Annotated in this window: 47 protein-coding genes; 31 read left to right on the top strand and 16 right to left on the bottom strand. The window is 43.9% G+C overall.

The annotated features are described in order from the left end of the window. Positions 1 to 364 precede the first annotated feature (364 nt). The 4 genes from Q7A53_RS16590 to Q7A53_RS16575 form a co-directional block, all read right to left on the bottom strand. The gene (locus tag Q7A53_RS16590) at positions 365 to 550 is read right to left on the bottom strand and encodes a FeoB-associated Cys-rich membrane protein (RefSeq protein ID WP_411790306.1); all 186 of its coding nucleotides are present in this window, start codon (positions 548 to 550) and stop codon (positions 365 to 367) included. 11 nt (positions 551 to 561) lie between these two features. Next, positions 562 to 2,556, bottom strand: coding sequence for a ferrous iron transport protein B (gene feoB / locus Q7A53_RS16585; RefSeq protein ID WP_411790305.1), 1,995 nt, complete (start codon positions 2,554 to 2,556; stop codon positions 562 to 564). Next, entirely contained in the window at positions 2,556 to 2,783 is a 228-nt protein-coding gene (locus Q7A53_RS16580) for a FeoA family protein (protein ID WP_411790304.1), read from the bottom strand. Before Q7A53_RS16580 ends, feoB begins: the two co-directional genes overlap by 1 nt. Before the next feature lie 317 nt (positions 2,784 to 3,100). Next, entirely contained in the window at positions 3,101 to 4,300 is a 1,200-nt protein-coding gene (locus Q7A53_RS16575) for a macrolide family glycosyltransferase (RefSeq protein ID WP_411790303.1), read from the bottom strand. 330 nt (positions 4,301 to 4,630) lie between these two features. On the opposite strand from Q7A53_RS16575, the gene Q7A53_RS16570 reads away from it, so the two are divergent. Then, positions 4,631 to 5,086 (top strand): GNAT family N-acetyltransferase, encoded by a 456-nt coding sequence (locus Q7A53_RS16570; protein ID WP_411790302.1) that lies wholly within the window; start codon positions 4,631 to 4,633, stop codon positions 5,084 to 5,086. Between the two features lie 77 nt (positions 5,087 to 5,163). On the opposite strand, the gene Q7A53_RS16565 is transcribed toward Q7A53_RS16570, so the two are convergent. Next, a complete protein-coding gene (locus Q7A53_RS16565) occupies positions 5,164 to 5,766 on the bottom strand; it encodes a LysM peptidoglycan-binding domain-containing protein (RefSeq protein WP_411790301.1) in 603 nt (200 codons plus the stop codon). Between the two features lie 145 nt (positions 5,767 to 5,911). On the opposite strand from Q7A53_RS16565, the gene Q7A53_RS16560 reads away from it, so the two are divergent. Together Q7A53_RS16560 and Q7A53_RS16555 are read left to right on the top strand one after the other, a co-directional pair. Continuing rightward, positions 5,912 to 6,421 (top strand): O-acetyl-ADP-ribose deacetylase, encoded by a 510-nt coding sequence (locus Q7A53_RS16560; RefSeq protein WP_411790300.1) that lies wholly within the window; start codon positions 5,912 to 5,914, stop codon positions 6,419 to 6,421. Positions 6,422 to 6,496: 75 nt separating this feature from the next. After that, on the top strand, positions 6,497 to 6,712 hold the full coding sequence (locus Q7A53_RS16555; protein WP_411790299.1) for a hypothetical protein: 216 nt from the start codon (positions 6,497 to 6,499) through the stop codon (positions 6,710 to 6,712). Here Q7A53_RS16555 and Q7A53_RS16550 read toward each other — a convergent pair. Continuing rightward, positions 6,709 to 7,773: a DmpA family aminopeptidase gene (locus tag Q7A53_RS16550; RefSeq protein ID WP_411790308.1), complete on the bottom strand. Its 1,065-nt coding sequence runs from the start codon at positions 7,771 to 7,773 to the stop codon at positions 6,709 to 6,711. The two genes, Q7A53_RS16555 and Q7A53_RS16550, sit on opposite strands and share 4 nt — an antisense overlap. A 138-nt stretch (positions 7,774 to 7,911) precedes the next feature. Between Q7A53_RS16550 and Q7A53_RS16545 the strand changes: the two genes are divergently transcribed. The 5 genes from Q7A53_RS16545 to pdxA all read left to right on the top strand — a co-directional run bounded on the left by Q7A53_RS16545 (position 7,912) and on the right by pdxA (position 13,825). After that, positions 7,912 to 8,355 (top strand): hypothetical protein, encoded by a 444-nt coding sequence (locus tag Q7A53_RS16545; RefSeq protein WP_411790298.1) that lies wholly within the window; start codon positions 7,912 to 7,914, stop codon positions 8,353 to 8,355. 197 nt (positions 8,356 to 8,552) lie between these two features. Continuing rightward, complete coding sequence (locus Q7A53_RS16540; RefSeq protein WP_411790297.1) at positions 8,553 to 10,301, top strand: sigma-54-dependent transcriptional regulator; 1,749 nt, start codon at positions 8,553 to 8,555, stop codon at positions 10,299 to 10,301. A gap of 193 nt (positions 10,302 to 10,494) precedes the next feature. After that, positions 10,495 to 11,499: a 2-keto-3-deoxygluconate permease gene (locus Q7A53_RS16535; RefSeq protein ID WP_411790296.1), complete on the top strand. Its 1,005-nt coding sequence runs from the start codon at positions 10,495 to 10,497 to the stop codon at positions 11,497 to 11,499. A 27-nt stretch (positions 11,500 to 11,526) separates the two neighbouring features. Beyond that, positions 11,527 to 12,861, top strand: coding sequence for a four-carbon acid sugar kinase family protein (locus Q7A53_RS16530; RefSeq protein ID WP_411790295.1), 1,335 nt, complete (start codon positions 11,527 to 11,529; stop codon positions 12,859 to 12,861). Then, a complete protein-coding gene (gene pdxA / locus Q7A53_RS16525; RefSeq protein ID WP_411790294.1) occupies positions 12,824 to 13,825 on the top strand; it encodes a 4-hydroxythreonine-4-phosphate dehydrogenase PdxA in 1,002 nt (333 codons plus the stop codon). Before Q7A53_RS16530 ends, pdxA begins: the two co-directional genes overlap by 38 nt. A 292-nt stretch (positions 13,826 to 14,117) precedes the next feature. Here pdxA and Q7A53_RS16520 read toward each other — a convergent pair whose 3' ends face one another. Beyond that, on the bottom strand, positions 14,118 to 14,540 hold the full coding sequence (locus tag Q7A53_RS16520; RefSeq protein ID WP_411790293.1) for a carboxymuconolactone decarboxylase family protein: 423 nt from the start codon (positions 14,538 to 14,540) through the stop codon (positions 14,118 to 14,120). 114 nt (positions 14,541 to 14,654) lie between these two features. Further along, positions 14,655 to 15,542, bottom strand: a complete 888-nt coding sequence (locus Q7A53_RS16515) for a LysR family transcriptional regulator (protein ID WP_411790292.1) — start codon at positions 15,540 to 15,542, stop codon at positions 14,655 to 14,657. Between the two features lie 123 nt (positions 15,543 to 15,665). On the opposite strand from Q7A53_RS16515, the gene Q7A53_RS16510 reads away from it, so the two are divergent. Next, positions 15,666 to 16,442, top strand: coding sequence for a 3-hydroxybutyrate dehydrogenase (locus tag Q7A53_RS16510; RefSeq protein WP_411790291.1), 777 nt, complete (start codon positions 15,666 to 15,668; stop codon positions 16,440 to 16,442). A gap of 306 nt (positions 16,443 to 16,748) precedes the next feature. On the opposite strand, the gene Q7A53_RS16505 is transcribed toward Q7A53_RS16510, so the two are convergent. After that, positions 16,749 to 16,886 carry a hypothetical protein gene (locus Q7A53_RS16505; protein ID WP_411790290.1) on the bottom strand — a complete coding sequence of 46 codons (138 nt, stop codon included), beginning with the start codon at positions 16,884 to 16,886 and terminating at the stop codon, positions 16,749 to 16,751. A 222-nt stretch (positions 16,887 to 17,108) separates the two neighbouring features. Continuing rightward, positions 17,109 to 17,291: a YjzC family protein gene (locus Q7A53_RS16500; protein ID WP_411790289.1), complete on the bottom strand. Its 183-nt coding sequence runs from the start codon at positions 17,289 to 17,291 to the stop codon at positions 17,109 to 17,111. 368 nt (positions 17,292 to 17,659) lie between these two features. On the opposite strand from Q7A53_RS16500, the gene Q7A53_RS16495 reads away from it, so the two are divergent. Then, complete coding sequence (locus Q7A53_RS16495) at positions 17,660 to 18,766, top strand: threonine aldolase family protein (protein ID WP_411790288.1); 1,107 nt, start codon at positions 17,660 to 17,662, stop codon at positions 18,764 to 18,766. A gap of 13 nt (positions 18,767 to 18,779) precedes the next feature. Then, a complete protein-coding gene (locus Q7A53_RS16490; RefSeq protein ID WP_411790287.1) occupies positions 18,780 to 19,145 on the top strand; it encodes a VOC family protein in 366 nt (121 codons plus the stop codon). Between the two features lie 42 nt (positions 19,146 to 19,187). On the opposite strand, the gene Q7A53_RS16485 is transcribed toward Q7A53_RS16490, so the two are convergent. Next, entirely contained in the window at positions 19,188 to 19,655 is a 468-nt protein-coding gene (locus tag Q7A53_RS16485) for a divergent PAP2 family protein (RefSeq protein ID WP_411790286.1), read from the bottom strand. Between the two features lie 160 nt (positions 19,656 to 19,815). Between Q7A53_RS16485 and Q7A53_RS16480 the strand changes: the two genes are divergently transcribed. The 3 genes from Q7A53_RS16480 (at position 19,816) to Q7A53_RS16470 (ending at position 21,885) form a co-directional block, all read left to right on the top strand. Beyond that, positions 19,816 to 20,346, top strand: a complete 531-nt coding sequence (locus tag Q7A53_RS16480; RefSeq protein WP_411790285.1) for a DinB family protein — start codon at positions 19,816 to 19,818, stop codon at positions 20,344 to 20,346. Positions 20,347 to 20,558: 212 nt separating this feature from the next. Then, a complete protein-coding gene (locus Q7A53_RS16475) occupies positions 20,559 to 21,389 on the top strand; it encodes a GNAT family N-acetyltransferase (protein WP_411790284.1) in 831 nt (276 codons plus the stop codon). A gap of 118 nt (positions 21,390 to 21,507) precedes the next feature. Next, complete coding sequence (locus Q7A53_RS16470) at positions 21,508 to 21,885, top strand: hypothetical protein (protein WP_411790283.1); 378 nt, start codon at positions 21,508 to 21,510, stop codon at positions 21,883 to 21,885. Positions 21,886 to 21,972: 87 nt separating this feature from the next. Here Q7A53_RS16470 and Q7A53_RS16465 read toward each other — a convergent pair whose 3' ends face one another. After that, positions 21,973 to 23,145: a TraB/GumN family protein gene (locus tag Q7A53_RS16465; protein ID WP_411790282.1), complete on the bottom strand. Its 1,173-nt coding sequence runs from the start codon at positions 23,143 to 23,145 to the stop codon at positions 21,973 to 21,975. Between the two features lie 326 nt (positions 23,146 to 23,471). On the opposite strand from Q7A53_RS16465, the gene Q7A53_RS16460 reads away from it, so the two are divergent. Further along, a complete protein-coding gene (locus tag Q7A53_RS16460; protein ID WP_411790307.1) occupies positions 23,472 to 24,548 on the top strand; it encodes a branched-chain amino acid aminotransferase in 1,077 nt (358 codons plus the stop codon). 389 nt (positions 24,549 to 24,937) lie between these two features. On the opposite strand, the gene Q7A53_RS16455 is transcribed toward Q7A53_RS16460, so the two are convergent. After that, on the bottom strand, positions 24,938 to 25,273 hold the full coding sequence (locus tag Q7A53_RS16455) for a heme oxygenase (RefSeq protein ID WP_411790281.1): 336 nt from the start codon (positions 25,271 to 25,273) through the stop codon (positions 24,938 to 24,940). 203 nt (positions 25,274 to 25,476) lie between these two features. On the opposite strand from Q7A53_RS16455, the gene Q7A53_RS16450 reads away from it, so the two are divergent. The 7 genes from Q7A53_RS16450 (at position 25,477) to Q7A53_RS16420 (ending at position 32,518) form a co-directional block, all read left to right on the top strand. Next, positions 25,477 to 26,460, top strand: a complete 984-nt coding sequence (locus tag Q7A53_RS16450; protein ID WP_411790280.1) for an aldo/keto reductase — start codon at positions 25,477 to 25,479, stop codon at positions 26,458 to 26,460. Positions 26,461 to 26,709: 249 nt separating this feature from the next. Continuing rightward, positions 26,710 to 27,204 carry a cupin domain-containing protein gene (locus Q7A53_RS16445; RefSeq protein ID WP_411790279.1) on the top strand — a complete coding sequence of 165 codons (495 nt, stop codon included), beginning with the start codon at positions 26,710 to 26,712 and terminating at the stop codon, positions 27,202 to 27,204. Positions 27,205 to 27,304: 100 nt separating this feature from the next. Further along, on the top strand, positions 27,305 to 28,669 hold the full coding sequence (locus Q7A53_RS16440; RefSeq protein ID WP_411790278.1) for a sigma-54 interaction domain-containing protein: 1,365 nt from the start codon (positions 27,305 to 27,307) through the stop codon (positions 28,667 to 28,669). Between the two features lie 230 nt (positions 28,670 to 28,899). Further along, the gene (locus Q7A53_RS16435; RefSeq protein ID WP_411790277.1) at positions 28,900 to 29,595 is read left to right on the top strand and encodes a CoA transferase subunit A; all 696 of its coding nucleotides are present in this window, start codon (positions 28,900 to 28,902) and stop codon (positions 29,593 to 29,595) included. A gap of 13 nt (positions 29,596 to 29,608) precedes the next feature. Beyond that, on the top strand, positions 29,609 to 30,283 hold the full coding sequence (locus tag Q7A53_RS16430; protein WP_411790276.1) for a 3-oxoacid CoA-transferase subunit B: 675 nt from the start codon (positions 29,609 to 29,611) through the stop codon (positions 30,281 to 30,283). A 36-nt stretch (positions 30,284 to 30,319) separates the two neighbouring features. Continuing rightward, positions 30,320 to 31,096: a 3-hydroxybutyrate dehydrogenase gene (locus Q7A53_RS16425; protein ID WP_411790275.1), complete on the top strand. Its 777-nt coding sequence runs from the start codon at positions 30,320 to 30,322 to the stop codon at positions 31,094 to 31,096. Between the two features lie 138 nt (positions 31,097 to 31,234). Further along, entirely contained in the window at positions 31,235 to 32,518 is a 1,284-nt protein-coding gene (locus Q7A53_RS16420) for a GntP family permease (RefSeq protein WP_411790274.1), read from the top strand. A 201-nt stretch (positions 32,519 to 32,719) separates the two neighbouring features. On the opposite strand, the gene Q7A53_RS16415 is transcribed toward Q7A53_RS16420, so the two are convergent. Together Q7A53_RS16415 and Q7A53_RS16410 are read right to left on the bottom strand one after the other, a co-directional pair. Next, the gene (locus Q7A53_RS16415) at positions 32,720 to 33,259 is read right to left on the bottom strand and encodes a universal stress protein (RefSeq protein ID WP_411790273.1); all 540 of its coding nucleotides are present in this window, start codon (positions 33,257 to 33,259) and stop codon (positions 32,720 to 32,722) included. Positions 33,260 to 33,603: 344 nt separating this feature from the next. Further along, positions 33,604 to 34,830: a dicarboxylate/amino acid:cation symporter gene (locus Q7A53_RS16410; RefSeq protein WP_411790272.1), complete on the bottom strand. Its 1,227-nt coding sequence runs from the start codon at positions 34,828 to 34,830 to the stop codon at positions 33,604 to 33,606. A 199-nt stretch (positions 34,831 to 35,029) separates the two neighbouring features. Between Q7A53_RS16410 and Q7A53_RS16405 the strand changes: the two genes are divergently transcribed. Then, the gene (locus Q7A53_RS16405; protein WP_411790271.1) at positions 35,030 to 36,217 is read left to right on the top strand and encodes a cation:proton antiporter; all 1,188 of its coding nucleotides are present in this window, start codon (positions 35,030 to 35,032) and stop codon (positions 36,215 to 36,217) included. Between the two features lie 113 nt (positions 36,218 to 36,330). On the opposite strand, the gene Q7A53_RS16400 is transcribed toward Q7A53_RS16405, so the two are convergent. Next, positions 36,331 to 37,740, bottom strand: a complete 1,410-nt coding sequence (locus tag Q7A53_RS16400) for an MDR family MFS transporter (RefSeq protein ID WP_411790270.1) — start codon at positions 37,738 to 37,740, stop codon at positions 36,331 to 36,333. 390 nt (positions 37,741 to 38,130) lie between these two features. Here Q7A53_RS16400 and Q7A53_RS16395 point away from each other — a divergent pair, with 390 nt between their 5' ends. The 8 genes from Q7A53_RS16395 (at position 38,131) to hxlB (ending at position 45,343) form a co-directional block, all read left to right on the top strand. Then, positions 38,131 to 39,006 carry a GNAT family N-acetyltransferase gene (locus tag Q7A53_RS16395; protein ID WP_411790269.1) on the top strand — a complete coding sequence of 292 codons (876 nt, stop codon included), beginning with the start codon at positions 38,131 to 38,133 and terminating at the stop codon, positions 39,004 to 39,006. A 188-nt stretch (positions 39,007 to 39,194) separates the two neighbouring features. Further along, positions 39,195 to 39,677 carry a PaaI family thioesterase gene (locus Q7A53_RS16390; RefSeq protein ID WP_411790268.1) on the top strand — a complete coding sequence of 161 codons (483 nt, stop codon included), beginning with the start codon at positions 39,195 to 39,197 and terminating at the stop codon, positions 39,675 to 39,677. A gap of 230 nt (positions 39,678 to 39,907) precedes the next feature. Beyond that, positions 39,908 to 40,678, top strand: coding sequence for a sugar phosphate isomerase/epimerase family protein (locus Q7A53_RS16385; RefSeq protein ID WP_411790267.1), 771 nt, complete (start codon positions 39,908 to 39,910; stop codon positions 40,676 to 40,678). Then, the gene (locus Q7A53_RS16380; protein WP_411790266.1) at positions 40,675 to 41,634 is read left to right on the top strand and encodes a sugar kinase; all 960 of its coding nucleotides are present in this window, start codon (positions 40,675 to 40,677) and stop codon (positions 41,632 to 41,634) included. Before Q7A53_RS16385 ends, Q7A53_RS16380 begins: the two co-directional genes overlap by 4 nt. A 1-nt stretch (position 41,635) precedes the next feature. Then, a complete protein-coding gene (locus Q7A53_RS16375; protein ID WP_411790265.1) occupies positions 41,636 to 42,931 on the top strand; it encodes an MFS transporter in 1,296 nt (431 codons plus the stop codon). A 144-nt stretch (positions 42,932 to 43,075) separates the two neighbouring features. Further along, positions 43,076 to 44,083 carry a LacI family DNA-binding transcriptional regulator gene (locus tag Q7A53_RS16370; RefSeq protein ID WP_411790264.1) on the top strand — a complete coding sequence of 336 codons (1,008 nt, stop codon included), beginning with the start codon at positions 43,076 to 43,078 and terminating at the stop codon, positions 44,081 to 44,083. Between the two features lie 85 nt (positions 44,084 to 44,168). Beyond that, positions 44,169 to 44,795 (top strand): 3-hexulose-6-phosphate synthase, encoded by a 627-nt coding sequence (gene hxlA, locus Q7A53_RS16365; RefSeq protein ID WP_411790263.1) that lies wholly within the window; start codon positions 44,169 to 44,171, stop codon positions 44,793 to 44,795. After that, a complete protein-coding gene (hxlB, locus tag Q7A53_RS16360) occupies positions 44,795 to 45,343 on the top strand; it encodes a 6-phospho-3-hexuloisomerase (RefSeq protein WP_411790262.1) in 549 nt (182 codons plus the stop codon). Before hxlA ends, hxlB begins: the two co-directional genes overlap by 1 nt. The last annotated feature ends 211 nt before the right edge of the window (positions 45,344 to 45,554 follow it).

Below are 45,554 nucleotides of genomic sequence, written 5' to 3'. Positions count from 1 at the left end.
CAATTTAAAGACATAGAGACAAAGGAACTATGGATGACCGCTCCGGAACTACACTCCGCTTTTCGCGGTCGGCTGGTTTGCCTCCTCGTGCTACGCACTCCGGGGTCAAACCTATGCCTTCCTCCCGCAGAAGTCTCCGTGTATTTCCTATGCTGGAGTATTTTCTTCCAATATTCTTAGTCGGTGATGGTCAGGAGAAAAAATGAAAAACAAAAGTATTTTTTCTGTGGAAACGGCCATCCAACCTACTTCAAGAAGGACAAAAAATCCGAAAGATGAAGAAGAATGTCCTTAACAATTCCTCATCTTTCGGATTCAATAATAGGTAAATGGCTTTTATCTTAGCCACTTTTTTTATATTAAATTATTTACTAGATTGATTGAGAATATCTTTCCGTTCCGCCTGAGTAACAACAGAACAGCCTGAGTCACATGATTCCTTCAAGGCACAAGTGCCGCATTTACCTTGACGGCTCTTCTTGAAAAAGGAAATCACCATCCATACAGCATATCCGAAGATGAGCAGTCCTAATATAATGCTCCAAATCACAAGAAACCCTCCTAGGTTAGAAAGAATTGACCCGCTTTATAAACGCCCAGTGCTACTGCGTACGCCACTACAAATGAATACACGAGAGAAAACAGGGTCAGCTTCGTGCTGCCTGTTTCTTTTTTCATAATCGCAACGGTCGACAGGCAGGGGGTGTACAACAGCACAAACACGAGGAACGTGTATGCCGTTAAGGGTGTATAGAATTGCGGCAGAAGGTTAGCCATCGTTTCACCTGCAGGAACATGGTAAAGAATGTTCATCGTAGAGACGACGACCTCTTTCGCAAGGAAACCGGTGATTAAAGCTGACACGGCCTGCCACGACGCGAATCCGAGAGGTGCGAATATCGGCGCAAAGACCCCGCTGACAATGGCCATAAAGCTGTCATCAATCGGTACGTTAGCTCCATGAGGTCCAAGGTAGGAAAACAGCCAGATAAACACGGTTCCGCCAAAAATAAAGGTTCCTGCTTTTTTCACAAATCCTTTTCCTTTATCCCAAGTGCTTCTGAGCAGCTGGCCAAACTGCGGCACGTTATAAGGGGGAAGCTCCATTACAAAATAGGACTTCTCATTTTTAAGAAATAAAGAAAAGACCTTTGCAACTAAAATCGCCACCACAATGCCGAGTGTATACAGGGATAAAACAATGACGGCCTGGTATTTTTCAAAGAAGGCAGCGACGAATAAAGCATACACCGAAAGCCTCGCAGAGCAGGACATAAACGGTGAAATCAGAATTGTCAGCAGCCGTTCTTTCGGCTGTTCAATTGTTCGGGCTGCCATGATCGAAGGCACATTACAGCCGAACCCAATGACGAGCGGAATAAAGGCCTTTCCGTTCAGCCCGATGAATTCCATCAGCCTGTCCATAACAATCGCTACCCGGGCCATATAACCTGAATCCTCGAGCAGAGAAATGAAGAAGAACAGGATAAAAATCTGAGGCACAAACACGAGCACCCCGCCAACGCCGGCGATAATCCCGTTTAAAACGACCGCTTGAATAAACGGCACGGCATTCATTTGATCGAGCACGTACTGAGCGCCTGTCGTAAGCGGACCTGAGAAAAACGCATCGAGCGCATCTGAGATCGGTGTTCCCAGCCATCCAAAGGTTAATTGAAAGACAACTAACAGGACGCCAAGGAAAAAAGGAATCCCGAAAACAGGGTGGACCGCAATATGATCGATCCAGCTCGTCAGCGAAAGCTCTTTCCGTTTTCCTTCTGTTTCGGTTACCTGCGCAACGACATCGCCAATGAAGGCGGTTTTCCTTAAATGAATTTCTTCATCAAGGGTATACCCTTTGGCTTCGCGGATCTCGGTTTCTATCTCTTGTTTTACTGTTTTTAGCGAAGGGAAGGATTGATCGAGTGTGTGTTGAATGATTTCATTGTTCAGTAAGTACTGAACCGCCACCCAGCGCTTTTTCTCATTGTCATGTTCTCCGAGCTCTATTAACACCTTAGAAATGGCCGCTTCAATCTCTGGACCGTAGTCAATTTTGAAAGAGGCAGCCGTTTCGAGCGGTTCATCTTTAAAGAGCCTTACAATCTCGTCACAGCCTTTTCCTTTGCGCGCCACCGTGGAGTAACTCTTGACCCCAAGCAGTTCACCCAGCCGTTCGACGTTGATCGTAATGCCCCGTTTATTCGCCAGATCCACCATATTGAGCACGATGACCAGCGGAAGATTGGTTTCCAGCAGCTCCACCGTCAAATAAAGGCTCCGCTCCAGCTGATTGGCATTGACTATGTTTAAAATCTGATCGGCATCTTCATTTAATAAGGCCATCGAAGCCACCCGCTCGTCATCCGATAGCGGATTTAACGAATACACACCAGGAAGGTCGATTAAGGAATGAGACGAGTCTTTGATTTGCCCGACCTTTTTATCAACCGTAACGCCGCTCCAGTTCCCGACATATTCGTAAGCTCCGGTAATCTGATTGAACAAGGAAGTCTTGCCGGTATTCGGGTTGCCAAAAAGAGCCGTATCCATTACAGCCTGGCTCCTTTAATGCAGTACGTATCTTTTCTGCGGATGCCGAGCCTCTGACCCGAGCATTCGAGAAGACAGGGACCGCCTAAAGGACAGTATCTCAGCACCTTGACTTCTTTCCCTTCATAGACGCCCATATCTTTCAGCCGCCGCTTCACAAAAGGCTGAAGCTCAGTTAAATCCTGTATTTGAAATGATTCATGTCTTTGAATTTGATTTAGATTCATGATCGTTCACCTCTGCGATATTGATACTCATTATCAATTAAAGTTTAATGGAATTAGGCAGAATAGTAAAGGAAATAAAGGAATTTAAATGGTTTTTATCAGCAGGTGTGCACCTCAGGCATGGAGCACTCTAAAAAAAAGCTTGCAGTGCACCTCGTTGGTGCGCTGCAAACTTTTTGATGTGAGGGATTTATCAACGAAAATCATGGGATATCAATGAAATTCGAGAAGATATCAACGGAAAACAGGATATATCAATCAACCCCAGCATATATCAACGAAAAGCCATCATTTATCAACAAACGCAGCCGGCACCCCTACTGAATCTGCTGCTGGCGTTTAAAGCGGAGCACTTCTTCCACCGCTTTCTTATAGCCGCCAGCATTTTTCAACGAGTCCCCGACTTTCCGGCTGTTTTCTGCAAAGGCAGAATGGGATAAGATATGGTCGGCTGCTTCATTTAGTTTCGCAGCATTCACCTCATCCTGATCCACGTGAATCCCAGCCTCCAGCTCTTCAATTCGTTCAGCAATGATCGGCTGATCACCGCCGGCGGGGATAACGATCATTGGAACACCAAAGTACAATCCTTCACTGGAGCTGTTCATACCGCCGTGAGTAATAAAAACGTCCGCATGCTGCAACACGTCTAATTGCGGCACGTAATTATAGACGTCGACGTTGTCCGGGATCTCTTCAAATTGACGGATATCTGTTTTCTTGCCAACAGACATTAGAACCATAGCGTTGCTATCCTTAAATGCTTCAAAGCATTTCTGGTAAAACTCCGGCTGATCATTAAAGACCGTTCCCATCGAAATATAAATCAGCGGCTGGTCAGGAAGGTCTTCAAACGAAAAGCTCTCCACATCCTTGCGCTCCTTCAAGGAAGGTCCGACAAAGGTATAGGACTCATCGAATTCTTCTGCAAAAGGCTGATAAAGCTCAGAAGTATAAACGAGGGTGAGCTCTCCAGGCTGATTCATGACGTCAGGAAAACTGTTCACAGAAAATTGATACCGCTCCTGCCATTTTTTTAGAATCTGCGTGAGTTCATCGTCCTCAGGGATCTCCAACTGCATATTTTCGCGATTTTTCATGAATTCTTCCATCACCTTTTTATTTAAAGCGAAGGTGGTGCAGGAGGAGATCGCCGGAATCTGCAGCTGTTCGGCGATTATTTTCCCGGCCGCAAAGTTATTATCATAGATCACATAGTCATAGTCTTCGGCTTGAACAACAGGCAGCACCTCGTCGATGACCTGATCCATCCCTTTAACGAGCTTCTTTACCATTTCCTGAGGGTTAAAGTCTTTGCGATCCTTCTCTGAAATCGAACCCGGCAGAAAATTTTCATAGGGACGAAATTCTGCTCCTGTTTTTTCGATTTTCGTGCGATAATCTTCAATACAATAGTAGACCACTTGCTCTCCGCGCTCGATCAATTCTTCAATCAGAGCGATGGTCGGATTAATGTGGCCTTCTCCTGGAAAATTAAATACTAAAACATTTGCCATCTTCGTCCACTCTCCTTAACGGCTTACTCATCGTTTTTGATAACATTCATGTTCAATCATTGATTTTATAAACCCTTTCAGATTGCTGAATAGTGGTTTTGTTGTTCTAATAGAATAAAAGGGTTCCATCAAAGGATCCGCAGCATCGACTGCTGAGGATTTTGATTAGTGAAGCGTATCATTCCTATGAAAAAGCAGTAAAGAAAAGTGGGGGCAGGAAGGGAAAGTTGATTCCTTTGTCATGCTTATGAAGCGGGAAACTAGCATAATCGTCATAGAAGTGTAAATGGAATTCCTTGCACTAGTGAACAATAACAGGAAGGATGAATGATGATGAATAAAATTATGGAAGCATCGGTAGGAGATGCCTCAGAAATACTGGCGATCCAAAAAGCTGCCTACCTGAGCGAAGCTGAACTCTACAATGACTATACGATCCAGCCGCTTCACCAACAGGTCCATGATGTGGAAAAAGAATTCGATGACCGCTTAATTTTAAAATATGTAGAGAACGGAAATATCCTGGGTTCTATCAGAGCTTTCGTGGAGGGAGATACTTGTCATATTCAGAAGTTAATGGTCGACCCTCAAGCCCAAAATAAAGGGATTGGACGAGCACTAATGGAAGAGATTGAACAGAGGTTTTCCGACTATCGATTCGAACTGTTTACCGGCAGTAAGAGTACGAAGAATATCTCTTTTTACGAAAAGCTCGGTTTTACAGGCTATAAAACGGAAAAAATACCGAGAGAAGAAACCGTATTTTTATTTATGAAGAAAGAATGATAAAACAAAGACGCTCCCCAGGTTCTGCTGGAGGAGCGTCTTTTTCTATCTATGGGATGTCTCTCGTTCCTTTGTATTTAAGCATATTTGGTAATTCCGCCGGTCTCTGGGTTAACTAAATACCAGCCAGCTATTTCTGAATGGTGATGGCCTGTTTCGTATACATGAATCAAATATTGAGCTTCGGCGATCGTATCATATTCTACACGAACCTCAGGCTCCCGGGTTAATCCTAAATGATCCCGAACCCGTTGTTCAGCGTCCCTCTTGCTGATCGACCATTCTCTTAAGCTAGCACCGCTTATTTTTATTTTTGTTCCTGTGTGCAGGTGCTTAGGCTCGACACTGGGGTTTAATTCATAAAGATCTTCAATCGAAACATTCGCATATTGCCTGGCAATTCCATAGAACGTATCGCCTGGCTTAATCGTATGATAGCTTTCATCGGGGCGGTTTTCGGTGATTTTCACTTCAGCACCCACCTCTAAGTGACGCGGGCTCACGTCAGGATTCAGCGAGGATAATTGATTTATAGATAGATGTCCGTAAAGCTGTGAAATACTCCAAAGCGTATCATCCGGCTTGACGGTGACGGTTTGATTTCCCTTAGCGGAAACCTGACCGGACCCCAAAGCGATTCCTATTGCCGCTGCTGCAGCATACTTGGCGGCTTGTTTCATTTTAGCCCCTCCATTTAAAATGGCTTACCTTTTTTATATACCGTTTTCCAGGTTTTTCTAAACTAATAGGTGAGGGGACAACTGGGAATCTATGGATTTTTGCGTTACGATAAAAGGTAGAAAATCTTACGGAGGAGCGTCCGATATGAACAAGAACTTGGAAGTCATTCAAGCCGATATTACGAAGCTGGAAGTCGATGCGGTCGTGAATGCGGCCAATCGTCAATTGAAAGGCGGTGGGGGCGTAGACGGAGCGATCCATCGTGCCGGTGGTCCTGAGATTATGGAGGAATGCCGGAAAATAGGCAGCTGTGAAACCGGTCAGGCTGTGATCACAACTGCTGGCGACCTTCCTGCCGAGCGAGTGATTCATACCGTGGGTCCCGTATGGAACGGCGGGAATAAAAATGAAGCCGACCTGCTGGCCGGTTGTTATCTTCATTCCTTAGAACTTGCCACAGAGCATGGGTTACGAACCATCGCTTTTCCAAACATCAGCACAGGCGTTTATGGATTTCCAAAAGAGAAAGCCGCCGATATTGCTATTAAAGTAGTAAATGAATATCTGCAGCAGAATAAAAACATGGAGAAGGTTTACTTTGTCTGCTTTGATGAAGAAAATAAGCAGCTTTACGAAAAGCGTTTATCACTCTAATGTCTTTTTTTATCTGGAGGGAAGAACATTAAGAATAGAAGGTTTTATTCATATGTAGCAAGCGGGTCCATAGGCATGATTCTGATCGCGCTTGCCGTGTTAAGGTATCTGCTTATTGCTGATGACTTGAAAGGGTACGCGATGACGGCCATTGGTTTTATTATGGTAAGCAGTTACCTCTATTTCTTAGAAGCACAATCTGGTTTATCTAAACGATTTATTACGATGAAGTCATTTGCAACAGGGGCCTTATTCGTCGTCATTTCAGCGGTGTTCTTTATGAACCATTAATGAAAGGAAAGCTCAAATTTTTCTAGCAAATCCTTTAGCGCAGGTCGTTCATGCCCGTTTCTTCCTTTTACAGGGGAAGCGGTTATTAAAGAATTCAGCACAGCTTCTTCAACTGCCTCGCCGATCGCCCGAAAGGCAAGATCCATGTCTTCCTCATGAATCATGTTCAGATTTAGACATTCAGCAGGTTTTTCGTGCGGGATTTTGGTGGCTGTGGAAAACCCGAGGACGATTTCCCCGCTTCCCGTCGTCATGATCGAACCTGTCCGCGAAAGCCCTGTGCTGGCCCGTTTAAGAATACGGTTTAGCTGACGCTCTGACACCGGCAGGTCGGTCGCGGCAATGACCATGATGGAGCCTTGATCTTTTTCTTCCCTGGTTTCCAGAAGAGCGGCTTTCAGTTCCTGTCCGAGTGGTTGTCCGTTGACTGTTAAATCGCTGAGAATTCCGAAGTTAGATACCACGAGTACGCCCATCGTGTATTCGCCGTGCTCCAGCGTCAATTTACGGGAAGAGGTGCCAATTCCTCCTTTCAGCGAATAGCACAGCATCCCTGTGCCGGCGCCGACAGTTCCCTCCTTAAATTCAGAACCAGCTGAATCCAGGGCATGAAAAATGTCTTGTTCCTGGACGAATTGCGCTCGCACATCGTTGAGAAACATATCGTTGCATTCGCCGACCACGGGGTTCACCGTCCCTGTTGTGCGGCCGATTTCTGGATTTTGGAGCATCGTGTGTTTCATAAGGGCCTGGGCAGCGGTCCCGGCATTTAACGTATTCGTTAATACAATCGGCGTTTCCAAGGTGCCCAGCTCATTGATCTGGATCGTTCCAAGCGTCTTTCCGAATCCATTAATGACATGACTGGAAGCGATCAATTTTTCTTTAAAAACATTGCCTTGATGAGGAATGACTGCGGTGACTCCCGTTTGCTGATCGCCGTCACTCAGGGTTGTATGGCCGACGGTTACGCCCGACACGTCAGAAATCGCGTTCCATTTCCCTGCTTCAAGCTTCCCGATCTTAACACCGTAGTCCCGGATCCGTTTTTGTCCTAACATCAAGATCACCTTCCCCGTTTGGAAATAAGTATGCTCTTAGTCTATCACGGTCAGGCGAATCCCTGAAAAATTGAAACGATTATTTTAGTCGTTCGTAATAGGAGTAGAAGTACTTTTTACATAGAGGATGTGAGAAAAATGAAGGAAGAGACGTTATTCAAAATAAGAAAAGTCCTCATTCGAGTCGGTGTGGGCTTATTATCGCTATTGTTGGCTTACCTCGTTGTTTATAAGTTCTCTTATCTTCCTGAGGGGTATAAAGTCATCTCAAAAGGAAAATCAGAGGCGGTCCTGTCCACGTATTCTTTATGGGGTAAGGAAGATCAATCGATCCACTATGTTCCTAAGGAAAAAGATAGCGAGTGGGAAGTACACTATTTATCTGAACTTGTTCACCAGTTAAAGGACGTTTATCTCCTCTTTTTCTCTATGTTTTTTCTATTTATCTTTTTCTTACTATATGAAATAAAAAGAGCCAAGCCGCTGATTTTAATTATTTGGGCAAAGGGCACAAGTATTAGTGTACTCGTTGCTGTTATACCTATTGCCCGGCTGCTTGCGAAGATTCATGATCTGCTTTGAGTTTGAGGGTGCGAAGGATTTTTGGGTTTTTGCCGGATAAATTAAAATTTCCATAGAAAAGGTGCAGCTGTTAAAGGCTGTACCTTTTTTAAGAAATATGCTTCCTCAAGCAAATATCCTTCAAGCTCAGTCTTGCTTCCTGTTACATAGTGTGAAAAAATAAAGGTGTTTAAATATGCAACAAATGAGGGAGCAAAATGATAAAAACCTTATTAATTTCGCCCTATCAAGGGCTGGCAGAAATCGCTAAGAACTATCGGAACTATGATCCCGACTTACAACTTGATATAAAGATAGGAAATCTGGAAGAAGGAGTTCGAATTGCTAAGCAGGCTGAAGCTGAAGGGTATGACATGATCATCAGCCGGGGTGGAACGGCAAGTTTAATTGAAGAACAGGTGAAATTGCCTGTGGTTGATATCAAGATCAGCGGCTACGATATGCTGAGAATTTTCACTTTACTTAAAGGAACCCAGGGGAAGGCTGCGCTGGTGGGTTTCCCGAATATTTCCCGGGGCGCGTCAACCATCTGCAGTATTTTAGATATGGACGTAAAGACCATTACGATTGAGAGTGGAGCGGAAGTAGCCGATCTTCTTACGGAATTGAAAAGTAACCATTATTCCGTCGTGATTGGCGATGTAGTGACCGTGCAGCAGGCGGAAAGGATTGGCTTGCAAGGAATCCTGATCACTTCGGGAAAAGAAGCGGTGATGGAATCCTTTGAGGAGGCGAAACGTCTCTATCACTTGCTGCAAAGAGTTCAGGCACAGGCGGCAGTTTCTTCCGAAGTCATTGAATCTTTCCCTCAGCCTATGACTATTGTTGATTTAGACGGCCAGCTGTTATTAAATAACGAATCCTTTAGACAGGAACTGGACGAGGAGATTCTGCATACCACTGATTTTCAAGACTTGGTTGGCCAAATGAAATCGGATCATACAGACATGTGGAAAAAAATAAGCTATCACGAAAAAAATTACCACATCTATGGATATTCCCTTAACCTGGAGGAAAAGAAGCTGAATTTCATTTTTCAGCAGGAACGATTAAAAGCCGATGATGGATTCGAAATTCTGACCGATCTTTCTTATATTCCGATTTCCGGTGATAGCCAGATCGCGCAGAACATAAGAGAAAATATTCCTCTCTATGCAGAGATGGATTCACCTTTATGGATTGAAGGAGAACAAGGGACTGGAAGAATGATGTTTGCTTGCAACCTTCATTTTGAAGCTTTCGGGCACCGCGCCCCGCTGCTGTCTTTTGACCTTTCCAAAATTACCATCTCCGAATTGGAGCACCTTTTTTCTAGTGGTATCCGTCAAATTCCTAAAGAAGGCACCATAGTGCTGCACCATATTCACCAGATTTCAAGGGAGGACCAAATCAGGTTGAAAAAAATGATTGCTAGTCTGGTCCCTGATTTTAAAGTCATGATCATTTCGCATGAAAAAATCGCTGATCTGGTAAAAGAAGGACAAGTCGCCCACGAAATCTACTATACGATGCCGAACGCGATTATTTATTTACCTCCGCTGAGAAATCGAAAAGAGGATATAAAGAATCTTGTCCAGGCCTTTATTACTCAGAATCATATGAAGTACGGGTACGAAACGGTCGGTTTGCGAGAGGAAGCCATTCAGCCCTTATTAACGTATACGTGGCCGGGGAATATCGATGAATTGAAACAGATGGTCGAGAAGCTGGTGCTTACCAGTCCCCATTCCTATATTGAACGTGCAGATGTTGAGAAGGTGATGGAGGCTTTTGAAGCGGAAGACTCCTATACTCCAGAAGATTTTGTGAAAGTGGAAGGCACCCTGAAGGATATGGAAATTAAGATCATTAACAAAGTGATGCAACAGGAGCAGCACAATCAGTCTCGAGTGGCAAAAAGATTAGGAATGAATCGAACGACGCTATGGCGCAAACTTAACTCTTAAGTTTGCGTCTTTTTGTTGCAAAATTAAACATAATATATATTTTTTCTGGAATTTACATCTTTTTCTTTGGTTTTTAACAATTGAACTGTTGCAAAAATGAATTGTAAGCGTTATTATTGTTTTATGAAATCGCTTTAATTCAGTTATATTGTTTAATTATGTAACAGTTATGTTAAAATGAGGAGGAGAAAAGATGAAAATTAAAGCAACCCTAGAAAGAATTCCTGGCGGTATGATGGTGGTCCCTCTCTTACTAGCAGCTATATTAAACACAGTGGCACCAGATCTTTTGCGAATTGGTAACTTCACGCAGGCGCTATTTGTAGATGGTGCCGGGACTCTGATTGCCTTATTCCTATTATGTACAGGTGCCCAAATTAACTTAAAAACGGTTGGGGTCAGCCTGGGGAAAGGTGCTACTCTGCTCACAGTTAAATGGGTCGTAGGGGCAGCGTTTGGTTTACTTGCGTATCTTCTTGCCGGAGAGAACGGACTTTGGATCGGGCTTGCTCCGATCGCGATTGTCGCGGCAATGACGAATAGTAACGGTGGATTATACATTGCGATTGTAGGACAGTACGGAAACAAAACGGACCGAGCCGCTTATTCCTTGCTCGCCTTGAATGATGGTCCTTTCTTTACGATGGTGGCGCTATCGATCTTTGGTGCCATGGGCTTTGTGGATGGTCTGTTTTCAATCACTTCCTTTATTGCCGTGTTACTTCCAATTGTGGTAGGGATGGTACTTGGGAATCTGGATGATGAAATGAGAGAGTTTCTCGATCAAGGCAGCTCTATGCTTATTCCTTTCTTTGCATTTGCGCTGGGTATGGGAATCGATTTTGGCAAAATTATTGAAGGCGGTCTCGGTGGAGTTGTACTTGGTGTTGCGACGACCTTGATTACAGGAACGGCTGGATACTTTGTATTTAAAGCATTTAAATGGAATCCAATTGCCGGAGCGGCAGAGGGTTCTACTGCGGGCAATGCCGTGGCCACGCCTGCTGCCATTGCTGCAGCTAATGCAAGTTTTGCGAGTGTGACTGAATTAGCAACGGTCCAGGTTGCGGCATCTACCGTAACTACGGCCATTCTCTTGCCTATCTATATTGGTTTCCTGGTGAAACGATTAGAACGTAAAGGGGTGCAGCTTCCTGAAGATTATTCAGAGGAGCCAAAAGGGAAAGAAACAGCCTAGAAGGGTTTAAGGAAGTGGGGAGTATAGATGAATTTACGCTTTGGAATCATAGCGGATGATTTAACGGGTGCCAATGACAGCGGCATTCAATTAAAAGAAAAAGGGTTAGCCACGTCGGTGTACTTTGAAGTTCCCGAGGATTCAGGAGAGCTAGAAGAAGCGATCGTTATCGACACAGATTCACGGGCGCTAACTCGGAGTGAAGCCTATGACGCTACTAAATCAGCCGCACAATTTTTATATCAAAAGGGCTATCATACGATTTATAAAAAAATGGATTCGACGATCAGAGGACATATTGGGGAGGAGTTAAAAGCGATTGAGGATGTCATTCACCCCACATTTATTGTCGTAGCCCCTGCTTTTCCTCCTTATGGAAGAACGACAAAAAATGGGGTCCATCTTCTGCATGGTCAGCCTATATCTGAAACCGAAATATCCAAGGATCCAAAGCACCCGGTCACAACGGACCATCTTCCTACCCTGATAAAAGATGAAACGGGTAGAGAGGCAGCATTGATCACAGAAGAAATATTACATGCAGACCATGAACAATGGCTGGAATATTTAGATGATCTTAAAAGTAAAGGAGTTAAATATCTCGTTGCGGATGCTGCAAACGAAGAAGATTTAACTGCGATGGCTGAAAGAATGCACGACTATAGCTCTCAAATCGTCTGGGCCGGGTCAGCTGGATTAGCGGAAGTATTACCGAAAGTTTTAGGGATGGAAAGCAGCCCTCAACCTCAAGGGAAACAAAGAGCAGCGGGTCCTGTGTTAACGGTTTGCGGGAGTCTTTCCCAAACGACTCAAGCGCAGGTCCAATACGCCTCCAGACAAAAAGGGGTAGAGTCTATCATTGTAGACACGGAAGAGATTTTCACGGACAAATGGCAGAACGCACTCGAAGGATACGTTCAATCGTGCATTGATGCTTTCAACAAGGGACAGGATGCGGTTCTATATGTCCCTTCTACTCAAGAAGTAAGAGAAAGTGTCAAGAAGCGGGCTGCTGACTTAGGACTAGATTCATTAGCCGTTGGTAAAAGAGTGTCTCAAGCACTCGGCGCTGTAACTAAGCAGGTGTTAGAGGAACAAATAAACTTACATTCTCTTGTCTTAACGGGTGGAGATACCGCGAAGGACGTAGCTAAGTGTCTCGGGGCAACAGGGTTTAAATTAAACTATCAGCTCGAAGCTGGAATTCCGGCAGGGGAGCTTCTTGGTACAGAAAGATCGATTCAAGTCGTAACGAAAGCTGGAGCATTCGGCACTGAATCTTCCATTTACCAGGCGATGAAGAAATTGAAGGGAGAGCCTAATCATGAGCAAAAAACCGATCATCGGTATCACTATGGGTGATGGAGCCGGCGTAGGTCCGGAGATCATTTTAAAGAGTCTTGAAAGCAGGGAAGTTGTGGAAAACTCGATCCCTGTTGTCATTGGAGACAAGAAGCGGCTAGAAAAAGCGGGGGAGATTCTCCATTCAGCTATTTCTTTTGTAGAGGTGCAGCCTGAGGATGATTTCAACACCCAGCTTCCTGAAAAACAAGTCTACTGTCTTGATCTTAACCTTTTAGACAGCGGCCTTCCATTTGGAGAAGTATCGGCAGAAGCAGGTCACGCAGCTTATGAATATTTGAAAACTGCCATTCAACTCGCTAATCAAGGGAAAATAGATGCGATTTGTACAGCTCCGCTGAATAAAGAAGCGCTGCACAAAGGCGGTCATCTTTATCCCGGACACACAGAAATCTTAGCGGAATTAACGGATACTAGTAATTTCGCGATGATGCTTTCTTCTCCAAAACTTAAAGTCATACATGTGACCACTCATATCGGTTTAAAGGATGCGATCGATCAAATTACTCCTGACCGTGTATACGATGTGGTGAAAATGGCGCATGAAACCTTGAGTCAAGCAGGCATTGACAATCCTAAAATTGCGGTTTGCGGCATTAATCCTCATGCAGGGGAAAACGGACTGTTTGGCTACGGAGAAGAAGAAAAACAAGTAATCCCTGGAGTCGAACGTGCCCGTCAGGAGAATATGGACGTTCAAGGTCCATTGCCGGCGGATACGTTATTTTTCCGAGCGGTGCGCGGCGATTTCGATATTGTCGTAGCGATGTATCACGACCAGGGTCATGGACCAATTAAAGTTCTGGGGTTAGATGCAGGAGTCAATATCACCGTAGGCTTACCAATCATACGGACAAGTGTGGATCATGGCACAGCATTTGATATTGCCGGAAAAGGGATCGCAGATGAGAAAAGTATGCTGGAAGCCTTAAGACAGGCCATAGAACTTTCTCCCACAAAATGATAGAAAATGAATGAGACGGGTACAAAAATCTTTTAAACATAATTAAATCCGGCCAATAAGGAGGTGTTAACAACATCCTTCCTTTATCGGCTGGATTTTTTCTGCATGATGGACTTCTTAACATTGACCCCGGAGTGCGAAAGCGCGAGGAGGCAAACCAGCCGCCCGCGAAAAGCGAAATGTATTTCCGGAGCGGTCATACAAGCTAATCTTCTACCCTTTCTATGATGTTACTAAGTGAGTATCATTTCCTTGTCTCGCCATTTCATTCATTTTGTGAAACCATATCCGTTCAGCCGGTTGCTTGCGCTGTTTTCTCGATCGTGACTCCTCGGACATTAAACACTTTCTTCGCTACTTGCAACGCATTTAATACACTCGGAAATCCTGTATAAGGAATTAAGTGAGTGATACTCTCCACAATTTCCGTAGGAGTTAAGCCGGCCGTCAGACCGGTGTTAATGTGCAGTTCTAGTTGAGGCTCTCTGCCTTGCGTGACTAGAGAGGAAATGGTCACAAGTGCACGCTGTTTGTTACTCAGACCTTCTCTTGAATAAATATCTCCATAGGCAAATTCAATGATATATTTTCCGATATCCGGTGCGATATCCTCAAGGTCTTCGGCAATTTTATGGTGGGTGGATGTTTCTTCATTGGCGTTCAACGTGTATTCTGTTAATTTATCTAAACCCTGCTGATAGCGTTCGTTATTCATTGGTAATTCCTCCTGAAAAAATAATAGCTCGTTAACAGGGATTACTATACCGCTCATTTATCTATGCGTAAAATATATATTCATTATAAGAAGTATTCAATAAAAGCATAGGTTTTACTGCTCCTTATGCAACTCGGTAATCTTCTTCATCAGTTCCCGGGTCGCATGGGAAACATAGCGGCCTTTTTTAAGCAGCAGTCCTAACTTCCAGGGGATGGCGGGACGGATAATCGGGATGGCTTTGACAGAGGCAGGGTCCACTTTTCTCACGATAGATTGCGGGAAAACCGACAGTCCCAGGTTTTCGCCAATCATTCCGCTTATAAAATCCCACTGAGAGCTTTCATACGCCACATTCGGACGAAATCCTGCCTTCACACATTCCTGAATAATTCGGTCGTGCAAAGCAAAGTCCTCGCTGAATAGAATAAAATCTTCCTCTGCTAATTCTTTCATTTGTACTTGTTCCCTTTGAGCAAGAGGATGGGAGTCATGAACAAACAGCATCATCTCTTCCTCAACAAACGGAACCACTTCGAATTCCTCCTCATTCGCAGGTAGCACTACAACACCAAGATCAAGCAGTCCATCCTTCACATCTTTCTTCACTTTGTTCGCCCCGTCTTCCACGAGCTGGATGTTTATTTCCGGATACGCTGTATGAAACGCTTTAATAATCTTAGGGAAAAATAAGAACCCGATCAGCGGCGGGATGCCGATTTTGATCTTTCCTTTTTTTAAATTCATTAGATCATAAAGGTGAGTCGAAAAGCTGTCCAGCGATTCGATAATCATCTGGGCTTGTTCGTAGGCGATCTCTCCGGCTGACGTCAATTCAATTTGTCTGGAGGAGCGGTCAATCAATTCCATTTCCAGTTCACCCTCAAGGTTTCTTACCATTTTACTTAACGAAGGCTGGGAAATGTGGAGCTCTGCTGATGCTTTTGTGAAGCTTTTCCATTTCGCGACTTCAATAAAGTACGTTAATTGGCGGATATCCAATTGATTACACTCCGATCTATAACTTAAAAGCATAAGATTAATAGTTATAATTCATTTTACTTATTAGTCTGCGGGAAGTAAACTGTCAGGAGTATTAGAATCATGCAGGCAGGAGTGAAAAGAATGGTAGAGAATAAAGTGGTTGTCATTACAGGTGCGGCAAGCGGAATTGGATTTGAAATGGCGAAGACCTTTGCTGAAAATGGCAGTCAAGTCGTCTTAACGGATATAAACGAAGAAGGAGTCGAACAAGCGGCAGGTAAGCTTAGGCTAAACGGTTGGTCAGCTATTGGTTTAAAAGCAGACGTCACGAGTGAAACAGATATTCAGCACATGCTGAAGCAGACTCATGAGAAGTATGGACGGATTGACGCGCTGATGAATAATGCGGGCATGCAGCATGTCGCCCCTATAGAGGAGTTTCCTACAGAGAAATTCGAAATGATGCTGAAAATAATGCTTACCGCGCCGTTTATTGCCCATAAATATGTGCTGCCTATTATGAAGGAGCAGGGATTTGGAAGAATCATAAATATGTCCTCCATCAATGGACTGGTAGGATTTGCGGGGAAATCCGCTTATAACAGCGCCAAGCATGGATTAATCGGCTTGACGAAAGCCGCTTCTCTGGAAACGGCCGCTCATGGAATTACCGTCAATGCGATCTGTCCCGGGTACGTAGACACACCGCTCGTCCGCGGCCAGTTAGAGGATATTGCCAAGACACGAAATGTACCTTTGGAGAAAGTACTGGAAGAAGTTATTTATCCTCTAGTACCGCAAAAGCGGCTGCTGGATGTGAGTGAAATCGCCGATTATGCCATGTTTTTAGCTAGTGATCAAGCAAGAAGTGTAACGGGACAGGCTGTCGTGATTGATGGTGGGTATACAGCTCAATAAGACAGTTCTTCCCTCACACAATAAAAGGCTGACCATTTAAGCTGTGGTCAGCCCGATATCAAAAAAAAGAGACCAAATCGCTTACAATTTGGTCTTACTCATAAGCAGCAATTTTTCCCGATACGCGGCTGCTTACATCATTAGTGGTTTTCTATTTGTTGGAGTGGGCTTATAAAGCAGAAGTTGCGTAATCTATCAAAATAGATTTGGCAGATACGGTGTTCATTTCTATCGTTTGAGTTCGTCCTGGAAGTTTAGTAACTTCCAGAAGGAAATTACTCTAAACGAACTTACAGGTGCTGGCCATTAAACCGTACCAAGGATATGATTGATACAATTCACGACAATTTCGCGCTGTTCACTTGACCCAAACAAGATAGCAACTAGTAGAGCTATTAGTAATAGAAAAGCAATGACTACAGCTGCTAACATAGAAATCAACATATAACTTCAACCCCTTTATATTAAATTAGAAGGAAATCTCTCCTTCTTTTACTAGATTATGAATGTAAAGGAGGATTGCTTGGCCAAGTGTCATGTATGTCCAAATTTAGGCAGCCCTTTTTGAATTACTTTAACTAAAGTAATAAAATATGGAAGGGAATGAAAAAAGCTTCGGTCTGATAATTTCAGACCGAAGCTTTTTGTGTGACGCAAATTATTATACTAAGAAATTTTTACCCAATGAGCTGCTTCGTTTGATGACGGGGAAGGAGGGAACTGTTCACCTTTTTCCACTTTCACTTCCGTATTATCCTTCTGGGAAGATCCGCCACTTACGAGACTATCTACCTTGTAAGTGCCGCTTTCTGGTGCTTTTTCACCTGTTTTGTAAGTGTTCTTTGCCATGATGCTCCACCTCCTGAATAAATTAAGAAAAGGTAATCATTTCCTCCTTTTCTTTATATTAAGATAGTATCACTTGGTGGGGAATCCTAAACTGAATTTTCAAGAAAATAGCGAATTGTAAATAAACTGTAATAAATAACCAGTTGGATCGTATATAGATTAAAACCCCAAGCGAGATTGGTTGAGGAAGAGTGATAGGAAAGTGCTATAATCAAATAGAAGCTTAATAAAGTGTCATTCCTTTTAAAGGTAGATGTGTGAAGCCGCTTAGTGACTAGGTTCAAAGAATTATTTTGGGAAAAACAAGGGTTTTCTCAACATGTAATCGAATTGGATTACTTAGAACGACTATACTGGGAGGTTCATGCATGAATCATTCAACATTATTTGAAGGCTACAAAGCAGCTAAGCATAAACATTCCGGTCATCAAGAGCGCGAAGTCTCTATTCTTAAGCAAGCGTTTGAGAATATGGAAGGCGATCTTGAAGCTGATTTATATGGAAAGGGGCCATCGATTCGAACGTTTGAACAGAAGATGGCAGCATATCTTGGAAAAGAATCTGCTGTTTTTTTTCCAAGTGGAACGATGGCTCAGCAGATTGCATTAAGAATTTGGAGCGATGAGAAAGGGATCAATAAAGTTGCCTATCATCCACTTTCTCACTTAGAGCTTCATGAGGAGGATGCCATCAAGGAACTTCATCAACTGGAGCCTGTTCTGCTTGCTGAGAAGAATCGGTTGATTGGGTTAGAAGATATCGTGAATCTGGAAGAGGATATTTCCTGTTTGCTGCTGGAGCTGCCACAACGGGAAATTGGCGGACAACTGCCCTCCTATGAAACGTTGATAAATTTATCTGATTACTGTAGAGATTATGGGATTAGATTGCATTTAGATGGGGCACGATTACTTGAAGTTCTTCCTTATTATGAAAAAACGGCTGCTGAAATCTGCAGTTTATTCGATAGTGTTTACCTCTCCTTTTATAAAGGGATCGGGGGTATAGCTGGGGCGATTCTGGCGGGGAGCGAGTCCTTCACAGAGAAGTCGAAAGTATGGAAGCGCCGTCATGGCGGGGACTTAATCAGTCTGTATCCATATTTCTTAAGTGCGGATTACTATTTCGAAATGCGAAAGAATAAAATGACGGAATACTACCATCATGCCAAGGAACTGGCTGAATTATATAACCAGTGTCATGCCGTGCGGACAATGCCTGCTGAGCCGGTGACCAATATGTTCCACGTCCATTTTGATATGTCCCGGGAAGAGCTGGAACCGCTGCTATTAGAAATCTATGAAGCTGCTGATCTAGGATTTACCGGTTATTTAGCCGAGACCGCTGATGGAGCGCCTTATTACGAGGTCAGTATTGGTGATGCTTATGAACAACTGCCCAAGGATGTTCTGAAGAAGGCCTTTCAAATGCTTGATGAAAAAATGAAGGCCATAGACGTTTCTCGCCAAAACTAAAGGGGGAAATGAAATGAGTCATCTTTTTAAACGGATCGATACGGTGTTTCTGAAAGTGAAGAATTTCGACGAGGCGATCGATTGGTACACGGATGTTCTGGGTCTGTCCGTTCGATTCAGAGACGATAAGAATGGCTATGCAGCAATTGATATTGGAGAAACACCTCTGACTCTAGTAAGAACGGAAGACCATGAGCAGATTGAAGATGAACAGAAGGTTTGGTTTAACTTTTTCTGTCCGGATATTGACCGTGCCCACCGGCATTTAGTGAATCAGGATGTAGAAGTTGGCCAGATCTATGAAGAAGGGAATATTAAATGGTTCCAATTTAAAGATTTAGAAGGAAATCCATTAGAAGTCTGTCATTTTCAAGAATGATCTATTAAAAAAGCCATACAGCCGGACTGTATGGCTTTTTAACTATTTATTTTGCAAGTGGTCCTCATATTTAGCTATACTCCATCCGTACAAAATTCCAAAAAGGGAGCCAAATAGAACTTCCGCCGGCTGATGTCCCAGCAGTTCATTAAGTTCTTCATTCTGATTAAAATACTCGATACTGGTCGTTTTGGAGATCTCTTCTACATTATCTTCTAATTCATTTACCAGTTTCGCTATTTCACCCGTATGACGGCGAAGACCCTGTGCATCGTACATCACAATTGAGCCGAATACGACTGCAAGTGCTGTTTCCGTGTGCCGAGTTCCGCGATTAGCAGCTACATAAGCGGCAATCGAGGAAACCCCGGCAGAGTGAGAACTCGGCATGCCTCCCGTTTGGAAAATGGATCGCCAATCCCACTTTCCTGTTTTCCATCTGTTGGTGACTATTTTCAAGCCCTGAGCGATCCCGATCGCTGACAAAGCCGTAGAAATTCCTTTGTTCATAATTGTACCCCTCCGCTTTTCTTAAAAATAATGTCTTAAGGGTGCTTACCCTATTGCGGAGGATTTATGCAATAATCTGGGCAATAAGGTGGGGGTTTTTTAAAAATCATTCTTAAAGTGTATCTTCCTTTCAAATCATCAAAAAAGAGGAGAGAACCGTATGAATTTTAATTTAAGTGAAGCACTCGAAATTTTAGAACGAACACCTAAAACTTTAGAAAACTTCTTAACTGGCTTATCCGTTCATTGGCTGGAATGCAGTGAAGGAGAAGGGACTTGGAATCCGTCTCAGGTAGTCGGTCATTTAATTGAGTGTGAGAAAAATAATTGGGTGCCAAGATTAAGAACGATAGTGGAGGACGGTGAACAGAAGAAATTCCCCCCATTCGATCGTGATGCTCATATAACCAATCCCTCTAAGAACTCCATCAGTCAGAAGTTAAATGAGTTCAAACACCTGCGAATTCAGAATATGGAGGTTGTATTGGACATGATTAAATCTGATACTCAGCTTGAATTAACTGGGGAACATCCGGCATTTGGCGAAGTAAAGCTAAGAGAATTGCTTTCGACGTGGGTGGTTCACGATTTAACGCACATATCCCAGATTGTAAGAGTGATGTCAGAAAGGTACAGAGAGGATGTCGGCCCCTGGGAAGAGTATTTAGGTGTTCTAAAAAAACAAACTTAACTTGGGTAAGGAGTCTTAATTCAACCGGGACAATTGCTTAATAAGCGTACTCGCATATTAATATATCCATTAGAGGATCAGGAGTGATCGCGACGAAGGAAGAAAAATTTGTTAAATCTAGAAAAGGAGAACCGGAAGAGTGATGACTAAATAAGTTGTTGATTTTGGAAGTGAATTTAAGCAAGCGTGTTATTTTGACGGGAGGGCTGAAAATGATTCGTGAACTTGATAAAACCGAATTCTATAAATGTAAAAAACTAATAAATGATGAGGGACATTTAGAAGTTAAAGCGGTATTAGAAGGGAATAACCCTGGGCGAATCTTTGTAGATCATATCGATTCTCCTGAAGCAGGACTGCTCTGGCTGGGTAATAATGATGGTTTTTTCTTTATTGGAGATGAGGAAAGTGATGCATTTAATAACCATATAAATGATTTTATTAATAAGGTCATTTTCCCTGAAGCAAAAAAGCTGGGATTACATAATTTTATAGCCATTGGTAATCATTCAAGATGGAATCATACGATAGAAACGATTTTTGAACGTCTTTCCATGCAGAGAACAAATCAAAATGTGTATATGTTGGAAAATAAGCATTATAAAGAGAATAATGAACCTACTATTGACCGAGATTATACCGTGTTGAAAATCAATAAAATGCTTTATGAGAATAAAAACCATACTTTTGAAAACATAGGGTTTCTCCGCTCTAAAATATTAGAATTTTGGTCTTCACCTGAGGATTTCTTTCAAAAAGGAATGGGGTACGGTATTGCTTACAATAATAAGATTGTAAGTTTATGTTTTTCAGGCTTTGTAGCTGAAAATGTTCACGGTATAGATATAGAAACTATAGAGGATCATCAGGGGAATAAATTAGGTCAGAAGGCAGCCCACTGTCTCGTGAAAAATTGTGTGAGTAAGGGTGTGACTCCTTACTGGGATTGTGAGGAGGCAAATACACCGTCTAATACCATTGCTGAAAATACAGGGTTAAAGATTTATTTAAATTATTTTGTGTACATATTTCCGATTGATTAATAATTGATGTGGGCTTCAATTAACCGGTACGTTTGTTAACGATGTACTTCGTATCTTGATTTCTTTAATGTCTTTATTCCTAAGTGATCGAATGATTTGAAGCAGAAGGAGGAGTATTTTGGAAAGAAAGACAGTGGCAAACCTATTAATCTTTTTAATAGGCGGTTTACTGTTTACTTTTTCTATTGAATTGCCAGTCATAGGTTTTAAGAAATTAGAGTTTATGGAAGAAACTTCTATTCAAGTAATTATTGATTACAATTGGTATGGAAAGGAAATAAGTGAGCGGCCTTTTAAAGGTGATCCTCATGCAGAGCTTAGCCTATTTCGAAAGCAAGAAAAAATTCAAAAACTTCAAGTGCTCCTAGTTGTTTTTGCAATAATGCCTTTAGCGTTATGGTGGAGCAGGGAGAAAAAGCGGTATATTTATGGTAGTGCCTTTATATTTTTTCTCCTGGTGATTATGGATATGATACTGATCCATAGGTTTAGTTAGTAACGGAGTGGTTTATTAATATCAAATCGGTACATAAAGAAAATCCACCCCCAGTACAGGGGAGGATTTTTATTTTTTCTTAATCTTTTATAAATGCTCAATAAAACGACGGATAACATCTGCTCCGCCAATAAACGTACCAAGCGAGCTGCCAATATTGGCAAGGACAACAACCAGCAATATGCGCGTTACCCGGTTGTTCCAAAACCCTTTGAAGCTCGTTACGTCCTCATTCAGGTTTTCAAAATCTCTTACATTCGGCCGTTTAAAGTAGGCCTGCACAATCCCTGCAAACCATCCGGAAGCAACCAGCGGATAGAGCGAAGTAACAGGTGCTGCAATAAACGCCGTGACAATCGCCAGCGGATGGGCCATGGCAGCGGCTGCTCCAAGACCGGACAAGACGCCATTCCATAAGATCCAGCTCAATGTCTGCTCCGCTCCGGCGGAAGGATCGGAGTAAAAAGTAAAACCAATTAGAAACAAAATAATCAGCGGAATCCCCCAGCCAATCAGCTTTGGCAGGATCGATTTCTTTGGACGCTCATTCAGTTTGTCTAAATCGTGGTCTTCATGAATCTGTTTCTTGATCCCTGGAACGTGAGCAGCGCCAAGGACGGCCACCACTTTCTCTCCAGGAGCTTCTTTAATTTTCTGACCGAGATATTGGTCACGTTCATCAATCAATGGTGTCTTTAACCTTGGAAAGCTTTCCGAGAAATCAGCAAGCATGGAATCGAGCATGTCCTGGGTTTTCATTTTTTCCAAGTCTTCTTCTGTAATCGTTTCGCTGCTGAAAATGCTGGCAACGATCGAGGACATTAATTTGGCTTTTCCCCAAAACCCGATATTATTCCAGATCCGCGCAAAGGTAATTTGAATGTTTCGATCGGCCAGGACGAGCTCCGCCCCGGTTTCCTTCGCGGATTCGATCCCTTGTATCATCTCCTGACCCGCCTGGATGCCGAACTGCTTGGCCATCCTTCGTTGAAAGGAGGAGACGGCAAGATTAATTAATAGCAAAGTCGCTTTTTTTTCTTTAATAATTTGAAAAATATCGGTATTCTGCCACTGATCTCCTTCAGATATGGACTGGTAACGTTGTTCGTCGAGTTCTATACAAACGGAATCGGGCTGTTCGGCCTCAATAACTTCTTTTACGAGTTCTGCACTTTGCTTTGAGATGTGTGCGGTCCCGATCAAGATGAGTTCTTTTTGCCCGATGTGAATTCGAGTGATCGTTTCTTCATTCTCCGGCATTCCCATGACCATCCTTTTTAAAAATAATGATGCTTTCTCTATAGTAAACTAGTCTCACCCAAATGAAAATTCTTCTTCCGTAAAAAGGTGTGGAATATTTGTTACAGTCAATAGATAATCACCGCAGCTTAGCTGGAATAGCTGCGCAGAATAAAAGTTGGCCGGGATCCCTAGGCTTCATAGACCCAGCTGCCACGCCGCCAGTAACCTTTTTCTGAAAAATCAATGTTCTTCTCTTTAAAATTATCGTCGTTGAGAGTACAATGAATACTAATATTTATGACTTTAAAGCAGAAAAATATATTATGGGTAAAGGGGAGACGAAGATGAGCTATGAATCGCTAGTTATTGAAGAAAGGTCCACAAACAAAAAGAAACAAAAGCCAGAAACAAAGGAAATCCCTTTTGGCAGAAAATTCACAGATCACATGTTTACGATGGATTATGATGAAGTGAAAGGGTGGCATGATCCGAAAATTGTTCCTTACCAGCCAATTAACCTGGATCCAGCCGCAATGATCTTTCACTACGGGCAGACCGTTTTCGAAGGATTAAAGGCTTATCGTACGGATGATGAGCGGGTGCTGTTGTTTCGTCCGGACCGAAATCTTGCACGGCTGAATAAATCAAGTGAGCGTTTGAGTATTCCTGCGCTTGATGAAGACAAGGTGATGGACTATTTGCTGGAGCTAGTGCGTTTGGAGCGTGACTGGGTACCGTCCTTTGAAGGGACCTCCTTATACATACGCCCGTTTATTATCTCTACTGAACCCAATTTAGCTGTTGCACCGTCTAAATCCTATACGTTCATGGTGATCCTTTCCCCAGTCGGTCCTTACTTTTCCGGAGGCATTCATCCTGTCCAAATTAATGTGGAGGATCAATTTACCCGGGCGGTCAAAGGCGGAACAGGCATGGCGAAAACCGCTGGCAACTATTCTTCCGGTTACCAGGCACAGGCGAAAGCAAGCGAAACTGGCAATGCAGATGTGCTGTGGCTGGACGGAGTCGAAAAGAAATACATTGAAGAAGTCGGCAGCATGAACATCTTCTTCAAAATTGATGGAGAAGTGGTCACCCCGGCTTTAAACGGAAGTATTCTAAAAGGGATCACGCGGACTTCTATTCTTGAAGTGCTGAATGATTGGAATGTACCCGTGACAGAAAGAAAGATTTCCATTGATGAACTGGCGGAAGCTTACGATGCCGGCAAGCTTGAAGAAGCATTTGGCACAGGGACGGCAGCCGTCATTTCCCCTGTGGGCGAATTAAACTGGAAGGGCAAGAAAATGGAGATTAATAACCGTGAAATCGGCCCGTTATCCCAGGAACTTTACGACACGATCACCGGCATTCAACGTGGCCGAAGAGAAGATACGTACGGCTGGACGGTCGAAGTATAAAATCATAAATAAGAGGCACATACAGTAGTCTTTTAGCCATAATGAAATCCGAACGATGAGGAAATGTTGCCTGCGTTATTCCATCATCGTTCGGATTTTTTGTCCTGCATGAGGTAAGAATCGTAAACGGTTTTCCTTTTTTTACTCGTTCTCTACGAATGAATGGAAGTGAACACTCCAGCGTAGGAAATACACGGAGACTTCTGCGGGAGGAAGGCATAGGTTTGACCCCGGAGTGCGCAGCACGAGGAGGCAAACCAGCCGCCCGCGAAAAGCGGAGTGTATTTCCGGAGCGGTTCTTCATGGAACACCTCTGTCCTTCCCTAGATGTTTCGTCTTTAGACAGGAGGCATTTGCTTATGTTTCTTCCATTTTTCAATCAGGCGAGGTTATTTTCCGTCTGCTTCAATGACAGAAGCAACTTTTGATACAACCACTTCGCTGCCCAGCATCGGAGATTCCTGTTTCTTGTCGCCAGATCCGGGAGCCGGTCGTTTATGAGCTTCTTTAAAGGCATCACTGTTTTTCCACGCTTCAAAGTTCTCTAGATTTTCCCAATACATATTCACGTTTAATTCATCATGATCGTCGGAGTGCTGATTCACGAGCACTTCTACTTTTTGAAAACCGTCCATGCTTTGCAACGGGCCAGGCTTGGTAAACATCGGAGCCATTTTCTCAGCGTGACCTGGTTTTACCTTAATTCTATTCGTAACCACGTACATCTTGATCATCCTCCTTAAGAATGCTTGTGTACTTGAATCAGTCTATGAAATTCGCTAGACTACTCTTTCATTATATCGGTCTCACAGTTAATCGTCACCCATGAAGCTAAAAAAATCTATCAATATATTCCAGTTATTCTTGAATCTATTTGTTTAACGGATTCCATTTAAAGGGAAATGGTTGGTAGAAAGGCGGGATGAAGATGAAATATAATCAGCTGGGTCAGACCGACTTAAACATTAGCGAATTAAGCTTTGGAACATGGGCCATCGGCGGAAGCTGGGGAACGACCAACGATGAGGAATCCCTTAGCGCCCTGCACAAAGCGATGGATCACGGGGTTAACTTCTTTGATACCGCAGACGTTTATGGAATGGGGCACAGTGAAAAGCTGCTTGCCCAGGCGACAAAAGGGAAGGAAGCGGAGATCCATATTGCTTCGAAGTTCTGCCGGCAAGGTGATATTCATGATCCGGCCACGTATTCAAAGGAACAGGTTTCTAAGTATTTGGAAGACAGTTTGCAGCGGTTAAACCGTGATCACTTAGACCTTTACCAGATTCACTGCCCTCCTTTAGAAATATTAAAAGATGGTTCTGTGTTTGACGTGTTAGAGGATTTGAAAAAGCAGGGTAAGATACGATACTACGGCGTTAGTGTGGAAACGGTAGAAGAAGGCTTATATGTGCTTGAGAATACGAAAGCAAGTGCCCTGCAGGTCATTTTTAATATTTTCCGGCAGAAGCTTCTCGATGAACTGTTCCCGACAGCGATTGAAAAACAGGCAGGAATTCTTGCCCGAGTCCCCCTTGCCAGCGGTTTGCTGACGGGAAAATTCAATGAAGATCATAACTTCGAAGAGGATGACCACCGTAACTTTAATCAAAATGGTGAGGCATTTAATGTAGGGGAAACCTTCGCCGGACTGGAATTCTCGAAAGGGGTCGAGCTGAGCCGTGAGCTTGAGTGGATCGGTGACGGGCGGGGCAATATGACACGCGCCGCTCTTAAATGGATTATGCAGCAGCAAGGAGTGACAAGCGTCATTCCCGGCTTCCGTAATGTGAGCCAGGTAGAAGATAATCTGGGTGCCTTGGAAGTGAAAGATTTTACAGATCAGGAATTAAAAGAACTGAAAGCTTTTTATAACGGAGAAGTACATGAAAATATCCGCGGGGTATATTAAGTTAGCAAGATGATGCTGATTTAAAATAAAGGGAGTGAACATCATAAAGTACAGACAAAAGAATAGGATTCACCAGAAGACCCGAACCTCTGATTTTCTTTGGTTCGGGTCTTCTGGGATCTAAATATACACGCTGTCCTTATTCTAATGATGGGGTTTTCCTTAAGTATTCTCTTTGCTCCTTCCTCTCCCTTTTTGGTTTGTATGGTACGATAAAAGCAGTAGGGAACGATTAAACCAAAAGTTAGGATGAGACAAATGAACGTTCAAGAATGGATTGACCAGTTAGGATTAGAACCGCATCCAGAAGGCGGCTTCTACAAAAGCACCTATGAATCTTCGCTTTGGACTGAAGCAGATCAAGGAGAAAGAAAACTGTATACGAGTATCTATTTTTTGCTGAGATCTAAGGACATCTCGCATTTTCACCGGTTAAAATCCGACGAGCTGTGGTATTTTCATGCGGGCAGTTCGATTACCATACATATGGTTCACTCAGACGGCACCTATCAGGAAGTGAAACTCGGTCTGGATGTGAAGCGCGGGGAAGTTCCTCAATTCGTGGTGCCGAAGGATACGATTTTTGGTTCCACAGTTGATCAGCCAGATACATTTTCGCTTGCCGGCTGCATGGTTTCGCCAGGGTTTGATTTTGCCGATTTTGAACTGCTTTCGCAACAAGAGCTATTGCCTCACTATCCTGATCACGCGGAAAAAATTAAGAAGCTTGCGATTGATAAGTAATCGACATAGCAAGAGCACAGCTGCCAGGCCTGTGTTGTTGTTCCACTTAAAAATGAAATCGCTGTCATTCATCGGGCGATTTTAGACGGGAGGTTAAGCCATGGACTCGTTGTTGGGATATCATCGATACGATTTGTTTGAAACTTTTTTTGAAAGCGGGAATTTCTGTATTGTTATCGTCGATCACGAAGGGTTGATTTCTTATTTGAATGAAGAGTACTGCCGGTTCTTGAATGTAAAGAAATCGGAAGCGCTCGGCCATCATGTGACGAGTATAATCGAGAATACGCGCATGCATCTCGTTGTGGATTCGGGGGAGGAAGAAATTGCTGATCTTCAGTATATTCGTGGCAACTATATGATCGCCAGCCGCATTCCGCTGCGTTCTGAGGGAGAAGTGGTCGGTGCTCTTGGCATGGTATTATTCCGTGATACCGAGGAATGGCTGAAGATGAACAGTCACATTAAAGAGCTTCTGCTAGAGTTGGAGGCTTACCGCACCCAACTGCAGCAAAAGAACGGCGCTGTCTATTCTCTTCATCACATCATCAGCCGGTCGAACACGATGGACCAGCTGAAAAATAAAGTGAAAAAGATAGCCCCCGGAGACGTGTCCGTGCTCTTAAGAGGAGAAAGCGGAACCGGCAAGGAATTGTTTGCCCATAGTCTTCACCATTTGAGTGAGCGGAGTACCCAGCCATTTGTGAAAGTAAACTGTGCGGCAATTCCTGATAATCTGCTGGAATCCGAGTTGTTTGGCTATCAGGAAGGCGCCTTTACGGGAGCTAAACGAGGCGGGAAGCCAGGGAAGTTTCAACTGGCTGATGGCGGGACGTTGTTTCTGGATGAGATCGGGGACATGCCATTAAATGCCCAGGTGAAGATCCTCCGAGTCCTACAGGAGGGGGAAGTGGAAGCGGTAGGTGCACTGAAACCAGAGAAAATAGATGTTCGGATTATTGCTTCGACGCATCAGCCCTTAGAAGAGCTTATTGAATCGAAAGAATTTCGTGAAGATTTATTTTACCGAATCAATGTGGTACAGCTGCAGATTCCTTCCCTCCGTGACCGTAAGGAAGACATCCGTCTGCTGGCAAAATCACTTCTGCACAAGCTGACCGAGCGGATTGGCAAACGAGTGGTCGACTTTGAAGAAGAGGTATTTGAAATCTTCCAAGCGTATCACTGGCCGGGCAACGTACGCGAACTGGAGAATGTGGTCGAGTCGGCGGTGTATCTGACCAATACTGAAGTCATCCGCGTGGAAGACCTGCCTGCTCATCTCCTGTCCCATTCGTACCTAGGCGAAGAGACTCAAGGGTTAAAAGCAATCATGGATAAAGCAGAAAAGCAGGCAGTGGAACGAGCGTTGAAAAAAGCAGACGGTGATAAATCGAAAGCTGCTGAACTGCTCAACATAGGAAAGTCGAGTCTTTATGATAAAGTAAAAAAATATCAGCTGTAAAACCATTCCATAATTTCGGAAAGTCATTCCGATAAACTGGAATGGTTCTTTTTTTGCGTAAAATGTAAGGGTTTACATCGAATGAACATTTCTCAATGGGGATTTTTCCGGAAACCTGGAATTAGCTCTATCGGCAATGACTTGCAAAGCCTGCTAACGATGGATTTATTTATTTTTTGATAATTGGCACGATTTTTGCATGTAGAGAGAGTGAAGGGAGTGGATAGCAAATGAAAACCGTTTATACAACGTTTCAAGAAGCAGTAAGTGAGATTAAAGATTATTCCACGATTATGGTGGGTGGATTTGGTTTAGTAGGGATTCCCGAAAATCTGATTCTGGCATTAGTGGAATCGAAGGTCAAGCACTTAACTGTGATTTCCAATAACTGCGGGGTGGATGACTGGGGGCTTGGACTGCTTCTGAAAAATAATCAAATTGATAAGATGATTGGTTCTTACGTTGGCGAGAATAAAGAATTTGAACGCCAGGTCTTAGCAGGAGAACTGGAAGTGGAACTCACCCCTCAGGGCACGCTCGCTGAGAAAATCAGAGCCGGTGGATCCGGAATTCCCGCGTTCTATACCCCGGCAGGCGTAGGGACTCCGCTTGCAGAAGGGCAGGAGGTCAGAAGTTTCGATGGCAAAGACTATCTCCTGCAAAGAGGCTTACAGGCCGATTTCAGTTTGGTTAGAGCGGCGAGAGGGGATCGGCACGGGAATTTGGTGTACAACAAAACCGCTCGTAATTTCAACCCGATGATGGCCGCGGCCGGCAAGGTAACGATTGCGGAGGTAGAGGAACTGGTGGAACCGGGCGAGCTTGATGCCGATGCGATTCACACTCCGGGAATTTATGTGCAAGGATTAATCGAAGGCAAGCAGGAAAAAAGAATCGAGCGTCTGACGCTAGCTTCAAATAACTAGGAGGGGTGATCAAATGAGTGAGAAGATCGATAAAGCAGCAGTGAGAGAGAAAATTGCCCGACGAGCTGAGCAGGAAATTGAAAGCGGTTTCTATGTCAATCTCGGTATCGGAATGCCAACGATGGTAGCGAACTATATTCAATCCAATAAACAAGTCGTTCTGCAATCGGAAAATGGTCTGCTCGGCATTGGCCGGTCCCCTTTGGAAGAAGAAGTCGACCCCGATCTCATTAATGCAGGAAAAGAAACCGTGACCGCTTCGGTGGGTGCCGCGTACTGCAGCAGTGCCGAATCGTTTGCGATGATCCGGGGAGAGCATCTTGACCTGGCCATTTTAGGGGGCATGGAAGTGTCTGAGCATGGCGATCTGGCCAATTGGATGATCCCTGGGAAGATGATTAAAGGGATGGGCGGTGCGATGGATATCGTCCATGGCGCGAAGAAAATTGTAATTATTATGGATCACGTGAATAAACACGGAGAGCCGAAGATCTTAAAGGAGTGCACGCTTCCGCTAACCGGTAAAGGAGTGGTGAACCGCATCATTACCGATCGTGCCGTCATTGACGTTACCGAAGACGGATTGGTGCTTAAAGAAGTCGCCGAAGGCTTTACCGTTGAAGAAGTGAAAAACTCTACAGGAGCAGCGTTACAGGTAAGTCCCGAATTATTAGAAACCGCTTTTTAAGCGCTACTACAACAACAGACAGGGAGGACGAGAAACATGGTAGATGGAAAAGTTGTGTTTATTACAGGAGCCGCAAGCGGAATCGGCCATGAAATAGGAAGAGAGTTTGCGAAACAAGGGGCGAAAGTGGTTTTTACCGACATTGATGAAGATCATGTTCAGGAAGCGGCTGCCAAGGTGGCTGATGACGGTTTTGAGTGTATCGGGATTAAGTGTGATGTTACGAAGGAAAGCGAATTGACCGAGGCCATCGATCATACGGTTTCCCACTATGGCTCTCTAGATATTTTAGTAAATAACGCCGGATTGCAGCATGTTGCGGCGATCGAGGAATTTCCTACGGAGAAATTTGAATGGATAACGAAAGTGATGCTTGTTGCCCCTTTTATGGCGACTAAGCATGTGTTCCCAATTATGAAGAAACAAGGCTCAGGAAGAATTATTAATATGGCCTCCATTAATGGATTAATTGGTTTTGCTGGGAAAGCCGCTTATAACAGCTCCAAGCATGGCGTGATTGGTCTCACAAAGGTCACTGCTTTAGAAGGAGCGGAGCATGGGATTACAGTGAATGCGCTATGCCCTGGCTATGTGGATACTCCTCTCGTCAGAAACCAGCTGGAGGACTTAGCGAGTAACCGCGACGTATCGCTGGAAAAGGTGCTGGAAGAGGTCATTTATCCGCTGGTGCCGCAGAAACGGCTTCTGTCCGTTCAAGAAATTGCCGACTATACATTATTCTTAGCCAGTGATAAGGCACGAGGGGTGACCGGTCAGGCAGTGGTTATTGATGGCGGCTATACCGCTCAATAAATCCCCGAGGCAGAAAAAAGGAAAAGGATCGATATCTGAGAAGTACTCTATCCCTTTCCTTTAGGCAATTTTGAAAAGAAATGAAAAGACGTCTTGTAAAAAGAGCTTGAGAAATATGAACATAATGGAGGGAACTAAATGCTTGGTATTTTACTAGGACTGGTTGTATTAATGGCACTTGCCTACTTAGGATGGTCGATTATTTGGATCGCGCCGATTGCGGCGGGAGTCGTCGCCTTGACGGGCGGCCTTGATTTATTAAATGCCTATACGGATACATACATGGGCGGGTTTGTTTCCTTTGCGAAAGACTGGTTCCCGGTATTTATGCTCGGGGCCGTGTTTGGCAAACTGATGGAAGATACGGGCATGGCCCGCTCCGTTGCAGTAGCGCTGACCAAAGTTATCGGTACAAAACGGGCGATATTAGGAGTTCTTGCCTCTGCAGCTGTACTTACCTACGGAGGCGTGAGTTTGTTCGTGGTCGTCTTCGCGGTCTATCCGTTAGCGTTATCTTTATTCCGTGAAGCCAACATCAGCAGAAAGCTGATCCCCGCAACCGTAGCGTTAGGTTCCTTTACCTTTACCATGACGGCGATTCCTGGAACCCCGCAGATCCAGAACTTGATCCCTATGGAGTATTTTAAGACAACGCCTACGGCAGCTCCGATTATGGGGATCGCTGGTGCTCTTGTAATGGCTGTCGGTGGATACTTCTATTTGCGGTGGCGTGAGAAGCAGCTGACAGAAAAAGGAGAAGTATTTACGGAACCTAAGGATAATAAAATAACCGAAGATGAGGTCAAAGCGCCTCCGTTTATTTTATCGATTTTACCATTGCTGACTGTATTGCTGACTTTGAATTTATTAAAATGGGACGTTGTCATTGCCTTGATATCAGGAATTATTTTGATTATGCTGCTGAATATTACGAAATTCAAACGCTTTGTTCCGTCGATCAACAGTGGAGCGAGCGGTTCAGTTATTGCCATTATAAATACCAGTGCAGCTGTAGGATTTGGTACGGTCGTCAAAGCCGTTCCCGGATTTCAGAAGCTGACCGAATTACTAATGGGAGTGAAAGGAAATCCGCTGATCTCAGAATCCATTGCTGTTAACGTCCTGGCTGGAGCGACTGGGTCTGCTTCAGGCGGAATGGGCATTGCGCTTGAAGCATTAGGGTCGAAATATTATGAGATTGCTATGGATACGGGCATCAGCCCGGAAGCCTTTCACCGGGTCGCCTCCATTTCTTCCGGCGGTCTGGATGCACTTCCTCATAATGGGGCAGTGCTTACCCTGCTTGCGATTACTGGATTAACTCATAAAGACAGCTATAAAGATATCTTTGTCGTAGCTGTACTCATTCCGGTATTGTCCGTCGTCGTTGCAATTATTCTTGCTTCGATCGGATTGATCTAAGGGAAAAAAGAAGAGGTGTGGGGCCACGGGTCACCCTTCTCCCATACACCCACAGAAGACTCGTATCTTATATGTATGACAAAAAATCCGAACGAGGATGAATGCTGTGAACATTTCTTCCTCGTTCGGATTTAGTGATGGTTAAAAGGGTTCTATTCCACTGCCATCACAGCAGTGTTCGATTCACTTCCAAAGTCCGCTCTATTTCATAATGAGTACCGGGCAGGCAGAATGGTGAACGACATAGTCACTCACACTTCCCAGCAATAGTTTCTTCATCCCGCCAAGTCCACGATTCCCAATAATAATAAGTTCTGCATCCATATCTTTGGCATAATCGCAAATGGCTGCACCTGGATTTCTGTTTGATTCGCCCACAATAACTTTTGTTTCTACAGAATAATCTTCAGCTTCAAGTTCATCCTTCACTTTCGCTATTTCAGATTCATACTGTTCCGCTAATTCATGACCGATACTGCGCATAAAGACCGTATTGGTTACAGGTCCGGTGGCATAAATCACAGTGATTACGTGGATGACGGTATCTGGATGTTCCGTGGCATTGGTTTTTGCTTCCCGGACGGCCTGCTGGCTTAATTCACTTCCATCATAAGCGACGAGGATTTTTTTGCCATAAGGAACCGCTCCTTTGAAGATAATAATTTGTCTTACTCCTTTTATTTTAACACAATTATCAGATATTTTGTGAGGATCCAGGTTGAAATAACAGTGCTGAACCAAGGCGTTTATCTGTCTTTATCCAGCAGCTGTATTGAATGCTCATCTACTTATAAACGCGCACCCGTACAATGGAGCTGCCACCACGTGATACTGGAACCAGGAAGTTACAGAAATTTTCCCTAAAGAGATCGAACCGCTTTGTTCGAAATTGTCGTAATAAAGAGTCGGTGCCAGAAGTTTTTTAGCCCATATAAAATCCGAACAATGATGACGTGTAACCGTTCCATCATCGTTCGGATTATTTTGTCCTTCATGAGGCAGTTTGTCTAGGTCACAGGACGTCTACATTCTTTTCGCTCTATTCGAGATAAAGTGAAGGTATCTTCTAATGTCCCGGCGACCATTTATTTCTGTGTTTCTTTTGGTTGTTCCGTTCGGTTAATAATCGATGTACCGACAAGATCGCCGGTTACGTTTAGAGCGGTACAGCCCATGCCGACGAGCACATCAACGGCAGTCAAGAGCGCTACCGCTTCCATCGGCAGTCCAACCTGGGAGAAGACGGTCGCAATCATAATAATTCCGGCCCCTGGCACGCCAGCTGTCCCGACCGAAGCAAGGGTTCCAACAATAACAATTTGCACAATCGCTGAGAAGCTGAGCGGATCATTGACCACATTGGCCGCAAAAACGGCAGAGACGGCAATTCGAATCGCGGCCCCGTCCATGTTCATCGTTGCTCCGAGCGGCAGGCTGAAACCATAAAGGCTTTTCTTCAAACCTAGATTGCGCGCTGCATCCAGGGTGAGCGGCAACGTTCCAGAACTGCTCTGTGTAGCAAAAGCTGTCAGCATCGGGGTGCGGGCTTGCTTAAAGAATTGCCCTGGCCGAGTTTTCCCTGCCAGAAGAAACAGAACATATAGACCGAGCTGGACAAGCAAGGCAACATACAGGACTACAATGAAATTCCAGAGAGATAATAGCGTATCTGCTCCTTGATTACCCACGACTTTCGCAATGATGGCGAAAATACCAATCGGCACAAACTGCAGAATACCTTTCATCACGGCAAGTGTCGTTTCGTTAAGAGCATCCACTACCTTATAGAGATGTTCTCCCAAATCGTGATGGTCCTTGCCAGACCGTAAATAAGAAATAGCAATTCCGAACACTAGTGCCGTAAAGATCATTCCCAGCAGATTCATTTCTGAAAAAGCTGTAACGATATTCTGCGGAACAATATTTAGCAATACTTGCACGACTCCTGGATTATCAGGAGTTTCTATGCTTTCACTTCCTGTAAGAGAAGTGCCCGTTCCCGGATTGAGTAGACTGGCCACGATCACCCCGACGACTAAAGCCGCTGCAGAAGTGAGCAAGTAATAAAGAAATACTTTTCCTCCCATGCGTCCCAGACTTCCGATGTTTGTCTGGTTCACCCCGACGATTAAAGTGAACAGAATCAGAGGGACAATGACAAATTGCAATAAACGAAGCAGTAAATCGCCAATCGGCGCAAGTACGGCCGCATCTTCTCCAAATAGGAGCCCTACTGCAATACCTAGTATTAAAGCGACTGTAATCTTCGCAATTAATGATGTCTCCAGGTACCCTTTCCATAATGCTTTCATATTCTTACCTCCTATTTCATCTATACTAATTAAATCTTATCGGTTTACTTATCATTAGCCTTCATAAAAAATAGCCGAAAAGGGCGAGACTGTCAAAAGCTATGCTTGATTCACGCACAAGCAGGAAACTTTACCTTTTTGTTGAATCATTACTGTGTAGAAGGGATAAAGATTTCTAATAGGTTATGGAGGATTGTAAATGTCGGCGCCACAAGTCATTTTGTTATTAGGTATCGGTTATATTATTTTTACCATTGATAAAAAGCAGGAAAACTTCCCGGTGCCCGTGATCTTATTATTGATGGGTATGGGGTTATCATTTGTTCCTTATTTTACGACTATTCAAGTTTCAGAAACCATCATTTATGATGTGTTTCTCCCAGGGCTGTTGTTTACCTCCGCTTATGCATTTTCCCCGGCGGCGCTTCGAAAGCATGCCTGGCTGATTGGGGTGCTCTCAACTGCAGGGTTAGTTATTACTGCTTTACTGCTTGGCGGGCTGATCTATTGGATCGGCGGCGCGTATTTAAGTATGACCTGGATTGGAGCACTGCTTGCGGCTTCTATTCTAACTCCTACGGATCCAGTCTCTGTGGTATCGATATTAAAACAGTCATCAGGAAATGCAGATGTGGCAGATGTTGTGGATGGAGAATCGATGATTAATGACGGAACGAGCGTCGTGCTGTTTGGTGTATTATCCGGCATGTATTTGAATGGGCAAGACTTTGAAATCTGGTCGTTTCTTGGCGAATTTCTTTATGTCTCGATAGGTGGGACAGCGCTCGGACTTATCATAGGCTGGCTGTGCAGCCGTGCGGTCCATATTACGCATCACACACAATATCAGGTGATGCTTAGTATCATTACTGCCTACGGAACCTTTCACCTGGCAGAGTTCCTGGGGTTTTCAGGCGTCCTTGCCACCGTAACGGCGGGGATTATGCTTTCCTGGGAATTTGATCATCTTAACAGAGAAGATCATTACCGCGAAGCACTCGCTGGTTTCTGGGAGGTAGTAGAACCATCGCTCTTGTCGCTCGTATTTTTGTTAATTGGAATTGAAGCCACCCAGTATTTATCTTCTGTTTCCTGGCTGCTCGCTATCCTCATCTTTATCGGATCTGTGATTGTCCGCTTTGTGGTCGTTGCCGGAACGATGCAGGCATTCAGCGGGTTTCGCCGTCTACTCAACTGGAAACATTCTGCCTTAATATCATGGGCAGGTATTCGCGGTACGATGTCCGTCTTTCTTTTATTAAGCCTGCATGTGGAAGCCGGCGGAAGCGGCAATCAACTATTGTCGATCAGTTTTGCCGTGGTCATCCTCTCTTTAATTTTCCAAAGTCTAGGGATCTATCCATTAATGAAAAAACTGGTGACCTAGCCATCTAAGCGGAATCTTCATAAAAAATTTAAGAAAACCCGAACCCCTATGAGGGGGGCCGGGTTTTCTCGTGTATATGATACGCTGTCTAATCAGATTAAATGCAAGCTTCTCTAAATCGTTTGTTCTTTTTCAGGCCGGGAGTTCTTAATGAAAAACGCCATAACAAAGCCTGCGAATGCAATGATACCAGCAGCTACGAAGGAAACGTTCACTCCATGAATAGCACCGGTAATCCCTTTAGAAGGATCTGCCTGGTTGGTCATAATGGAGACGAGCAGGGCGGTTCCTACCGCTCCTGATACTTGTCGCATCGTATTATTCATAGCTGTACCGTGCGGCATTAAGTGAGGCGGAAGCTGATTAAGTCCCGCTGTGGTGACAGGCATCATCACCATCGCAATTCCAAACATTCGAATCCCATTAATGGAAGCCAGGTACAAGAACGAGGTCGATGGGGTCAGGTCCGTTAATAAGAATGTGGCCAGTCCAAGCAGACCAAGACCGGTTACAGCCAGCCACCTCGCTCCGAATTTATCAAATAACCGTCCAGTAATCGGGTTCATTATTCCCATAAGCAGTGCTCCGGGGAGCAGCATTAAGCCGGATTCAAAGGCGGTAAATCCAAGCATGTTCTGCATAAAGATCGGTAGAATGACGGATCCTCCGATCATCGCCATAAATGTGACCATTCCAAGAGCGGTCGTTAACGTGAATATTTTGTACTTGAATATCCTGAATTCAAGTATTGGCTTAGCAAGACGCAGCTGTCGGAAAATAAACAGCGTGAGCGTAATAGCTCCGACAACTAAAGAAATGATAACTTCCGGGTGTCCCCAGCCACCATTACCGGCGACACTAAAGCCGTAGAGGATGCCTCCAAAACCAAAAGTGGACAGGATAATTGAAATCGGGTCAACTTTCGGATAGGTTTGCTCGGTTACATTTTTCAAAACAAAATAGGCAAAAATCATATCAAGAATGGCAATCGGCAGGATAATGTAAAATAAACTTCTCCACGGGAATTGATCCACTAGATATCCGGACAACGTCGGTCCGATTGCTGGAGCAAAGGCAATAACAAGGCCAAACATTCCCATTGCCTGTCCACGTTTTTCAATGGGAAAGACAAGGAAAAGGATGGTTTGCATAAGCGGGATAATGATACCCGCACCAGCTGCCTGCAGGATCCTTCCTAATAAAAGGAACGTGAAGTTAGGGGAAAGGGCACACACTAACGTCCCAACGGCAAATAATCCAACCGCCGTTAAAAATAATCGTCTTGTTGTAAAGCGTTCGATTAAAAAGGCAGTGATCGGAATCATGATCCCGTTCACGAGCATGAAAATAGACTGCAGCCACTGGGCTGTATTGGCATCAAGCTGCAAGTCAGCCATAATTTTAGGGATAGCGGTAGCGAGCAAGGTTTGGTTTAAAATCGCGATAAACGCTCCGGAAATTAACACGATCATTAACGGAACACGATTTATAGCTTCCTGCTGTTGAGGCTGTCCTTCTGACATATATGAATTCCTTCTTTCTATTGATATAGTACCAACAAGCAATTTTAGCATAATTACAGGTAAGCTTTTAATATCCTGCTCATGAAAAAAGAAAAAAATTCTGCTTACCTTCCGTGAAGTTTGAAGTTCCCTGATTTTCCACTGGATGCTCTGCAAGCTAAATAGGAATGGCAAGGTTCCGCTTCCATTCCTGTGAAGAGGTGTTCAGGAAAGTGATTCGTTTCCCGGAACCTTTTTCCATATTCAATAACGAAACCATTCTCGGTTTTAAAAAGGGTGCTTTTGTGTGAATGAGAACAGGAAAATAGTTAATCAAGCAGGAAATGGAGCCGAAGAAAAAGAATGAATACAAAGTCTTCTTTGCTACAAGGAATTTAAGGAGGAATTCAATTGCTAACCGTTAAAAAGCTGAGTGAAGTATCACTGAAAGATGCCGTCGACCTTTGGAACCTTAGCTTTGAAGGCTACTTCACTGATGCCACCACAACCATTCGCCAGTTTATCGATCGTATGGCCGCGGAAGAATTATCTCCTGAGCTGTCCTTAGCGGCATGGATGGAAGGGGAACCAGCCGGAATTGTGTTAAATGGAATAAGAACAGTGAACGGAAAAACGACAGCCTGGAATGGAGGAACTGGAATCGCCGTCAAGTTCCGCGGCCAGGGAATCGGTAAGCAGCTGATGAATCATACCATCCGTCTCTACCTGAAGCATGGCGTAAATCTTGCTTCCCTGGAAGCTCTGAGTAATAACAATCATGCCATCAAACTTTACGAGCGTGCAGGTTACACAGTGAAGGATCAGCTTTTATTCCTTCAGAAGGATGGACAGCTTTCTGATCATGCCTTTCAAGCTGACAAAGAATTTCACATAGAAAAATCACCGGCAGCTCATGCCCGCCATTTAAAAATTCTTGATCAACAAGTGCCCTGGCAGACGCAATGGGCATCACTCAGGAAAGACGGCGAACTTGCCTCCATTAGCAATGACCAGGAAACACTGGCACATGTCTTGTATAAACGTGCCTTTAATGAAGCGGGAGAGACAAGCAGAATCATGTTATTTCACGCTGGAATCAACGAGGAAAGTAACGACACTGAAGCCGCTATACGCTTCGCCTTGAGGGAAATCTTTGAACCGTCTGTTTCTTGTACGAGAATGACCTTTAACTTTCCTAAATCCAATCATCTGGTGGTTCGTTTACTGGAAGAAGAAGGTTTTCAATCGCTGACAGAGCAAGTGTATATGGAAAAAGTAATGGATTAGCGAAAACATAAAATTTCATGCCAGGGGAATCGAAGGGGAGGGATGACGCGGGTCCTCCTTCCCTAATAAATGTCGATGTTGAAAGAAGTAGAGAAGAAGTAAGAGGGAAATCACGTTTCTATAGAGAAATTAAGAAGAGAGTAGCATTTTTCAAACAAGGTTTGTGCTTGTTTTTAGGAGGTTTTCAAGTGGAGGAGAAATTAGACAAAGCCATTCAGGATGATTACCCGGAGGATTTCTCGTGGTGCTACGGATGCGGGCGAATGAATGAAGCAGGACACCACTTCCGGACGGGGATTCAGAACGGGCAGACGGTTACGATTTATACCCCGAAGCAAGAACATATGGCGCTGCCAGGATATGTTTACGGGGGGATTGTTGCTTCGTTAATTGATTGCCACGGAACGGGATCTGCTGCGATTGCTCTGCATAGAAAGAACGGACAGGAGATCGGCGATGGTTCCGAGCCGCCACGTTTTGTAACGGCTTCCTTGCACGTCGATTATGTTAAGCCCACACCCCAGGGAGTTCCGTTGAAGGCAATAGGGAAAGTCGAAGAAATTCATCCGAAAAAGTGGAAAGTGACGTCAGAAGTTTTTGCGGATGATAAGCTATGCGCAAAAGGAGAAGTAATGGCTGCTGTCATGCCAGATACTTTCCTGACGAAGTAATCCATCTCAAGACTGCCTTTAGAGAGGCAGTTTTTTTTATGAACTAAAAAAATAGCTGCGTTTATTCTCAGGTCAGAGAATTATACTTATATCCGCTCGTGGGTCAATTTGATTAGAACAAAGGCTGCGAGAAAAAAATAAATATTGATCTTGAAAAACGCTTACATTTAATTTATAATTCAACTAAACCGATTTAGTAAAACGATTTATTAAATGTTAGGAGCTGCTTTATGAATAGAGTTATTGTTCCGATGAACGCCTTTCATCATCAGGACTTAAGTAGAAAAGGTCAGGAAGCATTCCTTTCAATCATCGCAGATGCAGATGCCTATGGAGTGGAATTAAGAAGAGAATTATGGATGAATTTCAGGGAAGAATTGAAAACGCTTAAACCTAAACTGAAAAAGCTCAACTTGTTTGTGGTTTACTCCGCACCGGTTGAACTTTGGGAAAAGGATGGAGCGCTGAATCCTCAGCTCGAAACCGTATTTCGCGAAGCAGAGGAGCTTGGTGCACAGCGGCTGAAGCTTTCACTAGGCCATTTTGATGCTGACCATTCGGACCTAGCGCAGCTGAAGGATTGGCTGGATAAACAAGCGAGTGAAGTGAACGTATTAATTGAAAACGATCAAACTCTTTACGGCGGTAATATAGAGAATCTGAATCGATTTTTCACAGCTGCTCAAAAAATCGGGTTACCCGTCGGAATGACGTTTGATACCGGAAATTGGAGCTTTACAGGAGAGGTTATGGAGCAGGCATTAGCCAAGCTTTCCGACTATGTAGACTATGTTCATTTTAAAGAAGTAAAGGAAAGACAAGGCGAGCTGGTGACACTGCCTCTTTCGGAAGAACCAGCGAGCAGCTGGCGGAAACCGGCGCAAGTGTTTCCAGAATCGATGCACAAAGCGTTGGAATTTCCTTTGAAAGATACAAATGAAATTAGAAAGTATATCTCACTAGTTAGTGAGGCTGGGGCAGAAAGCGAGGAGAATGTATGAAGAACCTGGATGTGATTACCTTTGGTGAAGCGATGGCTATGTTTATGGCAGAAGAGCCGGGCGAACTTCATCAAGTCATTCATTACACCCGTGAGCTGGCAGGAGCTGAAACCAACTTTGCTATTGGAATGGCGAAACTTGGATTTCAGTCCGGATGGATCAGTAAGGTGGGAGAAGATGCGTTTGGAAAGTTTATTAAGGAACGGCTTAAGCAGAAGAACGTGAATATTGACCACGTCCTCACTACACCTGACTATCCGACCGGATTCCAAATCAAATCGAAAGTGTTTGCCGGAGATCCTGAGGTTCAATACTTTCGAAAAGGTTCCGCAGCCAGTCAGCTTAGTGTAGAAGATGCCGATCAGGAGTACGTAGATTCGGCGGAGCACTTACACATGACAGGAATTCCGCTGGCGCTTGCCTCTTCAACCAGAGAGTTCGCGATGCATGTCCTGAAGCTAATCAAGAGTTCAGGAAAATCGGTCTCCTTTGATCCTAATCTGCGGCCGTCGTTATGGAATTCTGAGGAAGAAATGATCAGAGTAACGAATGAAGCGGCAGTTCAAACCGATTATGTATTGCCTGGAATGGAAGAAGGAGAAATTTTGACAGGACGCACTACTCCTGAAGCTATTGCCGACTTCTATTTAGAACAAGGAGTAAAAGGAGTCGTCGTCAAGCTCGGAGACGAGGGAGCCTATTTCAAAACGAGTTCGGAAGAAGGATATGTGAATGGTTTAGAGGTATCGCAAGTGGTAGATACCGTTGGAGCCGGAGATGGATTTGCTGTTGGGCTGGTAAGTGGTCTGCTAGATGGAATCACTTTAAAAGATGCTGTCTTCCGCGGGAATGCAATCGGTGCTCTTGCCGTACAATCGCCAGGTGACAATGATGGATACCCGACGAGAGATGCTTTGGAAACTTATATAAAACCATACCTTAAAGGAGCGAAGTAAAATGAAACAAACGCTTGCTAAACAAAGATGGATGAGACTCATTCCTATTGCCTTTATTACGTACAGCCTGGCTTATCTGGACCGCGCCAACTATGGTTTTGGCGCTGCCTCTGGACTAGCAAATGATCTGCATATCACACCAGGTATTTCTTCATTACTAGGTGCGTTATTCTTCCTGGGATATTTCTTCTTCCAGATTCCCGGGGCCCATTATGCGGAAAATAAGAGTGCGAAGAAACTTATTTTCTGGTCGTTAATTCTATGGGGGATTCTGGCTAGTTTAACCGGAATGATTTCCAACGTTAATTTTCTATTTGTTATCCGGTTTTTATTAGGTGTTGTTGAAAGCGCTGTTATGCCGGCAATGCTTGTATTCCTAAGTCACTGGTTCACTAAAGAAGAACGTTCCCGTGCCAATACCTTCTTGATTTTGGGGAATCCTGCCACTGTGTTGTGGATGTCGATTATATCAGGGTATTTGCTGCATTCCTTTGGCTGGAGGTGGATGTTTATCCTCGAAGGTCTTCCAGCTGTAGTATGGGCATTCATTTGGTGGAAGCTTGTTAATGATAAGCCTAAAGACGCTAAGTGGCTGTCTGATGGTGAGAAATCTGCTCTGCAAAAGGAACTGGATAAAGAACAGCAGGGGATTAAGCCCGTTAAAAACTATCGGGAAGCCTTTAAGAATAAAACTGTTATTCTGCTTAGTTTGCAGTATGCGTTGTGGAGTATTGGAGTGTACGGATTTGTCATGTGGCTGCCGTCGATCATCAGTGCAGCTCCCAACATGGACATGGTGTCAACGGGATGGTTATCTGCAGTTCCTTACATTTTAGCTGTGATCTTAATGCTGACCGGTTCTTATTTCTCTGATAAAACCTTGAATAGAAGCAGGTTTGTCTGGCCATTCCTTCTTGTTGGAGCCGTTGCCTTCTATTGTTCCTACTTAGTTGGGACGAGTAATTTCTGGCTATCCTTTGCCTTGTTAATCATAGCTGGAGGGGCCATGTATGCGCCTTATGGTCCGTTCTTTGCGATTATTCCAGAAATTCTTCCGCGTAACGTCTCTGGCGGAGCGATGGCACTGATTAATAGCTGTGGAGCCCTTGGTTCATTCGTCGGCGCCTACTTTGTTGGTTACTTGAATGGCGCTACCGGCGGTTTTGGTGCTTCATACATCTTTATGTCAGGTTCGCTGCTTGCTGCAGCTATTCTTACCGTTTGGGCGACACAAACAGCAAAGAAACGTACAAAAGCCCCTTCGGAAACTGTGAACTTACAAAGAAAAACTGTATAGGATCGATCAATATCCTCGTCATTACAATCTGAAATGGAAGAAGGACTGGCGATTCGCTAGTCCTTTTCTCCTGCCTTCCGGGTAGATAAATTAAAGCAGGCATATTACAATGGAAGGAATAACGGTTTTGTAAAGGTTGATAACATGGAACGAGTGACAATGGCAGACGTAGCCAAAGAAGCAGGTGTCTCGAAGAGCACCGTCTCCCAGTATTTAAATAAGCGGTACGAATACATGGGCGAAAAGACGAGAACCAGAATCAAAGAAGCGATTGAACGGCTGGATTATCAGCCCAATTATATTGCCCGCAGCCTGAAACAGAAACGAACATCTATGATCGGGATAATTGTAGCGAACATTATGCACCGATTTTCTACCGAGGTCAGTCACGCCATTGAAGAATACTGCTATGATTCAGATATTCAGGCGATCGTGTGTAATGCTGATGATGATCCAGCTAAAGAAAAGAAATATATTGAAATGCTGATGGCTAAACAAGTGGACGGCTTGATTATTTTTCCTACAGCAAAGAATATTGACTTATATGATCAGATGATTAAATCGGGCTACCCCGTTGTATTTATGGACCGGAAAGCAGGCGATCTGAACCTTCCTAGAATTGTGGCCAATAACGTGGAAAGTGCCTACGATGCCGTGGATCATTTTATTAAATACGGCCACCGTAAGATCTCAATTATTACTCAGGAATTATCCACCAGTCCCCGGGCAGAAAGGGTCACAGGATATAAGAATTGCCTGCAGGATCATGAAATTGAATACAAGGACGAATACGTAATTAATCAGCCCATTGAAGAACTTCAGTTAGAACTGGACCGGATGTTTTCCTTAAGTCAGCCTCCTACGGCTTTGCTGGCAGGGAATGATCTTGTTTTTCTTGAAATCTTAAGATTTATGAAGAGGAAATCCATTAGCGTTCCAGAGCATTTTTCACTGGTGGTGTTTGATAACATTCCATTTGCCGATGTGGCAACTCCCGCTGTATCAACGATTTCACAGCCTGCTTTTGAAATGGGACAAAAAGCAGCAGAATTGCTATTAAAGCAAATTAAGAAAGAAGATGTGGAGTTAAAAGAATATCAGTACCCTTGTGACTTGGTGATCCGCGAAACTTCAGCCAGACAAACTGACTGAAGGTGCGGATGCGCCGTTTATTTTACTTCTGAACTAAACCGATTTAGTTTCTGCTGTCTAATTAAAAAAAGGAGGAGATTTTTGAATGAATATTCAATTAGCCTTAGATCGATTCTCTATTGAAGATGCGAAAGCTATTGCCAAGGAAGTAGAAGATCATGTGGATTGGATAGAAGTTGGAACATCTCTAATTAAAGAATTCGGGATGTTAAGCGTGAAAGAATTGAAAATGACCTTCCCTGATAAAACCATCCTTGCAGATATGAAAACAATGGATAACGCGAAATATGAGGCGGCTCTATGCTTTGAAGCAGGGGCCGATGTTATGACCGTCATGGGCGCAGCATCTGAGGCAACGATTACAACCTGTATTCAAACCGCACGTCAATACGGCAAAGAGGTAATGATTGATCTGCTGAACTTAACGGATACGCAAAAAGAGCAGCTCAAGAGCTATAACGATGTGATTTTCTGTGAGCATGTAAGTAAAGATGATCAGGAAACAAGCGGAAGCAAGAATGAAACGACTTCTTCTCTTTTCCAAGACAAAAGACTGGCCATGGCAGGCGGGATTACGGAAGCATCCCTTGTCCGTTTGCGGGAGTTGAAGCCAGAAGTAGTCATTATTGGTTCAGCGATTACGAAAGCAGATAACCGCAACCAGGCGGCAGAACGATTAAAACAATTGAGCAAGTATGAGGAGGCAAACTAATGAGTTATATGGAAACCATTTTAGAAGAAATCAAATCTGTCAGCCAATTGATTGACGAAGCAGAGGTTAAACAAGCAGCGCAACGATTAGTTGCAGGAAAAAGGATCTTTGTAACTGGAGAGGGTCGCTCAGGATTGATGGCTAAGTCTTTTGCAATGCGCCTGATGCATTTAGGAGCAGAGGTCTATGTCATTGGGGAAACGATCACTCCGGCGATTGGAGGAGACGATCTGCTTGTCGCAATCTCTGGGTCCGGTACTACGAAAAGTGTCGTCTGGACCGCAGAAAAAGCGGCTGAACTTGGCTGTGATGTTACGGCGGTAACGACAAATCCGGAATCAAATCTTGCTGAAGCCGCGACTACTGTGCTGCAGATCCCTGCGGCCACAAAGTATCGTCGTGAAAATGAGGTGAAGACCATTCAGCCGCTTGGCTCCTTATTCGATCAGTGTGCGCATATTGTCTTCGATACGATCTGCTTATTCTATGGAGAATTGAATGACGTGGATCATGCGAAGGCTTTCAGTAAGCACAGTAATGTGGAATAAATGTTTTTGCAGACGGTAGGAATATGAGCAGTGATAAACCTTATTATTAGTAAACAAAGACGCTTGGGTAACTTCAAGCGTCTTTGTTTTTATATTCTGTTATTAAAAGAAAGCTCTGGATTCATGAAGATTCAGTTTCGAGACATTTTGAAGATTTCCGTTACGTTTAACAGCGAGTCGAGGTCGGGGAAATGACTCGCTTTCCATGGGC

It is taken from the genome of Halobacillus rhizosphaerae, assembly GCF_046719735.1.
Classification (GTDB): Bacteria; Bacillota; Bacilli; order Bacillales; family Halobacillaceae; genus Halobacillus_B; species Halobacillus_B rhizosphaerae.
The sequence above is the reverse complement of the archived record's forward strand: the minus strand, read 5'-3'. Positions and strand labels throughout refer to the sequence as shown.

What these genes read in the sequence shown, in the direction of transcription:
- Q7A53_RS16455 (WP_411790281.1), bottom strand. Translation starts at nt 25,273, where the DNA reads ATGTACGTGGTTACGAATAGAATTAAGGTAAAACCAGGTCACGCTGAG.
- pdxA (WP_411790294.1), top strand. Translation starts at nt 12,824, where the DNA reads ATGAGCAAAAAACCGATCATCGGTATCACTATGGGTGATGGAGCCGGC.
- Q7A53_RS16440 (WP_411790278.1), top strand. Translation starts at nt 27,305, where the DNA reads ATGGACTCGTTGTTGGGATATCATCGATACGATTTGTTTGAAACTTTT.
- Q7A53_RS16370 (WP_411790264.1), top strand. Translation starts at nt 43,076, where the DNA reads ATGGAACGAGTGACAATGGCAGACGTAGCCAAAGAAGCAGGTGTCTCG.
- Q7A53_RS16565 (WP_411790301.1), bottom strand. Translation starts at nt 5,766, where the DNA reads ATGAAACAAGCCGCCAAGTATGCTGCAGCAGCGGCAATAGGAATCGCT.
- Q7A53_RS16405 (WP_411790271.1), top strand. Translation starts at nt 35,030, where the DNA reads ATGTCGGCGCCACAAGTCATTTTGTTATTAGGTATCGGTTATATTATT.
- Q7A53_RS16500 (WP_411790289.1), bottom strand. Translation starts at nt 17,291, where the DNA reads ATGGCAAAGAACACTTACAAAACAGGTGAAAAAGCACCAGAAAGCGGC.
- Q7A53_RS16420 (WP_411790274.1), top strand. Translation starts at nt 31,235, where the DNA reads ATGCTTGGTATTTTACTAGGACTGGTTGTATTAATGGCACTTGCCTAC.
- Q7A53_RS16535 (WP_411790296.1), top strand. Translation starts at nt 10,495, where the DNA reads ATGAAAATTAAAGCAACCCTAGAAAGAATTCCTGGCGGTATGATGGTG.
- Q7A53_RS16385 (WP_411790267.1), top strand. Translation starts at nt 39,908, where the DNA reads ATGAATAGAGTTATTGTTCCGATGAACGCCTTTCATCATCAGGACTTA.
- Q7A53_RS16490 (WP_411790287.1), top strand. Translation starts at nt 18,780, where the DNA reads ATGAGTCATCTTTTTAAACGGATCGATACGGTGTTTCTGAAAGTGAAG.
- Q7A53_RS16375 (WP_411790265.1), top strand. Translation starts at nt 41,636, where the DNA reads ATGAAACAAACGCTTGCTAAACAAAGATGGATGAGACTCATTCCTATT.
- feoB (WP_411790305.1), bottom strand. Translation starts at nt 2,556, where the DNA reads ATGGATACGGCTCTTTTTGGCAACCCGAATACCGGCAAGACTTCCTTG.
- Q7A53_RS16545 (WP_411790298.1), top strand. Translation starts at nt 7,912, where the DNA reads ATGAAGGAAGAGACGTTATTCAAAATAAGAAAAGTCCTCATTCGAGTC.
- Q7A53_RS16400 (WP_411790270.1), bottom strand. Translation starts at nt 37,740, where the DNA reads ATGTCAGAAGGACAGCCTCAACAGCAGGAAGCTATAAATCGTGTTCCG.
- hxlB (WP_411790262.1), top strand. Translation starts at nt 44,795, where the DNA reads ATGAGTTATATGGAAACCATTTTAGAAGAAATCAAATCTGTCAGCCAA.
- hxlA (WP_411790263.1), top strand. Translation starts at nt 44,169, where the DNA reads ATGAATATTCAATTAGCCTTAGATCGATTCTCTATTGAAGATGCGAAA.
- Q7A53_RS16475 (WP_411790284.1), top strand. Translation starts at nt 20,559, where the DNA reads ATGATTCGTGAACTTGATAAAACCGAATTCTATAAATGTAAAAAACTA.
- Q7A53_RS16445 (WP_411790279.1), top strand. Translation starts at nt 26,710, where the DNA reads ATGAGACAAATGAACGTTCAAGAATGGATTGACCAGTTAGGATTAGAA.
- Q7A53_RS16430 (WP_411790276.1), top strand. Translation starts at nt 29,609, where the DNA reads ATGAGTGAGAAGATCGATAAAGCAGCAGTGAGAGAGAAAATTGCCCGA.
- Q7A53_RS16450 (WP_411790280.1), top strand. Translation starts at nt 25,477, where the DNA reads ATGAAATATAATCAGCTGGGTCAGACCGACTTAAACATTAGCGAATTA.
- Q7A53_RS16495 (WP_411790288.1), top strand. Translation starts at nt 17,660, where the DNA reads ATGAATCATTCAACATTATTTGAAGGCTACAAAGCAGCTAAGCATAAA.
- Q7A53_RS16410 (WP_411790272.1), bottom strand. Translation starts at nt 34,830, where the DNA reads ATGAAAGCATTATGGAAAGGGTACCTGGAGACATCATTAATTGCGAAG.
- Q7A53_RS16380 (WP_411790266.1), top strand. Translation starts at nt 40,675, where the DNA reads ATGAAGAACCTGGATGTGATTACCTTTGGTGAAGCGATGGCTATGTTT.
- Q7A53_RS16550 (WP_411790308.1), bottom strand. Translation starts at nt 7,773, where the DNA reads ATGTTAGGACAAAAACGGATCCGGGACTACGGTGTTAAGATCGGGAAG.
- Q7A53_RS16460 (WP_411790307.1), top strand. Translation starts at nt 23,472, where the DNA reads ATGAGCTATGAATCGCTAGTTATTGAAGAAAGGTCCACAAACAAAAAG.
- Q7A53_RS16540 (WP_411790297.1), top strand. Translation starts at nt 8,553, where the DNA reads ATGATAAAAACCTTATTAATTTCGCCCTATCAAGGGCTGGCAGAAATC.
- Q7A53_RS16510 (WP_411790291.1), top strand. Translation starts at nt 15,666, where the DNA reads ATGGTAGAGAATAAAGTGGTTGTCATTACAGGTGCGGCAAGCGGAATT.
- Q7A53_RS16560 (WP_411790300.1), top strand. Translation starts at nt 5,912, where the DNA reads ATGAACAAGAACTTGGAAGTCATTCAAGCCGATATTACGAAGCTGGAA.
- Q7A53_RS16465 (WP_411790282.1), bottom strand. Translation starts at nt 23,145, where the DNA reads ATGCCGGAGAATGAAGAAACGATCACTCGAATTCACATCGGGCAAAAA.
- Q7A53_RS16555 (WP_411790299.1), top strand. Translation starts at nt 6,497, where the DNA reads ATGATTCTGATCGCGCTTGCCGTGTTAAGGTATCTGCTTATTGCTGAT.
- Q7A53_RS16480 (WP_411790285.1), top strand. Translation starts at nt 19,816, where the DNA reads ATGAATTTTAATTTAAGTGAAGCACTCGAAATTTTAGAACGAACACCT.
- Q7A53_RS16580 (WP_411790304.1), bottom strand. Translation starts at nt 2,783, where the DNA reads ATGAATCTAAATCAAATTCAAAGACATGAATCATTTCAAATACAGGAT.
- Q7A53_RS16425 (WP_411790275.1), top strand. Translation starts at nt 30,320, where the DNA reads ATGGTAGATGGAAAAGTTGTGTTTATTACAGGAGCCGCAAGCGGAATC.
- Q7A53_RS16530 (WP_411790295.1), top strand. Translation starts at nt 11,527, where the DNA reads ATGAATTTACGCTTTGGAATCATAGCGGATGATTTAACGGGTGCCAAT.
- Q7A53_RS16570 (WP_411790302.1), top strand. Translation starts at nt 4,631, where the DNA reads ATGATGAATAAAATTATGGAAGCATCGGTAGGAGATGCCTCAGAAATA.
- Q7A53_RS16520 (WP_411790293.1), bottom strand. Translation starts at nt 14,540, where the DNA reads ATGAATAACGAACGCTATCAGCAGGGTTTAGATAAATTAACAGAATAC.
- Q7A53_RS16575 (WP_411790303.1), bottom strand. Translation starts at nt 4,300, where the DNA reads ATGGCAAATGTTTTAGTATTTAATTTTCCAGGAGAAGGCCACATTAAT.
- Q7A53_RS16505 (WP_411790290.1), bottom strand. Translation starts at nt 16,886, where the DNA reads ATGTTGATTTCTATGTTAGCAGCTGTAGTCATTGCTTTTCTATTACTA.
- Q7A53_RS16435 (WP_411790277.1), top strand. Translation starts at nt 28,900, where the DNA reads ATGAAAACCGTTTATACAACGTTTCAAGAAGCAGTAAGTGAGATTAAA.
- Q7A53_RS16485 (WP_411790286.1), bottom strand. Translation starts at nt 19,655, where the DNA reads ATGAACAAAGGAATTTCTACGGCTTTGTCAGCGATCGGGATCGCTCAG.